Annotated in this window: 47 protein-coding genes and 1 pseudogene (2 of these 48 cut by a window edge); 24 read left to right on the top strand and 24 right to left on the bottom strand. The window is 68.7% G+C overall.

Annotation, left to right across the window (positions count from 1 at the left end):
- Positions 1–3,583 carry the 5' portion of an RHS repeat-associated core domain-containing protein gene (locus HS041_RS28220; RefSeq protein ID WP_196443869.1) on the bottom strand. The gene continues 2,564 nt to the left of window position 1, outside the view, so only the first 3,583 of its 6,147 coding nucleotides appear in the window; it begins with the start codon at positions 3,581–3,583; its stop codon lies off the left edge, out of view.
- A 402-nt stretch (positions 3,584–3,985) separates the two neighbouring features.
- Between HS041_RS28220 and HS041_RS28215 the strand changes: the two genes are divergently transcribed.
- From HS041_RS28215 to HS041_RS28205, 3 genes are all read left to right on the top strand, one after another.
- Positions 3,986–7,243: an AfsR/SARP family transcriptional regulator gene (locus HS041_RS28215; RefSeq protein WP_196443868.1), complete on the top strand. Its 3,258-nt coding sequence runs from the start codon at positions 3,986–3,988 to the stop codon at positions 7,241–7,243.
- A 420-nt stretch (positions 7,244–7,663) separates the two neighbouring features.
- Entirely contained in the window at positions 7,664–8,632 is a 969-nt protein-coding gene (locus HS041_RS28210; RefSeq protein ID WP_196443867.1) for a tyrosine-type recombinase/integrase, read from the top strand.
- A gap of 526 nt (positions 8,633–9,158) precedes the next feature.
- Complete coding sequence (locus HS041_RS28205; protein ID WP_196443866.1) at positions 9,159–10,010, top strand: hypothetical protein; 852 nt, start codon at positions 9,159–9,161, stop codon at positions 10,008–10,010.
- Positions 10,011–10,477: 467 nt separating this feature from the next.
- Here HS041_RS28205 and HS041_RS28200 read toward each other — a convergent pair whose 3' ends face one another.
- Entirely contained in the window at positions 10,478–11,002 is a 525-nt protein-coding gene (locus HS041_RS28200; RefSeq protein ID WP_230879832.1) for a P-loop nucleotide/nucleoside kinase family protein, read from the bottom strand.
- 101 nt (positions 11,003–11,103) lie between these two features.
- Positions 11,104–11,502, bottom strand: coding sequence for a hypothetical protein (locus HS041_RS28195; protein ID WP_196443865.1), 399 nt, complete (start codon positions 11,500–11,502; stop codon positions 11,104–11,106).
- Positions 11,503–11,758: 256 nt separating this feature from the next.
- On the opposite strand from HS041_RS28195, the gene HS041_RS28190 reads away from it, so the two are divergent.
- The 3 genes from HS041_RS28190 to HS041_RS28180 all read left to right on the top strand — a co-directional run bounded on the left by HS041_RS28190 (position 11,759) and on the right by HS041_RS28180 (position 15,613).
- Entirely contained in the window at positions 11,759–12,553 is a 795-nt protein-coding gene (locus HS041_RS28190) for a hypothetical protein (RefSeq protein ID WP_196443864.1), read from the top strand.
- Between the two features lie 355 nt (positions 12,554–12,908).
- Positions 12,909–13,295, top strand: a complete 387-nt coding sequence (locus HS041_RS28185; protein WP_196443863.1) for a hypothetical protein — start codon at positions 12,909–12,911, stop codon at positions 13,293–13,295.
- A complete protein-coding gene (locus HS041_RS28180; RefSeq protein ID WP_196443862.1) occupies positions 13,292–15,613 on the top strand; it encodes a relaxase/mobilization nuclease domain-containing protein in 2,322 nt (773 codons plus the stop codon). The genes HS041_RS28185 and HS041_RS28180 overlap by 4 nt, the downstream gene beginning before the upstream one ends.
- A gap of 471 nt (positions 15,614–16,084) precedes the next feature.
- Here the strand turns inward: HS041_RS28180 and HS041_RS28175 are convergent, their stop codons facing one another.
- On the bottom strand, positions 16,085–17,131 hold the full coding sequence (locus HS041_RS28175) for an AraC family transcriptional regulator (RefSeq protein WP_196443861.1): 1,047 nt from the start codon (positions 17,129–17,131) through the stop codon (positions 16,085–16,087).
- 89 nt (positions 17,132–17,220) lie between these two features.
- Between HS041_RS28175 and HS041_RS38730 the strand changes: the two genes are divergently transcribed.
- Together HS041_RS38730 and HS041_RS28165 are read left to right on the top strand one after the other, a co-directional pair.
- Positions 17,221–18,840 (top strand): alcohol dehydrogenase catalytic domain-containing protein, encoded by a 1,620-nt coding sequence (locus HS041_RS38730; protein ID WP_230879831.1) that lies wholly within the window; start codon positions 17,221–17,223, stop codon positions 18,838–18,840.
- Complete coding sequence (locus tag HS041_RS28165; RefSeq protein ID WP_196443860.1) at positions 18,837–19,394, top strand: NADPH-dependent FMN reductase; 558 nt, start codon at positions 18,837–18,839, stop codon at positions 19,392–19,394. Before HS041_RS38730 ends, HS041_RS28165 begins: the two co-directional genes overlap by 4 nt.
- Before the next feature lie 323 nt (positions 19,395–19,717).
- On the opposite strand, the gene HS041_RS28160 is transcribed toward HS041_RS28165, so the two are convergent.
- From HS041_RS28160 to HS041_RS28150, 3 genes are all read right to left on the bottom strand, one after another.
- Positions 19,718–19,933 carry a hypothetical protein gene (locus HS041_RS28160; protein WP_196443859.1) on the bottom strand — a complete coding sequence of 72 codons (216 nt, stop codon included), beginning with the start codon at positions 19,931–19,933 and terminating at the stop codon, positions 19,718–19,720.
- Positions 19,934–20,072: 139 nt separating this feature from the next.
- A complete protein-coding gene (locus HS041_RS28155; protein ID WP_196443858.1) occupies positions 20,073–20,984 on the bottom strand; it encodes a pentapeptide repeat-containing protein in 912 nt (303 codons plus the stop codon).
- 397 nt (positions 20,985–21,381) lie between these two features.
- Positions 21,382–21,987 carry a hypothetical protein gene (locus HS041_RS28150; RefSeq protein WP_196443857.1) on the bottom strand — a complete coding sequence of 202 codons (606 nt, stop codon included), beginning with the start codon at positions 21,985–21,987 and terminating at the stop codon, positions 21,382–21,384.
- Between the two features lie 208 nt (positions 21,988–22,195).
- Here HS041_RS28150 and HS041_RS28145 point away from each other — a divergent pair, with 208 nt between their 5' ends.
- The 3 genes from HS041_RS28145 to HS041_RS28135 all read left to right on the top strand — a co-directional run bounded on the left by HS041_RS28145 (position 22,196) and on the right by HS041_RS28135 (position 23,878).
- Positions 22,196–22,402, top strand: a complete 207-nt coding sequence (locus HS041_RS28145; RefSeq protein WP_196443856.1) for a hypothetical protein — start codon at positions 22,196–22,198, stop codon at positions 22,400–22,402.
- Positions 22,403–22,496: 94 nt separating this feature from the next.
- Positions 22,497–22,688, top strand: a complete 192-nt coding sequence (locus tag HS041_RS28140; protein WP_196443855.1) for a hypothetical protein — start codon at positions 22,497–22,499, stop codon at positions 22,686–22,688.
- Between the two features lie 326 nt (positions 22,689–23,014).
- Positions 23,015–23,878: a hypothetical protein gene (locus tag HS041_RS28135; RefSeq protein ID WP_196443854.1), complete on the top strand. Its 864-nt coding sequence runs from the start codon at positions 23,015–23,017 to the stop codon at positions 23,876–23,878.
- 130 nt (positions 23,879–24,008) lie between these two features.
- Here HS041_RS28135 and HS041_RS28130 read toward each other — a convergent pair whose 3' ends face one another.
- Positions 24,009–24,308: a hypothetical protein gene (locus HS041_RS28130; protein WP_196443853.1), complete on the bottom strand. Its 300-nt coding sequence runs from the start codon at positions 24,306–24,308 to the stop codon at positions 24,009–24,011.
- A 10-nt stretch (positions 24,309–24,318) separates the two neighbouring features.
- On the opposite strand from HS041_RS28130, the gene HS041_RS39510 reads away from it, so the two are divergent.
- Complete coding sequence (locus HS041_RS39510) at positions 24,319–24,450, top strand: lamin tail domain-containing protein (protein ID WP_255530090.1); 132 nt, start codon at positions 24,319–24,321, stop codon at positions 24,448–24,450.
- A 71-nt stretch (positions 24,451–24,521) separates the two neighbouring features.
- Here HS041_RS39510 and HS041_RS28125 read toward each other — a convergent pair whose 3' ends face one another.
- Entirely contained in the window at positions 24,522–25,247 is a 726-nt protein-coding gene (locus HS041_RS28125) for a TetR family transcriptional regulator C-terminal domain-containing protein (protein WP_196443852.1), read from the bottom strand.
- Between the two features lie 109 nt (positions 25,248–25,356).
- On the opposite strand from HS041_RS28125, the gene HS041_RS28120 reads away from it, so the two are divergent.
- Together HS041_RS28120 and HS041_RS40515 are read left to right on the top strand one after the other, a co-directional pair.
- Positions 25,357–25,596 (top strand): hypothetical protein, encoded by a 240-nt coding sequence (locus HS041_RS28120; RefSeq protein ID WP_196443851.1) that lies wholly within the window; start codon positions 25,357–25,359, stop codon positions 25,594–25,596.
- Positions 25,597–25,826: 230 nt separating this feature from the next.
- Positions 25,827–26,372, top strand: a complete 546-nt coding sequence (locus HS041_RS40515; RefSeq protein ID WP_196443850.1) for a transposase — start codon at positions 25,827–25,829, stop codon at positions 26,370–26,372.
- A 120-nt stretch (positions 26,373–26,492) separates the two neighbouring features.
- On the opposite strand, the gene HS041_RS28110 is transcribed toward HS041_RS40515, so the two are convergent.
- Positions 26,493–26,837, bottom strand: a complete 345-nt coding sequence (locus tag HS041_RS28110; RefSeq protein ID WP_196443849.1) for a hypothetical protein — start codon at positions 26,835–26,837, stop codon at positions 26,493–26,495.
- Between the two features lie 50 nt (positions 26,838–26,887).
- Between HS041_RS28110 and HS041_RS28105 the strand changes: the two genes are divergently transcribed.
- On the top strand, positions 26,888–28,297 hold the full coding sequence (locus tag HS041_RS28105; protein ID WP_196443848.1) for an FG-GAP and VCBS repeat-containing protein: 1,410 nt from the start codon (positions 26,888–26,890) through the stop codon (positions 28,295–28,297).
- Between the two features lie 426 nt (positions 28,298–28,723).
- Here the strand turns inward: HS041_RS28105 and HS041_RS28100 are convergent, their stop codons facing one another.
- The gene (locus HS041_RS28100; protein ID WP_196443847.1) at positions 28,724–29,101 is read right to left on the bottom strand and encodes a hypothetical protein; all 378 of its coding nucleotides are present in this window, start codon (positions 29,099–29,101) and stop codon (positions 28,724–28,726) included.
- An 82-nt stretch (positions 29,102–29,183) separates the two neighbouring features.
- The gene (locus HS041_RS28095) at positions 29,184–29,993 is read right to left on the bottom strand and encodes a hypothetical protein (protein WP_196443846.1); all 810 of its coding nucleotides are present in this window, start codon (positions 29,991–29,993) and stop codon (positions 29,184–29,186) included.
- A 247-nt stretch (positions 29,994–30,240) separates the two neighbouring features.
- Between HS041_RS28095 and HS041_RS28090 the strand changes: the two genes are divergently transcribed.
- Positions 30,241–30,435, top strand: a complete 195-nt coding sequence (locus tag HS041_RS28090) for a hypothetical protein (RefSeq protein ID WP_196443845.1) — start codon at positions 30,241–30,243, stop codon at positions 30,433–30,435.
- Positions 30,436–30,454: 19 nt separating this feature from the next.
- On the opposite strand, the pseudogene HS041_RS28085 reads toward HS041_RS28090, so the two are convergent.
- The 3 genes and pseudogenes from HS041_RS28085 to HS041_RS28075 all read right to left on the bottom strand — a co-directional run bounded on the left by HS041_RS28085 (position 30,455) and on the right by HS041_RS28075 (position 33,937).
- Positions 30,455–31,467, bottom strand: a pseudogene (locus HS041_RS28085) (IS5 family transposase).
- Between the two features lie 9 nt (positions 31,468–31,476).
- Positions 31,477–32,019 (bottom strand): hypothetical protein, encoded by a 543-nt coding sequence (locus HS041_RS28080; RefSeq protein ID WP_196443844.1) that lies wholly within the window; start codon positions 32,017–32,019, stop codon positions 31,477–31,479.
- Positions 32,020–32,722: 703 nt separating this feature from the next.
- Positions 32,723–33,937 (bottom strand): hypothetical protein, encoded by a 1,215-nt coding sequence (locus HS041_RS28075; protein ID WP_196443843.1) that lies wholly within the window; start codon positions 33,935–33,937, stop codon positions 32,723–32,725.
- Between the two features lie 119 nt (positions 33,938–34,056).
- Between HS041_RS28075 and HS041_RS28070 the strand changes: the two genes are divergently transcribed.
- Positions 34,057–35,184, top strand: a complete 1,128-nt coding sequence (locus HS041_RS28070) for a tyrosine-type recombinase/integrase (RefSeq protein WP_196443842.1) — start codon at positions 34,057–34,059, stop codon at positions 35,182–35,184.
- Between the two features lie 271 nt (positions 35,185–35,455).
- Complete coding sequence (locus tag HS041_RS28065; RefSeq protein ID WP_196443841.1) at positions 35,456–35,830, top strand: hypothetical protein; 375 nt, start codon at positions 35,456–35,458, stop codon at positions 35,828–35,830.
- 1,002 nt (positions 35,831–36,832) lie between these two features.
- Here HS041_RS28065 and HS041_RS40210 read toward each other — a convergent pair.
- Together HS041_RS40210 and HS041_RS28055 are read right to left on the bottom strand one after the other, a co-directional pair.
- Positions 36,833–43,330, bottom strand: coding sequence for an endonuclease toxin domain-containing protein (locus HS041_RS40210; protein WP_196443840.1), 6,498 nt, complete (start codon positions 43,328–43,330; stop codon positions 36,833–36,835).
- A gap of 200 nt (positions 43,331–43,530) precedes the next feature.
- Positions 43,531–47,052, bottom strand: coding sequence for a LamG-like jellyroll fold domain-containing protein (locus tag HS041_RS28055; protein WP_196443839.1), 3,522 nt, complete (start codon positions 47,050–47,052; stop codon positions 43,531–43,533).
- A 426-nt stretch (positions 47,053–47,478) separates the two neighbouring features.
- Here HS041_RS28055 and HS041_RS28050 point away from each other — a divergent pair, with 426 nt between their 5' ends.
- The 4 genes from HS041_RS28050 to HS041_RS28035 are packed head-to-tail and all read left to right on the top strand — an operon-like array spanning position 47,479 to position 50,499.
- Positions 47,479–48,126 (top strand): hypothetical protein, encoded by a 648-nt coding sequence (locus HS041_RS28050; protein WP_196443838.1) that lies wholly within the window; start codon positions 47,479–47,481, stop codon positions 48,124–48,126.
- A 37-nt stretch (positions 48,127–48,163) separates the two neighbouring features.
- Positions 48,164–48,982 carry a hypothetical protein gene (locus tag HS041_RS28045; RefSeq protein WP_196443837.1) on the top strand — a complete coding sequence of 273 codons (819 nt, stop codon included), beginning with the start codon at positions 48,164–48,166 and terminating at the stop codon, positions 48,980–48,982.
- Entirely contained in the window at positions 48,972–49,745 is a 774-nt protein-coding gene (locus tag HS041_RS28040) for a class F sortase (protein WP_230879830.1), read from the top strand. The genes HS041_RS28045 and HS041_RS28040 overlap by 11 nt, the downstream gene beginning before the upstream one ends.
- 31 nt (positions 49,746–49,776) lie before the next feature.
- Positions 49,777–50,499, top strand: coding sequence for a DUF4328 domain-containing protein (locus tag HS041_RS28035; RefSeq protein WP_196443836.1), 723 nt, complete (start codon positions 49,777–49,779; stop codon positions 50,497–50,499).
- A gap of 226 nt (positions 50,500–50,725) precedes the next feature.
- Here HS041_RS28035 and HS041_RS28030 read toward each other — a convergent pair whose 3' ends face one another.
- From HS041_RS28030 to HS041_RS28020, 3 genes are all read right to left on the bottom strand, one after another.
- The gene (locus HS041_RS28030; RefSeq protein WP_196443835.1) at positions 50,726–52,705 is read right to left on the bottom strand and encodes a Calx-beta domain-containing protein; all 1,980 of its coding nucleotides are present in this window, start codon (positions 52,703–52,705) and stop codon (positions 50,726–50,728) included.
- A gap of 243 nt (positions 52,706–52,948) precedes the next feature.
- On the bottom strand, positions 52,949–53,167 hold the full coding sequence (locus HS041_RS28025) for a hypothetical protein (RefSeq protein WP_196443834.1): 219 nt from the start codon (positions 53,165–53,167) through the stop codon (positions 52,949–52,951).
- 43 nt (positions 53,168–53,210) lie between these two features.
- Positions 53,211–53,636, bottom strand: a complete 426-nt coding sequence (locus tag HS041_RS28020) for a MazG C-terminal domain-containing protein (RefSeq protein WP_196443833.1) — start codon at positions 53,634–53,636, stop codon at positions 53,211–53,213.
- A gap of 112 nt (positions 53,637–53,748) precedes the next feature.
- Here HS041_RS28020 and HS041_RS40205 point away from each other — a divergent pair, with 112 nt between their 5' ends.
- Together HS041_RS40205 and HS041_RS28010 are read left to right on the top strand one after the other, a co-directional pair.
- Positions 53,749–54,588, top strand: a complete 840-nt coding sequence (locus HS041_RS40205) for a helix-turn-helix domain-containing protein (RefSeq protein ID WP_196443832.1) — start codon at positions 53,749–53,751, stop codon at positions 54,586–54,588.
- Between the two features lie 87 nt (positions 54,589–54,675).
- Positions 54,676–55,257: a dihydrofolate reductase family protein gene (locus HS041_RS28010; protein ID WP_196443831.1), complete on the top strand. Its 582-nt coding sequence runs from the start codon at positions 54,676–54,678 to the stop codon at positions 55,255–55,257.
- 242 nt (positions 55,258–55,499) lie between these two features.
- Here HS041_RS28010 and HS041_RS28005 read toward each other — a convergent pair whose 3' ends face one another.
- The 4 genes from HS041_RS28005 to HS041_RS27990 all read right to left on the bottom strand — a co-directional run.
- Positions 55,500–55,712 carry a hypothetical protein gene (locus HS041_RS28005; RefSeq protein ID WP_196443830.1) on the bottom strand — a complete coding sequence of 71 codons (213 nt, stop codon included), beginning with the start codon at positions 55,710–55,712 and terminating at the stop codon, positions 55,500–55,502.
- A gap of 325 nt (positions 55,713–56,037) precedes the next feature.
- Positions 56,038–56,688 (bottom strand): hypothetical protein, encoded by a 651-nt coding sequence (locus HS041_RS28000; protein ID WP_196443829.1) that lies wholly within the window; start codon positions 56,686–56,688, stop codon positions 56,038–56,040.
- Positions 56,685–57,050: a hypothetical protein gene (locus HS041_RS27995; RefSeq protein WP_196443828.1), complete on the bottom strand. Its 366-nt coding sequence runs from the start codon at positions 57,048–57,050 to the stop codon at positions 56,685–56,687. The genes HS041_RS28000 and HS041_RS27995 overlap by 4 nt, the downstream gene beginning before the upstream one ends.
- Positions 57,047–57,671, bottom strand: partial view of an SAM-dependent methyltransferase gene (locus HS041_RS27990; protein ID WP_230879829.1) — the 3' portion only. It continues 182 nt past the right edge of the window; only the last 625 of its 807 coding nucleotides appear in the window; its start codon lies off the right edge, out of view — the gene reads right to left on this strand; the stop codon is at positions 57,047–57,049. The genes HS041_RS27995 and HS041_RS27990 overlap by 4 nt, the downstream gene beginning before the upstream one ends.

Below are 57,671 nucleotides of genomic sequence, written 5' to 3'. Positions count from 1 at the left end.
GACCGTTGACGTCCATATAGGTCAGCCCGGCGTAGGTCCAGTCCTCACCCGAGGGCTGGTAGGCACCGCTCGTGTTCCGTGTGGGCACCTTGGAGGCGGGGAAGAGGGCCGCGCCCACCACCGGCAGATCGGTGGCCTGGCCCCACTTACTGGTTTGCGCCACCGTCAGATCGACCGGCGCGCCGGCCCCGCCGATCGGCACGTCGTAGGCGACTGCCTGGGTGATGTCCGTATCGCCGCCTTCGCGCTGTACGTGCGCAATGCGGCCATGGCTGTCGTACTCCATCCGCCACGGCGCCAGGCCCGGCGGGTTGATCTGCGAGATCCGCCCCTCGGCGGTGTAGTAGTAGGTGGTGGCCAGGTTGGTGCGCGGGTCGGTGAGCTGGCGCAGATGCCCGGTGGAGTCATAAGCGTAGGTGGCCAGCGCGGTGGTCTTCATCGCGTTGGATTCGGGGTCGAAGGCGGTGAAGGACACCTTCGTGGCCAGGCCGGTGTAGTCGCCCCAGCCGGAACCGACGCCGGTGGCGGTGGTGGCGGTCGCATAGGAGATCTCCAACGCGCGGCAGCCGGGTGCCATGGTGACGCAGGTGACGCCCTTGGCGACAGGAGCCAGAATGCGGGTGATGCGGCCCTGGCCGTCGCGGAAGTAGGAGATGGTGGATTCTTCGGCCGGAGTCTTTACCCGCGCGACGACCCAGCGGTTGTTCAGCCGGGTGTAGATGGTCTCAGCCCCGTCAGGGCCGGTAAAGATCATCTGTTCCTTGGCCAGGTTGATACTGATGCGTGAGCCGTCAGCGGCATCACCCACCCCGGTGAAGACTTCGCCGTCACGGACATAGGACAGTGTCGCCCCATCCGGTCCCAGCAAGGTCAGTTTGCCCGATGTTCCATCACCGATTGGCTCGAAGTCGGCGGTGGCAGATAGGGCTGCAGGGAAGCTCGCCTTCCACCGCTTGCCGAACACTTCGTTCTCGGTGACTGGCGTCTCCTCCGAGGCGAACGGATTATCGTCCTTCAAGGTGGTGTGGGTGCGGCTGACGGCGATGCCGAACAGCTCAGCGTCAGTGGCGTTGATGGCGTAGTCACCGGTCTGCAGAGCCACCGTACCCGGCCCCACATTGGCGGTGGCCTGGGAGGGGTTGAAGGCCGAGCGTTGCACCAGCACGGCGGTCGGCTTGGTGCATGCCTCGCTGCCGCCGCCGCTGAAGCAGGCGCGGATCTGCCATTCACCGTCGATAAACCGGCTGTCCTTGAGGGTCTTGAGCAGGTCCCATGACAGATCGGGGAAGTTCTTGGCGGTGTCGGTTCGGGTCTGCGGCCAGGCGGAGAGGGGTGCGGCCGAGCCGGCGGGGCGCACGTCGGCGATCGGGATCGGTGTGTATCCGCCGACCGCGTAGTACTCATAGCGCACTGCGGTCCGGTTAGCCGGAGCGATCGTGCTCAGCGTCACCAGCCGCTGGGTGGTGGTATTCGGCTTAGGGCTGGCGAAACCGCCCGGACCGACGCCGAAGCTGTAGGAGACGACGGTGGAGGTGTTGTGGGCCCGGTCGCGGCTCTTGACATACAGGGTGTGCAAGCCGTCGGACAGGTCTGAGAGCGTCAGCGTCTGGTTGTCGTTGTTCTCCGAATCCCACTTGGAGATCTCGACCAGGTTGAAGGAGGCCGGGTCGTCCAGGCCCCATAGGTAGGCGCTGGTGTTCTTCAGTCCGCTGATCTGGCACTCGGTGGAGGTCGGAGTGTGCTCGGAGCTGGGATACCAGGCGCCTTCTTGATATCCGCACTCAATGGACGGTTGTGCGGGGGCGGAGGCGTCGATCGCCAGCTTTTGCCAGGCCGACCACGCCGAGGCACTGGTGGTATCCGAGGCCCGGGCCCGCCAGCGCAGTTTCTGGCCGTCGGTGACCTTTCCGGCGGGGACGGTGATCTTCGCTTCTGTGCCCGAGGCGACGCCGTTCACGGCGCCGGACCAGATCACCCCGCTGCCCTGGCCGGAGGCTGCCGGGTCGTGCTCGACTTCGAACTCGGCCTTCAGCGATCCGCCGTCGGGGTCTTTGACGTCGGCGACCAGCATGGGGGTCAGCGTGTTGGTGTAGACGACGCCGTCATGGCCGGTGGCGATCGGCGCGGCTCGCAGTCGGTCGGTGGCTGGGGTGGAGCCGAAGGTGACCACCAGCTTCGGCGGGGTGCCACCGCTGCCGGCCGACTCCAGATCGTCGAAGGAGCGCAAGTATTGGTTGTCGTTGATGACCGGGTCTTCGGTGGCCAGCCGCAGCTGGATGCCGCGCCCGGGCGCGCCGGCCGCCCACGCCTTGGCGATGTCGGTAACCGGCCAGGTCCACACGCCGCTGGGAACCTGCTGATAACCGGTGCATTGGCCGGGTTCCCGGGCGCTCTGCTCGCCTTCGGCCGTGGCCGTGACCCCGCCCACGATGGTTGCGTGGTTCCAGCTGGAGGTGATGCGCTGCGCCTTGATTGTCTGGCCGACGACGCAGCCTCGGCCGCCGCCTTGCAGCTCCAGCCGCGCGTCGGTGACGTTCTGGCCGGTCAGGGAGCTGACGTTGAACCCGATCAGGGCACGCGCGAACTGGCGTTTGCCGTCGCTGGTGTCGGAGGTACCGACACTGAGCGATCCTTCCTGACGGCTGCTGGGGGCGATCACCGTCACGTCCCCGGTGGTGGTCAGCGTGGTGGTCGGATCCACGGTGACGGGGTAGGTGGTGTTCGGATCAGCCAGGAACGCCGGATCCGGTTTGAGTACCAGCATCTGCTGGCCGTTCTCGACGGTGACCTGGGTGTCGATCGTCGCCTGCTCTGGCCTATCCCCTGCAGGGGTCTCGCTGTTTTGCTGCTCCGGCGGGGTAGGGCTGTCGTACATGACCGGCTCCGGCGCCGAGGCGACGGTCTTGCCCTTGTCGTCGGTCAGTTTCAGGCCGCCCTGCTTAGTCTCGGCCAGGGTCAGGCCTTCGGTGGTGACAGGGAGTTTGAACTCCACCGGCCCGGCCGGGTTCTCGCGCAAGACCACATCGTGGCGAAAGCCGGCGGGCAGCGCGGTGACGACCAGGTCGGCGCCGGTCCCGGCGGCGTCGACGAAGGTGGCCTTGTTGCCTTCCAGACGGGGTTTGGGCAGCGGAGTCGGCCAGGCCAGGGCGAACGACTCGTCTTCGCCGCGGATCAGCTTGGCCAGGGGCGCCTTATCGCCGCCGGCGGAGAACTCCACCTGCGTCGCGGCCGCCTTGGGTTTGAGCACGCCGTCGGCCTCGACGAGGGTGGTGTCGATCGGCGCCCACGCCTCGCCCTGCCTGACGCGGACCGGGCCGCTGGTGGCCTCGACAGTGACGGTCCCATCGGGGTTGGCGTAGGTGAGGCTGCTCTCACTCGTCTCACCGCTAACCAGGACGCGGCTGCCCTGCAGGCGGGCCGACAGCGCAGCGGAGACCCGATCGGGCCGTTCGGTCACCGGCGCGACCGCCGGAGTCTTCGGCGCCGGGGCCGGCTGCGGGCTCAGCAGCGACGCCGACGCCTCGGCCGCCTGTGCCGATGACAGCGTCAACGCGATCGTGGCGGCTACCGCGGTGGCGCGCATCAAGAGCCCGCGCCGCCACGGTGGTGGGAAGACCCCTGCCGGCCGGGGGGCGGCCAGAGGGGAAGGGATCGTCGCCGCGGATGCGGCGCGTTTAGGCGATCCACGCCGTGGCGGCGGTGTGGGCACGTGGTGCGGTGAGAACCTCACCGATACCTCCATCTACAGGCGATAGCCAGGCCGGGCGTTGGGAGAAGGGAGTCACCCGGCCTGGGCATGGTCGCCGTAAGCATGCGACCCACTGCTGTTGATCTTGCTGGGTAGAATGTCTTGATCTTGCTGTTTAATCAGCATGGATCACCGTCGAGCTCAAGAAGCCGCACGTCGAAACGAGTGCGGCGGTAAACCTGCCCAAGATGACCACATGCGTTATCGCGAGGGGGTCACCGCGTCCAAAGGGATGGCATGCTGCGCATTCTCGGCCCCGTCGACATCCAGCGCGGTGAGCGGTCGCTCACCGTCACCGGAGTGAAACAGCGGACGCTCCTGGCCGTCTTAGCGCTGCATGCTAATCGGAGCGTCTCCCATGAGCGGCTGCTGACCGCGCTGTGGGGCAGCGCCATTCCGGACAACGCGCGGCGGCTGCTGCACAGTCACCTGTGGGGGCTGCGACGGCTGCTGTCCGATGAAGAGCCGCTGGAAAACACCCCTCAGGGCTACCTGCTGCGGCTGCGGCCGGGCATGTGCGATCTGGACCTCTTCACTACCGAAACAGCCCTGGCCCGCTCCGCGCTGGCCGCGGGCGACGCCGCCGAGGCCGCCCGCCGCTTTCGCGTGGCGCTTGCCCTGTGGCGAGGACCGGCCCTGGGCGGTACCCAGCCGGAATTTCAGGCTGCTGAAGGCCCCGGGCTGGAGGAACAGCATCGGGCTGCACTGAACGATCGCATCGAAGCCGACCTGCGGTGCGGGCAGAACACAGAGCTCATCGGTGAGCTGCGGCACCTGATCAATGATCGTCCGTTGGATGAGAGATTGCATGCTCAGTTGCTGCTGGCGCTCTACCGCGCCGGCCGGCAGGCTGAGGCGCTGGCTGTCTTCCGCGACCTGCGCCGGATGCTCAACGCTGAGCTGGGACTCGAGCCCGGCCCGGAGCTTCAACAGCTGCACCAGCGCGTCCTGGCAGCCGACCCAGAACTTCACCCGGCTGCGGCTACCGCCGCTTCGGTGCCGGTCGAAGCGCCACCACCACCACCACCCGCCACCACCACCCCCGCCGCCAGCTCGGCGGTCTCTCCCCGCGACCGGGCCCCTGGTGTCGAAACGACCTCGGTCGGCGAAACCAGCGGGCCGTGCCAGCTGCCTCGCGCCGTCGGTGACTTCACCAGCCGAGACAGCGAGGTGGCGCACCTAATGCGGGAAACGGCCGGCGACGCGGCCCCGGCGGTGGTCATCGAGTCGATCGACGGAATGGCCGGGGTGGGCAAGACCGCCCTGGCCATTCACGTGGCGCACCGGCTGGCCGCCCGATTCCCCGGCGGGCAGCTGTATGTGGACCTGCACGGCCACACCCCCGGCCGCCAGCCGGTTATGCCCGTCGAGGCCTTGCGGGTCCTGCTGCGTGCGGTGGGCACACCGTCGGAGGAGATCCCCAGTGATGTCGAGGAGGCCGCCGCCGTGTGGCGCTCGGCGGCATCCTCCCGCCGGATGCTCATCGTGCTGGACAACGCCGCCACCACCGGCCAGGTGCGCCCGCTGCTGCCGGGCCGATCGGGCAGCCATATCCTGATCACCAGCAGGCGGCGGCTGGCTGGGCTGGAGGACGCCGCGGTGCTCTCGCTGGATGTGTTGACACATGCCGACGCCGCGGCTTTGTTCACCCGGATCGTCGGCGCCGAGCGTGTCGCTGCACAACAGCAGGCCGTCGATGAGGTCGTTGACCTGTGCGGCGGCCTGCCGCTGGCTTTGCGGATCGCCGCCGCTCGCCTGGTGCATCGCCCCGCATGGACGGTGCGGGACCTGGCCACCCGGCTGGGTGATCAGCGGCGCAGGCTTCAGGAACTACGCGCCGACAACCGCGACGTCGCTACCGCCTTCGCACTCTCCTACGGGCAGCTGCCCGCCATCCAGCAGCGCCTGTTTCGGCTGCTGGGCCTGATCCCGGGCGACGACTTCGACGCTTACGCGGCCGCAGCGCTCAGCGGCCTGGCCGTCGGCGACGCCGAGCAGGGCCTGGAAGAGCTGCTGGATGCCCACCTGCTGCAGCAGCACACCGCAGGCCGCTACCGCTTCCACGACCTGCTGCGCGACTACGCCCAGCAGAGCTGCCAGAGCGCCGAACCGGACAGCGAACGCGACGCCGCCGTCGAACGCCTGCGCAGCCACTACCTGCTCACCACAATCCTCGCGACGGCAACCCTCGGCTACGGCGACCCACGAGATCAGCCGAGCCCTACATCCGCTGCTGCAGAGAAATCCCCTGCTCTTACGACCCCCGAGCACGCAACCGCCTGGCTACAGGCCGAACGCGGCAACCTCCTCGCCGCGGCTCTGACCTGCCACGACGCATGGGCCGTCGCCATCTCCACAGTCGTGTGGCGCTATCTCAACTTCAGCGCCCACCACGGCGACGCGCTGACCCTGCACAGCCATGCCGCCGACATCGCCCAGCGGCTCGATGACCAGAACGCGCACATCCAGACCCTGATCAACCTCGGCATCGCCTACTGGCGGACCGCGCAACACGAGCAGGCGCTGCACTATCAGCGGCACGCACTCGCCATCGCCCGCCGGATCGGCGATCACATAGCGCAAAGCCGCGCGTTGAACCTGCTGGGCATCGTCTACGCGGACATGGGGCGCCCCGAGCAGTCCAACGACCATTTCGAGCAAGCCCTCGCCCTGGCCCGGGAGGCGAACGACCGCCCGCAGGAAAACCGCATACTGATCAACCTTGGTATCAACCACGAGCGGCTGGGCAACTACCCGCGGGCCCTGCGCTACCAGCAGCGGGCCCTGGCCTACGCGCGGGAGCTAGGCGACGTGATCAGCGAAGGCCGCACCCTCAGCAGCCTCGGTCACATCCATCGCCGAACGGGTCGCTACGAGATCGCCGTGAATCATTTTCAGTTGGCACTCGCCATCGCCGACCAGGCCGGCGATCGCACGATGGAGGCCAACGTACTGAACCAGCTTGGTGTCGTCTACGGGCGGCTGGGGCGCCTTCAAGAAGCCCTCGACCATCAACGCCGGTCCCTCGATCTCAGTACTGACACCGCCAACCGTGTCGTTCACGCCGATGTGCTGGTGGAGATCGGTGACCTCCACCATCGGTCAGGCCGCTATCAGCACGCCCGCGACCATTACCGGCAGGCCCTGGCTGTGATCGGTGAAACCGGCGACCCCGTCATAAAGATCGCCGCGCTCAACGGTCTGGGTCAGGCCGCCTGCGCCACCGGCGACCCTGCCCAGGCCCTCGACCACCACCATCAGGCCCTGAAGCTGGCGTTGGCCATGAGCCACTCCTACGGCCAGGCCTGCGCCCACTGCGGCATCGGCGACGCCCTGCATCTGACCGACCGCAACGCCGCCACCGAGTCCTGGCGGCAGGCCTTGAACCTCTTCACCCGCCTGGGCGTTCCCGAAACCGAGGAGGTGAGAGCCAGGCTTGCTCTCACGAACGAGGCCGACACCCTTCCGAGCACCGTGCCGACCTTCGGCAGCTGACCGTGCAGGCCCGCCAGGGCATCGGTGCATCCGATCAGGACTGTTTCCTGATGTCGATCGTTTATGGGGCGGCGCTATCGGAGGTCTCCCCGGGGGCGCGGCCACCCGACCTCATGCAACCAGCTGGGCCGTCCTAACAAGCCGATCTTCATAGACGATCGGAGGCAGGTCCGATCGCCGCCGGCGGTGGTTGTACCAGGCGGTAGGGCGGAAGACCTTCGTGCGCGTCGGCGCTCACCACGTCAGCGGTGCCCGCGCGATCCGGCAGCTGCAGAGGTCGGCCAGCTGCCCAGCCCATGATACTCCCCGGATAACTCTTCTTATCCGGGGAGTTGAGGTATGATCTCCCCGGATAACGTCGGCGGGGCTCCGGAGGCAGCGCCGGGAAAACTCCCCGGATAAGAAGGACGGTGGTCGATCATGGGTGCTCGCGCGAGGAAGACCGCCGTCGGCCCGGGCGCCGCGGTGGTGCCGATCCGGCCCGCCGCCGAGCTCGCGGCCGCGACCGAGACCGTCTTCGCCGCCTTCGAGACCCACCTGTCCCGGTGCGCGCTGGCCGCCAACACCACCCGCGCCTACCGCCGCCAGGCCCACGCCTACCGCACCTGGCTCGACGACCACCGCGCCGAACACCCCGACGCCTTCACCGATGTGGTCGGCGCCGAATCCGCCGTCACCGCCTGGCGCCGCCACCTGCTCGCCGCCGGCGCCTCCCCCGCCACCGTCAACCAGGGGTTGGCCGCAGTCGAACTCCTCTACACCCAGACCGCCCGGATCCGCATCGCCGTCAAGAACGCCCGGGTGCCCCGGCCCGGCGCCCCCGAGGCGCTGACCCGCGCCGCGGAGAACGCGATCCGCCGCGCCGCCGACCGGCGCAGCCCCCGCGACGCCGCCCTCATCGCGCTCCTGCTCGGCGCCGGCGCCCGCGCCGAGGAATGCCAGCGCCTGACCGTCGCCGACGTCGCGCTCACCGCCCGCACCGGCACCGCCCGCCTGCACGGCAAAGGCGACCAGGTCCGCACCGTGCCGCTACCCGCCCCAGCCCGCGAGCGGCTGGACGCCTGGCTGACCGAGCGCACCGTCCTCCTGGCCGCCCGCCCCGCCCTGGCCGACCTCGTCGGCGACGGATTATGGGCCGGCCAGCGTGGCCGATTGAGCGTCGACGGCGTCACCGACGTGGTGCGCGCCGTCGGCAAAGACGCCGGCCTGCCGTCCTTGCGCCCGCACCGGCTGCGCCACACCTACGCCACCCGGCTACGCGAAGGCGGCGCCGATCCCGCCCAGATCCAGGCCCTGCTCGGCCACGCCTCCATCGAGACCTCCGCCCGCTACTTCCGCGCCTCGGCCGCCGAGGTCGCCGACCTGGTCGACCGGGCCCTGGACTACTGACGGTACGGCCAGAACATGTCACCAGGGGCCGCCGGTGGGCATCAGGACCACGGGGCAGAGCGCCCCCGCGAGCGAACGGCTCGCCTCTGCCGTCGACGCCGAACCGGCAGAGCCTGCCCCGGCCAAAGAGATCGACATGGCTCTGCCTGAATCCGGCCGGGGGCCGCTTACGTGGACGTAGCGGCCCCCGCATCCCCCAGAACCCACGACAGCCGAAGGGACACCCCCATCATGGCGAAGTCCTGCACGATCGCGGAGATCCGCGAGATGGTGACCCACATCGAAGCCTGCGAGGAATGCTGCGGAGGCGACTGCGACATCCTCGCGGCCGGTCGGGGTGGTCGCTCGGCTCGGCGGCCTTCTCGATCTCCCGCGCCAGCGCGGCGTCGTAGGCGTAGCGGTCCTCACTGGTGCGGGTGGTGCGCAGGTAGCTCACCGTAGGTTCTTCCCGTAGTATCCGCCGGGCTTTACTTCAGCCCGGCAGACCGTTGCCTGTCACGTACTTAACGTCACTTACCGTTCCCTCATGACGGCCGATGACGAGAGCGCAGCCGACCAGGTCGATCCCGACGATAAGGACCGGCGCAGGCTGCTCAAGTTGCTGAAGGAGGTCCCGCACTGGGAGGAGCTGGTCGATGCCACCCCTCACCTCTGGCATGTTCAGCCGGGCAGCGATCTGGCCGGTGATGACGCCAAAACGGCCCCTTATCAAAGCTCGTCCCTGGCCCGGCACGCCTTGGCTGTGGCCGTTGATCACCTGGGATGCCTCAGAGCCTCCCTCCTGCGTGAGGCCAACCCCTCCGAGGCCGTGGTCTACCTTCATCTATTCGCCCAGTTCACCCTGGTGCGCGCAGTGATCGAGAACGCCGCCTGCGCGGTGTGGCTGCTGGGACCAGATGACCCGCTGACCCGCATTAGTCGACGGCTGGCCCTGCAGGTCAAACAGGTCAAGAACACCGACAATCTCTACACCGTACTGGGACACCAGCACGACAAGACGCTCCATGAGCGGGAGGAGGAGGTGAGAGACGCGGGTGTCCGCGCGGGAGTGCCAAAGGAGCAGGTTAAGAAGACCTTGAAGGCTCCCGACTACAGCGTCATCGTGCAGGAGGCCGCCGCCTTCACCAGCTTGCCCCCCGACACGGCCGAGCTGGCCTGGAGGGGCTGCAGCGGGTTGGCCCACGGCGACATGGACGCCACGTTGTTCTTCACCGATCAGCAGGCAGAGATCACCCTGCCCGATCCTGACATGACCATGATTCGGTTCACCGGTTCGCTGGGGTTACTGTCCATGTTCACCCATATCGCCATGATCATGGCGAATCGCGGTCTGGAGCTCTACAACGAACGCCGCATCTACTATGTGGCCCGAGTCTGACTGCCTGTGGCGTTCTGGGATCCCTTGAGGGGGGCGGAAAATTCCCCGCGCATTCAGCGTGACCAGCTCCTGGTCGTCGACGTCACCCACCTGACTCCACAACTTCGTGATGGACTGGGGGCATTGCGCGCAGCGATCCAAGCTGTGAATAAGTCGGACTGCCTGCCGGAAACCGCGCAGCTCCAGGATCTCTTCCATCTCCCGCGAGTGCACCTGGTAGCTCACCGGTGCGCGCGTCGCTGTCGCCTGGTCGCGGCTCTTGTGATCGCTTGGCCAGCCGGTACCTCCCCGATGGCCGGGGGCGACACGATATCGGGTCGCCCAGAGGGGGCGAGTGAGATGACCAAGCGCGGCACCAAGGCCAATGCGGATCGCCGTTGACCGGTCGGCGTCGCGGGATTCACCGACCGGTCGGTGCCGAGCGCTGGTGGCCCCCACCGCCGAGACCTACGGACGGATGCAGCTGCTCACCATCCCGATAAGGGCTCGGCACCCTCGTCTTCCCCGGGCGGCTCGAAGCGGGCACAGAAGTCCTCCAGCGCCTGCGGCGAGACGGCCAAGGCGTTGGCGTCCTGGCGCCGGTTGCGCTCGGCCAGCCGCCGCAGCAGCTCGCGCCGGGGGATATCGAAATACAGCAGCCGCCACCGGCCCCCGGCCTGCTCGACGAGACGCTTCCACTCCTCGCGCTCGCTCCGCCGCCACAACCCGTGGTCCACCACGACATCCCGCCCGGCCCTCACCAGAGCGGCCAGGCGCTCGCGGACCTCGGCGAGCACCGGCGCCTGCCGGGCGAAATACTCGTATGCGGGATAGTCCACCCCATAGCGACCGTGCCGCTGGTGGACGAGCTCGTCCACCGACAACCGCACCACCCCGGCCGGCTCCAGGTGCTGCCGGGCGTAGGTGGTTTTGCCCGAACCGGTCAGCCCGACCAGCAAGTACACCACCGGCCGGGCCTCACCCCCGCCGACCTCCGGCCCGTGTATCCCCATCCCCACCCCGTTGCCCCGCCTGCTACGACACCGGTTCCTCGCAGGCCACCCACCGCATCTGCGACGGCACGGACCGAGTGCGTAGTCAGGGGATAGGCGTCCTAACCCCAGTCGGTCCTCGCCCGCTCCAGCACCTCCTCCAACGCGTCGGTCTCGGCGAGGACGTCGATGGCGGTCTCGCGAGCGCGAGCGGCCCACGCGGCGCCGACACCGGTCCCGCTGTGGGCGCGGGAGTTCGGCGGGACGACTGCTTGCGACAGCAGACGCAGGGTGGTCTCGCTCGGGTTGCCGAACGCGATCAGGACCATCTCAGCCAGGGTACGGGGAGCGCCGTCGGGCCACATCTTGACGGTGTCGCGGACCCAGCCACCGATCGACATGACGGTGGGCAGGTCCCCGCAGTCATCGGCCACGCTTCTCCACAGCGGCTCGCGCGGATCGGACGGGAGCAGCAGCATGAGCCGGACAAGCCGTTCCGCGGCGGGAGGCATCTTCTGCATGCGCGTTCCTCCAGACAGATGAGGGGCGTAGGCCTCTAGGCGAACACGAGATCGGCGTCTGATCCAGCCTCCGGCTGTTGCGCGTGGAATTGTTGGTCTGGCCCACTTTCGATGACGGGGTGGCCGTGAGTGAGCCAACCGGCCTGTGCAGCCCCACCAAGATGCGTGTACCGCAAGTGCCCTATCAACGTCACCGGAAGATCCTCCAGCGCAGCCCGGCCACGCCGGCGCAGCCGCCGCCTGCCATGCTGGCGCCATGCGGCACAAACAGATCCTGGACGAACTCGCTGTCCCCACGCTGGTCCAGGCGATGGATGAGGATCTGGCCGGCTGGGTGGGGCGGCGGCTGCGGGAGATAGGCGGAACACCGGCCGAGCTCCGGCGGCTGGTGATCGAGCCGATCCTGCGGCGCTGGCGGTGCCTGCTCCAAGCCCCCGACACCGACACCACGACACGCGACATCGCCTGGGTGGCCCTGGCCACGCTGTTGCACAAGTACGGCATGCGCGCCGACGACGTCACCGCCGCCGCCCTGAGGGCCCTCGATGGCCTCGATGACGCCGCCGTGCTGTCGAAGGCGTTCCCGCGGCGCTCTCCGGTGATCAGGGCCCTGCTGCAGTCGCCGCCGGTGCCGCCGGCGCGCCGGCCGCCACGGCGCCGGGCGGTGACCTTTCTGCGGCCCGCCGATGTCGTCTCCATCGAACTCGACGCAGGCTTCCACGCGGCCTTCGTCCTGCAGCTGCACGACGACAAGGGCGGCCAGTGCCCCGTCATCGAGTTCTACGCCGGTCGCTTCTCCGTCCCGCCGACGGTGCGGCAGCTGGCCGGCCGTCCCGCTGCCGGCGGCGTGCGGTTTCGCCACGCCCGCTTCAGCGTGTGGGGCCTGACCCACCTGCCGGATCCGGCCCGCCAGGTGAGGCTCGTGGCCCGCGGGCATCCCGACAAGCCGCTGAGTGCTCCGTCTCGGCCGGGTGAGGGGCGATACACGGTGACCGACCTCATCTCCTTGCAGCAGAGCATGATGACGCTGTTCGCCGATACCGGCGAATGAGCCTCACCACCCATGGCTGTACCGATGACAACTGGGCGCACAACACGGACCGTCTTCCATGGTCCGTCATCCGTCATCGAAAGTGGGCCAGAGCCCATCAAGCCCGCGCGCAACACGGACACAGGCTGTCAGGGCGGGTTTCACCGTGAGGCGCCCCTTTTGAGTCAGCCAGATGTGCTTAAGGCGCCTTAACTGACTTTGGGGCTTTCGCCTGGTCGGATCATCTGTCTACTCTCGTCACGTGATCTTTTCCCGCCCAGGGAGAGGAGTCACTTCGCCGGGCAAGGACGAGGAGGGGCCGGTGCCGGAGGCCGCAACGCCGCCTGAGAGAAGGCGCTCGGGGCAGGGGCGGCCGATGCAGCGACGCGGCCGCATCGCCGGCGGACGCCCGAACCGCTACAACGTCCGGCTCACCGACGCCGAGGACGAGGAGTTCACCGCGGCCGCCGAGCAGTCCGGGGTGACCGTGCCGTACCTGATGGTCGAATCCACCCGCGCGGCCTTGCGAGGCGGCGGCCGGATGTCGGCCGTCGAGGCCCGCGAGGCGGTCCGGGAGACGCACGGGATCTGGCGGCAGATGCGCGTCGTCGGCGTCGACCTTGAGCACCTGATGGCCGCGACCGCCTCCGGCAGCCCGGGCGAGGCCGCGCTGCAGGCGGCGATGGATCAGCTGACGCGCACCCTGCAGCGGGCCGATCGGCTGATGGACATGATGAACCCGGACCGCCGGACCGCATCGTGATCAACAAGATCGGGCCGCGCGGCCGCGACATCGTCGGCCTGGTGCGCTACCTGTTCGGCCCCGGCCATTCGGACGAACACCGCGACCAGCGCCTGATCGCCGCCGACGCCCGGCTGGACCTCGCCGACGGCACCCGCCTGGACCCGGACTCGCCGGCGGACTGGGAGCGCGTGCTGGAGCTGGGGCACCTGATGGACAGCCACCGGCGCTTGATGCGCATCGAGCCGGTCGGCGGCTGGGTGTGGCACTGCCCGATCTCCCTGCCAGAGGGCGAGACGCTGACCGACGCCCAATGGGCGCACGTGGCGCGCACCGCGATCGAGCGGCTCGGCTTCGGCGAAGACGACCAAGGCATGGCGTGCCGGTGGGTCGCGGTGCATCACGGCCCGTCCTCGGGCGGCAAGGACCACATCCACCTGGCGGTCAACCTGGTGCGTGCCGACGGCAGCGTGGCCGCCCCCGGCTTCGACCGACACACCATGTCGGCGGTATGCGCCGAGGCGGAGCGCGAGTTCGGCCTGTTCGTCGTCGAGGGCCGCGTCGGGCACGGCCTGCCCGGTCTGAGCCGTGCCGAGTCCGAGCGCGCCGCCCGAGCCCGGGGCGCCGGGACCGGCCCGTCGACGCCGAGTTCGGGGACCGGGCCCGGCCGTACGGCGGTGCTGGAGCGGATGGTCCTGGCCCGCCGCGTGCGGGCCGCCTCGATGGCCGCCGAGACCGAGGCGGAGTTCGTGCGCCGGCTGAAGGCCTCCGGGGTGCTGGTGCATGCCCGCTACGCCCCCGGCAGTACGCGCGAGGTGACCGGCTACGCCGTCGCCCTGCCGTCACAGGGGAGCCGGAAGCCGATCTGGTTCGGCGGCGGGAAACTCGCCGCCGACCTCACCCTGCCCACGCTGCGCACGGCCTGGACGTCGCGGAACGCGGGCGAGGCCCTAGCCGAATGGAGCAACCGATCTGAGCCGGTGACCGCGCCCGGCCGGGGCGAGCTCCCGGTCGACGACGCGCACGCCTGGAGGCATGCCGCGCAGCTGCTGGACGGCATCCGCCAGCAGATGAGCGGCCTGGAGGCTGACGACCCCCGCTGGACGATCGCCTGCCGGGGCGCCGCCGCGGTGACCGCCGCCCTGGCCGATCGCCTGGAGAAGGAGCCCGGCGCGCTGGCCGCCCTGGCCGACACCCTGGCCTGGTCCGCCCAAGACCCGCGCCGGATCGGCCCTGCGGACCTGCCGATGCGGCAGCTGCGCGGCGACATCACCGCGGCGGTGCGCCTCATCAGCCAGGCCGCCCGCTCCCCGGACCTGGAGACTGCCGCGATGGTGGCCGTCGTCGGCGCCGTGCTGCTGTCCAAGGCCATCGGCAAGCTGCACACCGAGTGTGCGCAGCCGCACCAGGCGCGCGTCCTGACCCAGCGCACCACGGTGCTGGCCGGGCAGGTGGCCGGGCTGGCCCCATGGGACAAGCGCCCGCACGGCCAAGTGCCGACCTCGCGCCTGCGTGATCTGGCCACGCGCATCGAGGCCGACGTCGACCGGCTGGTCCGCACCGAACTCCGCACTGAGGAACTGACCGAGGCCGCCCGCAATGGACGCGGTCCGGACGCCGCCGTCCTGCAGGCCCGCCTGCAGGAGCTGAAGAAGGCCGCGGCTGCCGAACAGGCCCTGCCCGCCGCCCGGCGAGCCGCCAAGCTGGCCGACCTGCGCGTCGCCGACCTGGACGCCGAGGTCCGCCGCCTGAAGGCCCTGTCGGAGAAGAGGGGGGCCGGACTGTGGTTGAAGGGCATCTCCAAGAACGAGGTCCTCGAGGACTTGGCCCTCGCCCGCCAGCAACGCCGCCAGGCCCGCACCGTGCGGGATCACACGCACGCTGACGTCGACACCCTCATGGCCACCGCGCGCGAGCTGTACGGCGCGGCACCGACACCGACACCCTGGAGAGAAGGCGCAGCCACCGACGCCCTGCGCCGGCTGGCCACCGACTGGACGGCCAGCCTGGCGAAGACGGTGGCCGACGACGTCGCCACCGCCGCCCACCGCGCCCGCCTCCAGAACCCGCGCACCCACACCGAGATCGCCGCCCTGAGCTTCGCTCGCCCGCAAGAGCCCCGGCCGGCGGCCACCCTGGCCGAGGCCCGCCGCCAGCTGCAGGCGGTGCGCGCCGAACTCGCCCTGCGCCAGGTGCTGCCCGGTGACGTCGCCCGCGTGGAGAAGAGCCAGCGCGCCGCCGCCCAGCCGCCCGCCGCGGTCAGCTCCCCCGCACCCGCCCGCGGCCCGCGCCGGACCCCGCCCAAGCCGGACCGGGGCCGGGGCGGCCGCGGCCGGTAACCAGCCGGTACTCGTTGGCGACTGGCTGAGATAGAGGTGCCCTCATCCCGTTCCCATCGACCAAGGAGAGCACGGGTACCTTCCCTGCGTGGAAGCGACCTACAAACTGGCCCGGTACGTCGGCGGATTGGGGGCAGTCCAAGTAAGCGTCACAGATGCAATCCGCAGGTCAGAGGGTCTGCTGGTGTCTGAAGCGTGACTGTCTGAGTTGGCTTGGTCGCGCCTCGATGGACTGACGGGTGTGCCCTGATCATCTACGGCTACGGTAGGGGCGTCCTGCATGCGTTCAGCGGGAAAGGGCTCGGGTGACGTCGATCGAGCGGATCTCGTACCCGCAGGCGGTGGGTCCGGCGTGGATCTACTGCTGCAGGTCTTGATAGGTCGCTGTACGTTCGAAGGCCAGCCCGGACCTCCCGCGACGCGCTGAAAGCAGCCACAGACCGTGGCCGTACAGTGCCAGCATGAGACCGCCTACAGCGATCTGCCCTGCCTTGACGATCTGGAGCGCGCCCGCCGGATCTGCGAAGTGGGCAGTAGCTCGGGGTTTTGAGGATCGAGGGCTGGAGCGGTGCCTGCCGCCGTTCGAGCTGAAGGCGGACAGCCCAGGCGGCGGTATTTGCCGGGGGCCATGCCGTACTCGCGTTTGAAGGCATTGGCGAAGGCGAACTCCGAGCCGTAGCCGACGGCTCCGGCGATTTCGCTCAACGCGGCGTCGGAGTCGCGCAGCATGCGCGCGGCCGTGCCCAGCCGCCACCAGGTCAGATAGGTCATCGGCGGCTGCCCGACGAACTGGGTGAACCGGCGGGAGAACGCCGCGCGGGACAGTCCTGCGCGGCGGCCGAGCGACTCGACCGTCCACGGGTGGGAAGGGTCGCGGTGGATGCCGTCGAGCGCGGCGCTGATGGCCGGGTCGGCCAGCGCGGCGGCCCAGCTGTCAACCTTGCAGTGATCCATCGAGACGTCGAACCAGGCACGCAGGATGTACAGCAGCAGCATGTCCAGTAGCGCCGACACCACCATGTCCGCGCCCGGCCGCGGGTCCTCGATCTCCTTGCCGAGCAGCTCGACGGCGGCGCGCAGCTCGGTGCTGTGCCCCAGCCTGGCGGGCAGATGGATCATCTCGGGCAGCCCGTTGAGGAGCGGATGCGCCCGGCCGGAGTCGAGTCGGTAGCCGCCGCAGAGCGTCACGGTGACGGGCCCGGTGCCCTCCATGGAGGCTGAGGCGAACAGCTCGGCGTGGGCATAGGGGTCACAGTCGGGCTCCGCGATGGGCCTGGTGGGCGAGTCGGCCAGCGCGTAGCCGTGTCCGTGGGGGAAGAACAGCACGTCGCCCGTCCCGACCGGGATCGGCTCACCTTCCGGCGGGATCGCCCAACACGAGCCCTGCAACACCACCTGGAAGCCCGCCGAGCCAGGCGCTGACGGAAACCGCTGCCCCCAGGGTGCCGGCCACTCGACACGCGCCGACCGCGGCGTGCCCGTGCGCATGGTGGCGACCACATCGCTCAGCACATCCATAGCGTTAGTCTAAACCAGAAGACGATTACGTATAAATCGCAGACAGAAACGCATTGGACGCCTCACTCCAGGCTCATACGGTTGACGGTATGAGAAGAGTCCTGATCAGCGGAGCGACCGGCACGATCGGCCGTCCACTGGTGAACCAACTTCAAGACGCGGGCGCCGACGTTCGCACGGTGACGAGGGAGCTGACCGACCCGGTCGCGCTGAAGGCGGCTCTCGACGGTGTCGACACGGTGTTCCTGCTGTGGCCGTTCGCCTCGGCCGAGGGCGCCCGCAAGGTGCTGGAACTGATCGGGGCACGGCGGGTGGTCTACCTGTCCTCGGCCGCCGCCCGCCCGCACGAGGTCGAGATCGAACGCCTGATCACCGAGACCGCCCGGGAGTGGACGGTGCTGCGCCCGCACGCGTTCGCGGCCAACACCCTGCGGTGGGCCGAGCAGGTCCGCGCAGGCGTCGTGCGGCAGCCGTACGGCGACGCGGTCTCCTCCCCCGTCCACGAGCGGGACATCGCAGCCGTCGCGGTGCGCGCGCTGCTGGACGAAGGGCACCACGGCGCGGTCTACACGCTGACCGGACCCCGGCCGCTGACCCAGCGGGAGCAGGCGCGGGCGATCGGCGCCGCGATCGGCCGGCCGGTGCGCTGGGAGGAGGAGCCTCCAAAGGAGGCCAGGCTACGGCTGCTCGGGCTGGGATGGCCCGCGCCGGCTGTGGACGAGATGCTGCGCGGTCTCGCCGAGCCGGGCCCGGCCACCGGGACCGTGGAGGAGATCACCGGAGCGCCCGCGAGCACGTTCGAGACGTGGGCGAGCGAGCACGCCACGGATTTTCTCGGCACCATGCGGGCCGCCCGCATCCACGAGTACGGCGACGCGTCGGTGATCTCGCTGGACGAGGTGCCGGTGCCGAAGCCGGGGCCGGACGAGGTGCTCATCAAAGTGGCCGCCACATCGTTCAACCCGTCGGAGGCCGGCCTACGGATGGGCCTGCTGCAGGACGTGCTCGGCGTCACGCTGCCGCACACGCTCGGCTGGGACGTCGCGGGCACCGTGGTCACCGGGGCAGGTGACCTTGCCCCCGGCGATCGAGTGATCGGGCTCATCGACGGGGCGGCGGCCGAGTACGCGGTCGCGAAGGCGAGCATGCTGGCCAGGGCACCGCAGCGGATCCCGCTGACGGACGCGGCCGCCGTGCCGGTGGCCGGGCTCACCGCGTGGCAGGCGGTCTTCGACCATGCCCGCATCGGCCGTGGCAGCCGGGTGCTGGTCAACGGCGCCGGTGGCGGTGTCGGGCTGTTCGCCGTGCAGTTGGCCAAGCATGCGGGCGCGTACGTGGTGGCGACCGCGAGCCCACGCAGCGCCGCTGCTGTACGGGCACTGGGCGCCGACGAGATCGTCGACTACACCATCGCTCCCCTGCCGGGCGGCAACGACGTACTGATCAACCTGGTGGCCGACGTGCCTGCCTCAGTGACGGAACTGGCCGAGGAGGTCGTCTCGATCACCCAGCCGATCGAGCACCCGCGCGCCGTCCAGTTCGTGGCCCGCAACGACCCGGGCCAGCTGGGCGAGCTCGTGGCGCTGATCGACAAGGGCGTGGTGGACGTCAAGGTGGACACTCGCCCGCTGGAGTCCCTGACAGACCTGCACCGCGCCGCCGAGCGCGGCCTTACCCGCGGAAAAGTCACGCTGAAGGTGGAGAAATGATCAAGATTGGCATCATTGTCGGCAGCACGCGGCCGGGACGCAACGGCGAGGCCGTCGCCCGCTGGGTCCACGACCACGCGGTCAGGCGCGGCGACGCGCACTATGAGCTGGTCGACCTGAAGGACTACGACCTGCCCCACCTCGACGAACCGCTCGCCGCGGCCACCGGGGTCTACGAGCACCCGCACACCAAGAGGTGGTCCGACACCATCGCCGGCCTCGACGGTTTCATCTTCGTGACGCCGGAGTACAACTACTCGACCACCGGCGTGCTCAAAACCGCCATCGACTTCCTGTTCACCGAGTGGCACGACAAGGCCGCGGGTGTGGTTGGCTACGGCGTCAGCGGCGGGGTGCGGGCAGCCGAGCACCTGCGGCAGGTGCTCGGCCAGGTCAAGGTAGCCGACGTCCAGGCGGCCGTGGAGCTGCTGATGCACACCGACTTCGAGGACTTCACCACCTTCAAGCCCGTCGCACACCAGGAGAACATACTGAGCAACCTGCTCGACCAGGTCGTCTCCTGGAGCAAGGCGCTGCGACCGCTGAGAATGTGAGGTGCCGCAGTACCTCGGGGGCAGCCATGGTGTCCGGGGCGACGGCCCGCGAGGCGTGCACCCGTCACGACGCCCGTACCGGACGGCCTTCGCTGGGCCGCAGATGATTGGGATGGCCTTGAGCGGGCGGGCAGGCCGGCACGCCCGCCTGACTTGCCGGATCGCCAGCGCGCCGAGTCGGGGGACGACTGGGGCGTTTGCTTATCGGCTGCGCCAAGCAGGAATTCCTGCGCTCCACGGTCGCACTGCGGCCATTCGCCAGCTCGCCCTTCAGGCTCCGCCCGCGGTCGTCGCCCGAATGCTCGGCTACCATCACGTCCACATCACCGCGCTGGCCACAGAAGCCGGAAGCCCGTGGTCCCGTGGGCTGCCTTCGCCGATCTGCTCACGGGCAGGACCATGATGGAGTGGCCGCCGTCCAGGGTGTAGCCGTACCAGCGTTCCAGCTCGTCGGGCAGCTTCCCCGGGTACGTACGGCCTTGCGCCTGCATATGGCCGAGGCCGCGGAGGATCGCTTCAGCGGGGTCGACGGCAGACATCGGGACCAGCTCTCGTCGGGAGGCTGTAGTAGTCGCCAGGGTAGACAAGACGTACGGCCAGCGGGCCCGGTTCGGTGTCGGTTGCCTACGCGGGTTCGCTCAGTCGTTCGACCGGCCCAGCCAGCGGGTTGATTACCGCTTAGAACTTGGTGGTGGCGTCAGTGATCGCGACCTTTCTGATCTGCTCTGGAGTCATGCTTTCTATGTTGCGAAGGTCTGCACCCTCTAGATGAGCACCACGCAGACGGGCGCCATCCAAGTTGTCCTTGGTCAAATCAGCGCCCCGAAGGTTTGCACCCTCAAGAATTGCGTTTTTTAAATCTACATCAACCATGTGTGCGCCCATTAGTTTTGACCCAGCCAAGTTCGCCTCCTCCAATATAGTTTCACTGAAATCCGGCTCTTCCAAGTTCGCCCCTCTTAGATCCGCCCTATATAGGGCGGCGCCAATCAGGATAATACCTGTCGAGCGGATCCCTTTTAGATTCGCATGGGACAGGAAGGCCTGATGAAAGTTTGTTCTGTCTAGGGTTGCATAAGAGAGATCCGCCCCAGAGAGATCCGCCCAAGCGAAGTTGCCACGGTCCAACGCGGATCTTGCTAGAGCTATCTGCGGCATGTGCGCATGGGGGAAGGTGACTTCCGAGAAGTCCGCTCTGATCCCAGTGATGTTGCTGAGGGTTGTTGTACGGTCAACCGCGGCTCGTACGTCGATCGGGATCTTCTCGTTAACAGCTTTCCCTTCGGCTCGGCTATGACATAGCCTATTTTTCCTTGAGCAGAAGTCGCCGTTACGAACAAAAGCCGCCAACACATCTTGGATGGTTTTTCTGTCGCGGGGCGAGTCGACGGAAATGCGCTCCAGGGCGTACACTCCCCCGAGTCGGACTTCATCGGATTTCGAGCCAAGCTGTTCAACCGCCTTGGTGTATCGATCAGTAATCTGAGTCTGGCGAGTGGCCTCCAGTGTGCCCGCCGTATAGACCAAACCGTAAGCGGTAAAAACAACGCTCAGGAGGATGCCAATCGTAGTTATTATCTGAAGTGGCATATGCCAATGTGCTTGGTGTATTTCTTGGCGTTCTTGTGGGCCCAGCTTGTCGAGTTCGTCTCGGGATGGCGGTGTGACTGGCCGCAGCCATCGCGGGGCTCTCCAACGACGTCGAGGAGATACAGCCCGAGGGGGATCTGAGAGACTCTCTGCCGGGACGACGAAGAGGACCTCTTGGGTCCCTTCCGGGGGAGTATCCATATCCGGACAGTACGCATCCCGTGGCGGTATGTCAGGAGAGTGCTCCGCGGAAGCAGGATCGCGCCATCCCGGTGATGGCAACGCCCAACCGCTCAACGGTACAACTCTGGAGTTATTTCTCGCTTGGACAAGGCTGGTGCCACGACCGCTAGAAAGGGGGCCTCGCCGCGCGGGGTGTTTCCCGCCGCTTGCGGGCTCACCGCAGAGGCCGGGCCTGGCGCAGCTGATGCGCCAGCTCGGTGAGGTCGGCGTCGGTGACGGCGAACCCACCCGCCCGGGCGGTGAACAGCACCTGGCGCAGCCGCTCCACCGCGGGCGGGGCCTGCGGCAGGCCGATCTCCCACTCCCCCGTCTCATCGTGCTGCAGGGTGTAGCTGCCGCGCTGGCAACTGACCGTCCATGGGGTGATGCTGAACAGCTCGAAGGGGACCGTGCTGATCGACTGGCCGGCCTCCAGGTCGGCGTCGGCCTCGGCCAGCGCGGCGGCCGGGATGCGGGAGATGACGGTCGAGCGCCTGGACTGCGTGACCGTCCACAGCAGCATCCGCGCGGGCCCGTCGGTGCGGGCGGATGCGGGCAGCGCCCGCGCCAGCGCGATCAGCTCCCGCAGCCGCAGCGGGGCGGCGAAGGTGTGCGTTCGGGTGATCACCCAAAACCAGAACAGCAGCATGATGACCGCTGAGATGGCGGTGGGCGGCAGCCGGGGTTTGTTCCAGGCGATGGCGCCCGCGATCGAGGCCGAGGTCACCAGGACGGCCACGGCGATGATGGCGGCCAGCGCCCGCCCGCGATAGGGATGCACTGATTGTGACCTTTCGCTCGCAGAGAGGCAGAGCGTAGCCGAGTCGTTCCCGCAGGGAAAACGAACCAGCGATCTCCGTCCGCAGGACAGGAGCTACCGGCCGCTCTGGCAACAGGACACGCGCCGTCCATGCCGGGCCGCGCCCCGATGCCGCCGGCCGTGATGGGAGGCTGAACCCCATCCAGCCGACCACCAGGGGGAATCCAGCATGCGCGTAACGCGGTTCGAGCCGTACCTCATCGAGCTGATCCGCTCCGATGGCGCCGCCATCGTCAAGAGCGCGGAATCGTTCGCGGCCGCCGCCCTGAGCGAGAAACCCCACGGCGTGCGGCTGGAACTGGCCACCGGCGCCCAGGTGGGTGCTGCAGCTGGTGGGCACCGCTCCGGCCGGAGGTCACGCCAGCGGCGCAGATGAGCGCATCATCGACGGTGCGGTCCTGGAGCCGGTTCCCGCGGCCCCGCTGCCCGAGGCTCCGCAGGTCCGCATCTAGGACGTCGAGAACTGGCTGGTGGCCCTGCTCATCAACGCGGCCAGCCCACAGATCGCCGGCGTCGGCCCGTTCACCGGCCAGGCCCACCGCTACGGCGTCCACGTGCGCTGCCACAGCGGCGCCGGCTGCATCATCTACTTCCTGTATGGCCTGCGCGCCGGGCAGCGCCCCGGAGCGCACCCCGACTACCAGGTGCCCGAGATCATCTGACGGCGACGAACTGTGACCACCAGCGATAGTTGTCACTGACGGGCGGGCTGAGCTGGTGCCCAACGACCGGTTCCCAGCGCTAGTTGTCACCCCCTCCCAGCGGTACCTGTCACCTACCGCGGCTTGCCAGCGTTGTTGTCACCACCGAGTAGCAGGCTGACCAGGTGATTCGCGCCAGAGGCGCTCGGAGGTGTGGACCGTGGTGACAACTATCTCTGGCAAGTGACAACTATCGCTGGGAGTCACACGAACGCGGCACCGGCCGCAGCGCCGACACACCCACCCCGGCATAGAACACGTGATCGATAAAACGGTAGAGTCGGCGCATGCCCGCCTCCACGCTGCTGCCGGTGCCGCCGCTGGTGCTGTACGGCAGGCGGCCGGTGTTCCTGCGCGGCCGCGAACCCCTCGAGGGTCAGCTGTGGGCGCACCTGTGCTGGATCATCCCCGCCGACCCGGTGACGGACGCACCATCCATCATCGAGCAGCGCCTGCCGTATGCGGATGTGGCCGAACTCGACGGCCAGCCCTACGACCAGCTTCCCCACCGTCCGGGAGCGCTGCTGACGCTGCCACCACTGGTCGCCTACGGCGGACAGATAGTCCTGCTGCGCGGCTGGCGGCGCGCCAGTGGTTCGTGGTGGGCGCATCTGGCCCGGCTGACCGTTAGCCAAAGCGCCGGAGCGCGCCGCGCGACCTTGGACGATCTACATGTCGCCGCCGCCGAGGTCATCCCGTTGCCGGGCCAGGACTACCGGCGGGTGCCGCGCGAGTACCACGCCCACCCGTGGCCGGCGCTGCTCTCCTTTGTTTCCTGGGTTGCCGGGTTCGGTCGCTACGGTCGCTGCCCGGCGGCGGCTGCCGTCAGCTCCGCCAGGACCACGCCGACCCGGGCCGCGGCCTCCCGGACCTGTGCGGCGCCTGCGGGATCCGGTGGCAGCTCCCGCAGTTGCCCGGCCAGCAGGCCCAGATGCGTCAGAAACCGCTCGCAGGCGTCGACGGCAGCACTCACCGCGGCGGGAGCGGCATCAGGCAGACCGGGGAAGGGATCATGGGGGGTCACGGTGAGCTACGCTACGCCGGCCAGCGCAACCAGGTCGGCAGGTCGAGCCGATTCGCGTCCGATCCTTCGCGGCTTCGAGATCATGCCAGACGGCAGCCAGGGTGCGCTTTGTGGCCGCGGCGCATGAGCGGTCTTCGCCCATTAGTCACCGTCGGCCCGCTACCGTCGCCTGCTCCTCACTCTCCTGTCGTGGACGGGGAGCAGGCGGCCCCTGCCGCAGCCGCCTTCCGGGCCGACGCGGCAACCTCTGCCTGCGATCAGCTCTCCCCCAGCGGCTGCAGCCAGCGGGCCGGGACCCGGATCGCCACCGCCACCGGCATCTCCGCCGCCCGGCCGTCGGCGCCGTACCACTCGCCCCGCACCCGGTAGGCGACGCCGCTCTGCAACCCGAAGGCGTCGACCTGCTCGGGCGTGAGCTCGACCTCGATCCGGCCGGAGTCGACCACGCGCAGACCCTCCACCATCGGGATTCCTGCGAGAACCACCGCCGTGGCGGTGACGGTCAGCTCGAAGGCCGCGCCGCGCAGCCGGCTGCGCACCGGCCAGGGAACCGACACTGCCACCACCGTGTATCGGGGCCGGCGGCAGTACGTGTGGAACAACGACCGCGACAGCGCCTACCTGCTGCGGCCCAGCGGACAGGTGATCGACTCCTGCTCCTACAACTCCACCCGCGTTGATGCCATCTCCTGCCTATAAGCGGCGCACCGGAGACGTTGGCATAAAACGCTGACCCGGCCGGCGCACTATCGGCGCGGCCGATGGCCCGGTCATGGCTGCTCCGCCAGGATGCGGTTCAGGTGGTAGTCCAGGGTGCGCCGCACGTCCGCCCAGGTGCGGCGCCGGTTCAGCAGATCGATTCCGAGCCCGGTCACACCGCCGACGAGCAGGACCGCCTCCCGGGTCGCGTCGATCGAGGGCCGGACTCCGGCCGCCGTGATCAGAGCGGCGACCAGGTCCTCCAGCGGGCTTCCCTCGTGCAGGAAGACCGCCGCCAGCACGGGGTCGGTGAGGCTCCGCGCGTAGTAGGCGGTCATCACCCGCAGGCTCGCGCGGCGCTGCTCGTCGAGCGGGAGCAGCTCCTCCAGGGTGGCGCGCAGCAGCACCCGCGGGTCGGACGCATCGGGCAGCGCCGAGATCCGCTCCCGGGCCCGGCGCTCGTTTTCCCGGTGCAGCATCTGCAGGGCGGTGACCAGCAGGTGGTGCTTGTCGGTGAAGTGGTACTGCACCACCCGCGGGGACACGCCCGCCTCGGCGGCGATCTCCCGGACGGTGGCCATCTGCAGGCCGCGCTCGGCGGCGATCCGCCAGACCGCCTCGGCGATCTGCCGCTGGCGGCCGGCTGGCTCCGGGGCGGTGGGGGCCGGGACCGGCGGGTTCTTGCGGGACCGGTACGCGCGGGCCTGACAGGCGCGGGAGCAGTAGACCGGGCGGCGGCCTCGCGTGGACGGCCGCACCGGGCCGCGGCAGACCGGACACCTCGTTTCATCACGCATATTCCAAGCCTATCCACATCATTATCGTGACGAATTACATCTTATACCCTTGATGCCAGGAGATTTATGATGATGTTATTGATACGTTCGTATCTCGATGGGAGTGATTGTGGACGAAGGCTGGTATCGGCTGGCAATGCTTGTCACGCTCATCGCGGGGGTCTGGGAGGGGCCGATGGCGATCATCTTCCGCGTGTTCACCGATAAGGGCCCGAACCCACTGGTGGCGGCTAACTACCTGCCCGCCCCGTGGTGCTACGTCGTCGCCGTCGCGGCGGCAGCCATCGCGCTCGCGGTGATCGCGGTCCTGGACACCCGACACAAGAAGGCGATGTCCGCCGCCGAATGATCCCGCGACAATTCCGCGCCCGGGGTACCCACCAGGCGCCGAGCAGCGTGGCGGTGGGTGCCCGGACAACACAGATCCACCACGATCACGCGAGGCGTCGGCCGACCGTAGGACGCGCATCGAAGTCGGCGGCGACGGACTGAGGAGATCGCGGCAGGTCGTTGATCGATAACGGCGAGGTCTCTGGTGGATGATTTCCGACCAAGAAGAACCTGAATACCGGAGACCTCGTGGCCACCTTAGCGGTGACGAGGCGGTTCGACCTGACCGATGCACAGCGGGCGGTACTGGAACCGCTGCTGCCTGCGCCGAAGCGCTCAGGGCGACCGTCGCTGTTCAGCAAGCGGCAGTTGATCGACGGGATCCGCTGGCGAGTCCGGGTCGGCGCCCCCTGGCGCGACGTGCCCGACTGCTACGGGTCCTGGCCGGCGACAACGGCGAAGGACAGCTTCAGCAGATCGAACAGCCGGGCCAGGGAGATGCCCTTCGGGCCGACTGGAGTCAGGACCGGGAAGCCGAGTAGCCACAGCGCGCCGATGAACAGGCCGGTGCTGAGCAGGACCGTCCCAGCCAGGGCGAGGGCGAGTACGGGCCCGATGCGGGCCAGGCGCAGCCCTTCACGGGAGGGGGCGTGGTGGGGATCTTTTCGGGTGGGGCGGGGACCGCTTCGTCTGGCTTCGCCACGGAATCCACGATGGAGGAACGACTGGCGGCGTACCAGCGGTTCCGGAGCGGTAGCTCCACGGCTACCGCACCCCGGCGGAGGTCTACGCTGAGATCTTGAACAGCGGTGATGCGTTGATCCTTTGAGACCGCCGTCGTTTGTCGACGCTCCAAACGACAGCGTGCTCAGCTGAGGTTGAAGGCGACCAGCAGGTACTCCGCGGCTGAGCCGCTCAGCCGGTATCCGGGGTGCGGTCGGCGGTGATGCGCCACCGCGGCGGAGCGACTGCGGCGAGCTCGGCCATGAAGGCAAGCCGCGTCCGCTCCGCATCGACGCCGGAAAACAACACGGTGGTGTAGTCACCAGCGTGCTGGATCGCGTGCACGGCGCCGCACCGCGCCGCCAGGCCGGGCAGCTCGGTGTAGACCAGGTCCAGCTCGGTGAGGTCCTCGCCGTGGACGATGGTCACCGGAACGAGTCCGGAGGCAGCCAGCTCAGCCTCGGCCACCGCCGCGTGCGCGTACATGCCGAGTCGACCGAGCAGGCCGACGAAGTCGGCAAAGCCGCTGATCAGCATCTGCGGTCAGCCGCAAGTCGATCACAAGAGACCGCCGCGATCATGCGGCCATGCACATGACAGCCACCCGGGCGGCGCTGCTGCTCGCCCTGAGCGCGGCCCTGACCCTCCCGGCCACCGCCCCGGCCAGCGCCCAGGCCGCCGCCCCGGTCAAGAACACCGACTTCAACGGCGACGGCTACAACGACCTGGCCGTGGGCAGCCCGTTCTATCCCGGACCCGCAGGCAGCGCCCACTCCGGCCTGGTCACGGTGCTCTACGGCGGCCCGAACGGACTCGCCGGCCATGAGAACTTCCGGCCCACGCCGCAGTGCTTCAGCGGCGTCGGCCCGCGGGGGGCGCTGCCCTGCACCGACTGGGGCAGCGACTTCAGCGCGGCCGACCTCGACGGCGACGGCCGCACCGAGCTGATCTCCGCCGGCGGTCGCGGCATGCGAGTTCACGCCTGGAAGCCGGAAGGCGTTTCGACCCGGCATCTCACCGATCTCGCGACCGGAACCTACCTGGGCGGGCTGAAGGCCGGCCGGGCCGACAGCGACCCGAAAATCGACATCGTGGCCGCCTGGAAGAGCGGCTACACCTCTCACCTGGGTGGTTGGTACAACGGCGGGCCCTACGAGCAGGCCCCTCTCCTGCCCGGCCGGCAGCCTCTCCCCCTTTCGACGGCCACCGGCCTGCTCAACGGTGATGACCTGCTGGAGATGGTGACCGTCACCACTTTCGGTGACCGCGACTACTTCCTGTGGTACATCGGCGACATCCGCAATCCCTCGGCCACACCGTACGTGATGGGCTCACCGGCCGGCTGCGGCTCGAGCGCCCCCACCGCCCAGGCCTGCCCCCAACGCGACTCCAAACTGGCCATCGGCAACGTCAACGGCGACACCTACGACGACGTGGTCATGGTCACCCCCAGCACCGGCACCATCAACGTCTTCTACGGCTCCAAGTACGGCGCCGGCATGGCCGCCCCCGGCTACACCGCCCGGAACCTGTCGTGGCTGTCCGACCTGCCTGAAGATTGGATGACCGTGACCGTGGGCGATGTCACCGGCGATGGCGCCGCCGAGATCGCCATCGGTGCTCCGGCGGCCATCGTCTCCGGCCACCACGATGCGGGCCTGGTCGCCCTGGTGCCCGGCTCGAAATCGGGGCCGCAGCCCGCCGGCGTGCGCATCATCAGCCAAGACGGTGACAGTGCCGATCCGGTCGCCGACCCGGTGCCCGAGCAGTCCGCAGCCGACGACGGCTTCGGCGGGGCCGTGGCGATCCTGGACGTCACCGGCGACGGCAAGGGCGAGCTGCTGGTCGGCGCACCGGGCAAGAACACCAGGCGCGGCATGCTGACAGTGCTGCCCGGCACGGCCACCGGCGCCTTCCCCGCCGCCCAGATCATCCACCCTCACACCGTCGGAGCCGTCGAACCCGAAGCCCGCTTCGCCTCGGCCCTGCCCCGATGACACCACCCCGATGACGCCACCCCGATGACGCCACCGCGGTGAGGCACCCTCGGTGATGTGGCCGAGGTGAGGTCGCTACAGCCAAGGCGGCAAGAAAGAATCGGGGGCGCCGGCTGCGGCGGACGGGGGCAACTGCCCCGTCACGCTCGGATGGAGCGCCGCACGCCGCGCCGGTGCGCCAGCTGCGGAAGGCCTCTCTCGGAGGGGTCCAGGTCCTCCTGGCGGTACTGCTCGTCGGCCTGCCGCGCCGGACAGTGGCGTAAGGTCAAGCGCGGCCGCGAGGCCTACGCCGCGGCGATGGCCGAAGTAACCGCCTTGGGCAGCTCTGCTGCGGATCGACCGGCCGGGAGCTGCGCGCTCAGCGGCCCGGTGCTCGGTGTGGGAGACCGCCTGGTATGTGAGCCTGCACAAGCGCAGCGATGCGCTTTATTTTTCAACCAATCTGCAGTGCTCTTCAAGCTCCAAAGGATTGCGCGTATCGACTTCTCTGTCGCATTCGATTGTCTGCGCCGGCTTAAGTGTAAGTATTACCCCTTGCCCGAAAGGGATTATCAAGGCGAGCAGAAGCCAGAAGGACGCTATGCGCCATCCGAGGATGCCACGGTAGGCGCAGACCGCCGCCAAACCTAGAATCGCAGACAGGAAAAGCATCCAGACTGCCGCCATTGTAAGCCGAGGGGATCCGTCGGGAATATACCATCCGGTAAGACCTGCGACAAAAAGCGAACAGGAGAAGAGGAACCCGGCCACCAGGATGGCAACCAAAAGACGGATTCCAAATTTCCCCTTGAGTGAATTTTTCAACCTATCTCTCCTTTATGTCCCTGTGACCAGGGGCCCCTCTCTCGAGGAGCCCCCTGGCTTAACCCGCCGCTCGGCGAGATCGCTACTTAACGTACTGGTAATTCTTCTTTCCGCAGGGGGTTACCCCGAATGTCGCCAGACAGAAAGGCGAGACGGCTGCATGAGTGAAGACCTTCTTGTGGTGCTTGGTCTCCGATTGTCCGTCGGTCCAGACGTCTTGGATGTAGAACTCGTGATGCGGCATCTTCGTGTGCTCCCCGTAAACCCATCGGTTTCCGGTCTTATAGAACTTCTGCCAGTTCACGTAGAAGATGTAAGTGTTTGAGCAGAAAGGGTTCCCTACTTTGTGGTCTATCTTAACGTGGCTGAATGTTTTAGAATTCGCCAGCGAGTATACCTTGAAATTTGCCGAGCTTTCCTTCTTGCTGGAGTCGTAAACGTATCTGCCGCCGATGTACCTGTATCGCTTGGTGGAGCTTACGTCCTTGTATCCATAGGTGTTACCGTCATCCCAGTTGAACTTTACTGCGGCACGGGTGCGATATTTCCCGGTGTTGAACCCCGACCCCCGGCCGTCGCCGGAATACCACCAGTCGGCTCCGTCTTCACAGATAAGTCCGTACCCTTCAGGGGCGTCAACGAACTTATCTTTGATGTAGGTCTCGTACGTGGTCCAGGTAGCTGACAGGCGCATAGCGGATTGTGCGCTTGTCGTGGTTGCCCCCAAGGAAGATACGCTGCTGCTCGATGTCTGGACTGTCGGCAGACCCGCCAGGTCAGCGATCTGAGAATCCCCGATAACCGGCGGGGCGATGTCGACCTCGTACAGCAGATCTTCCGACTCCTCTTCAGGAGTGCCGACCTCCTCGGGAGCCGACTCCGTTTCAGTCATCGAGCTGGCAGCAGGGGCCATCATCGGCGAGCACGGCGGTGTCGTCGTCGAGCACGACCCCCGGCGTGCCGCCGACGTCGACCAGGGGCGGCAGGGCCAGGCCTGCCAGCCGGGCCTCCGCCTCGGCCAGCCGACTCCGTAGCTCGGTGATGCGCTCCTGGGCGGCGGCGCGTTCGGTGGCCAGCTCGGCTTCGAATGCGGCGGCCCGGGTGCGGGCGGTCTCGGTCTGTAGCCGCTCGGTCTCGGCGTGGACGGTCGTCAGCTCGGTGCGGACCGTTTTCAGTTCCTCGCGGGTCTCGGCTGCCTCGGTGCGGGTGCGCTCGGTGTCGGTCTCGGCGCGGTCGGCGCGATCGGTGGCCGCCGCCAGCTGCTCGTTCAGCCGGGTGGCGGTGGTGATCTGCTCGGCCAGTGCGGCCTTGGTCGCGGCGAGCTGCTCGGCTAGGAGCTGTTCGAGGTTCGGATCATGTGGTTGAGGTGAGGAACTTCAGCCACATGATCGAACCTCGAAGGTAGAGTCCAGCCTCGTAGCTCTCCGGGGCCTTGTCATAGCGGGTCGCCAGAGCGCGCCAGGTCTTGATCTTCTGGAAGCAGCGTTCAACGGTGTTGCGCTCCTTGTAGAGATCGGTGTCGTGACTGACGGGCCGACCGCCCCGGCTGCCCTTCCTCCTGCGATTGGCGGCCTGGTCCTTCTTCTCCGGGATGACCGCCTTGATGTGGCGTTTCCTCAGGTAAGCACGGTTGGAACGGGAGGAGTAGGCCTTGTCCGCGGCGAGGGCGCCCGGCCGGGTGCGGGGCCGACCGACCGGACCGGGAACGCGGATCTTGTCCATGACGGTGATGAACTGCGGGCAGTCGGCGGCCTGGCCGGGCGTGAGCACGAAGGCCAGCGGCAACCCTCGGGTGTCGACCGCGGCATGGACCTTGCTGCTCAGCCCGCCGCGGGACCGGCCGAGCCCGGCGGCCTTGGTCCGGGCCCTGCGGCGTCGCCGCGCAGCGGCGCGATCCTGCTCCGACGAGGTGTCCGCGCCGGGTGTCACCGGAGGCGCATCACCCGCAGCACCGGCGGCTGCTCCGATAGCGGAGCCCCCTTTTCCTCGGTCAGGGCCTGCTCCAGCGCATCCAGGGTCTCCCCGGCCACGGCCAGACCGGCCGATTCTTGATGCGCCCGCACGATCGTGGAGTCCACGCTGACCAGTTCCAGCCCGACCTGCCCGCGCGATGCCGCCTCAGCGATCAACGCGTCCATCAGCCCTTGGAACACCCCGGCCTTGACCCAGCCGTTGAACCGGGAGTAGAGCGTGGACCAGGGCCCGTAGCGTTCGGGGACGTCACGCCAGCCGGACCCGGTGCGAAAACGCCACAGGATCCCGTTGAACTGATCACGCACCCGCCGCGGCAGCGGCCCGGTGGCCGCCACCGGCAGATACGGCTCGATCAACGCCCACTCGGCGTCCGTCACATCAAAACGCGCCACGTCCGAGTTCTACCAGCCGCCGGCCCGCCACCGGGCCCTACCTAGATCCGAACCCCAAACAGCTCCTAGTGCGTCGCGCGCGGCCAGGGCCGCGTCCCGGGCGGTCTCGGCGCCGGTTCGCGCGGCCTGCTCGGCGCCCAGATCCCGTAGGGCCTTGAGTTCGGAGGCGACCGCGGTCTCGGCGCGCGCGTGCGCGGCGTCGGCGTCGCGGTCGGCCAGCGCGTCGGCGGCGCGGCGTTCGGCCGTGGTGGCGCGCTCCTCGGTGGCTGCGGCCGCGGCGCGGGCCTCTTCGGCGGCGGCCAGCTGGCCGGCGGCGCCGTCGGTGAGCTCGCGCAACTGCGTGGTGAGCGTCTCCAGTGCGGCCTGCCAGGGCCGACCGGTCTGCAGCAGCGCGTCGGCCAGGGCCTGGGCGCGAGTCACCGCCTCGCCCAGGGCGGGGGTGGCGCGGGCGGTGCGCAGGCGGTGGGCGGCACTGCGGCAGGCGGAGCTGCAGTAGAGGGCGGGGCGGCCGCCCTTGGGCCGGCCGCCGGCGTCCAGGACGGGCGGCGGCACCCGGGTGGCGCATCCGGGTCCGGCGTACCGGCGCGGCTCGGCTGCAAGGTTGCACTGAGATGACAGCAAAAAGCTGCACGAGGTGTCAGTGACCAGGTCAGAGCGGGTTTCCTAGCCGCCTACGGATTACCGCCAAGTCGTCCTGGATGTGCCGTGAGATGTCGGCGAGATCGGTTAGCGAAAGCCGCGACGGGCATCCCCCCTCGGCCGACTGAAGGCTGTTCACGCAAGTCATAGCTCCACCGCGAACTGAAGTCGGGGTACGCGTTCGGCCCATCGGCGTCCCCTTGCACCGGAGCGTGCGGAGCCTTGCTGCTCTTTGGGCTTCGACCGTGAACCCGCACGCGGGCCGGTCCGTATCCCCTGGCGGGCCTGGCGATGCGTCGTTTGCTGACAGTCAGTACGGCAGACGCGCTGCTGTGTGCCGTCATCTGTCAGCACGAGGTGCCATGGGGTGTCGCTGCTCCGCGTCGGGCTGGGATCTGGCTTGCTACCGTGGAGGGCATAAGCCCCGGGAGCGCCTCTGCGTGCACGCGTCCCGGGGCACCGCTGTGTTGCCGCTGCGAATAGGCAACCGGCGCTGAGTTCGTGAGTTCCCTGTGGTGGGTCGACCGAGTGAAACCGCGGACTGGGCCGGGATTGAAGGCCGCGGGCTCCTGCGCGCCGGGCCGGGCCGTGGGGGCACGTGCCGGCCCCGGGCCGGCTACTCCTCCCCGGCCGGCCCCGGGCCGGGGCGCGACCGCTCACGCTGGTCCGGCGGTGCGGCCAGGGCGCTGAGTAGCTCCTGCAGGCGGGTGTTGCGCGTCTCGGCCGCCTCCAGGGCGGCCCGTAGCTCCTCGGCCCGGGCCGCCTGCGCCTGGTGGGCGGTCTCGGCCTCGGCGGCGCGCAGCTGCGCGCGGGTGGTCTCCTCGCGGGCCTGGGTGAGCTGGCGGCCGTCGTGCTCCCGGGCGGCCTGGGCGGCTGCGCGCGCCTGCTTCAGCTCCTCGGTGGTGGCCTGCAGCCGTTCCCGCAGCGCCTGCAGCTGCTCGGTGCGCGCGGCGGCCTCGGTGCGCGCCTGCCCGAGCGCGCTCTCGCTGGCCTGCAGCTGCTCGGCCTGGAGCTGGGAGGCGACACGCAGCGCCTGCACCTCCTCTTCCAGGGTCGTCAGCTGCGCGGTGAGCGCCTGCTGCGCGGCCTGGGCGGCATCGCGGGTGGCCTCGGCCTGGCCGCGGGCCCGCTCGTGGCGGGCGGTCTCGCTCCAGGCGCGCTGCTGGGCGGCCTCGGCCTCGGCCTGGATGCGTGCGGCCGCCCGCTCGGCCTTGGCGCGGGCTTCGCTGGCCTGGCGGGCCGCGGCAAGGGCCTCGCGGCGGCGCGTCTCGGCGGTCTCGGCGCGGGCCTCGGCCGCGGCCGCGGTGTCCCGGGCGGTTTCGGCTTCGCTCTCGGCGGTGGCGATGCGGGCCAGCGCGCCGGTCTCGGCGCGGCGCAGCTGTGCGCTCAGCTCGGCCAGCACGGCCGAGAGCCGGTCGGCGGCCGGGCCCACGCTCTCGGCGAGCGCGCGGGCGGCGGTCAGCGGCTCGGCCACGGCCGAAGCCTGCTGCTCGCGGCGGGCCCGGGCGGCGGCGTCCTTGTGCGCGGGGCTGCAGTACTTGGCCGGGCGGCCGCTGACGCGCCGGCCGTGCTCGTCACGCCGCGGCGGCAGCGGCGCCGTACAGCTCTCCAGTCGGCACACCCCGGCGGCCTCGGCCTCGGCCTCGGTCTCGGCGAGCGGGTCCGGCTCGCCCGCAGCGCCGCCGTCGGGGCCGCCGCCGTCGGGGCCGCTGTCGTCGGGGCCGCTGTCGTCGGGAGCGTCGCCGTCGGCGGTCTGCAGCTGGCGGGCGGCCTCGGGGCGCGGGCCCGGTTCGCTCGCGTCAGCGAGATCAGGCGTGGGGTCCTCCATCATGACGGCACCCTACCAAGTATCGCGTGCTCTACTTCGAAACGTTTAAGCGATTCGCGGAACGCTAAATATCGTCCGTGATTTCGTACCCCATAATTCCGCTTATGGTGTACGGTCGCGGAGTGGACGATCACGCTGCCCTCACCGGCCCCGATGCCGCCGCGGTCATCGACGGGAGAGAGGCTCCACCGGCGGAAGGCGCACCCGCCGCATCCCTGCCCGCACCGGTCACTCAGCGGCGCCTGATGCTCAGCGAGACCGTGGCCGCGCTGCCCGCCCTGGGCCCGGTCGACGTGACCGACGCCTACGGCGTGCACCGGCTGACCGCGATCTGGCTGGAGACCCGCGCCTCACCCGCCACCCGCGCCGCCTACCGCACCGACCTGCACGCCTGGCTGACCTGGTGCGCCGAGCGCCGCCTGAACCCGCTGGCCGCGCGGCGCGCCGACGCCGACCTGTACGCCGCCGACCTGGCCGCACGCTTCGCCGCCGCCACCGTGGCGCGCAAGCTGTCAGCCGTGTCCGCCTGGTACGCCTACCTGATCAGCAACGACGCCTGCGAACGCAACCCCGCGGCCGCTGCCGACCGGCCCCGCCGCGAGCGGGATGTCTCCTCGACCATCGGCCTGTCTCGCGATGAGGCCGCCCGGTTCCTGGCCGCGGCCGCCGCCGACGATCGCCCCGTACGGCTGCGCACCGCCGCCCTGCTCGGCGTCATGCTCACTGAAGGGGTGCGAGTGGCCGAGATCTGCGGCTCCGACATCGCCGATCTCGGCTATAACCGCGGCTGGCGCACCCTGACCGTCACCCGCAAAGGCGGCAAACGTCAGATGCTTCCCCTGGCCCCACCCATCGCCCACGCCGTCGAGGTGTATCTGGCCGACCGCGCCGCCCGCGCCGGTGTGCGGCCCGAGGACCTGGCCGGGCCGCTGTTCGTCACCGAACCCTCCGGCCCGCACCCAGGTGGTGGGCGCCTGGACCGGTGGGCCGTCACCAAGCTGATCCGCCGCATCGCCCGCACCGCGGCCATCCCCTCGGCTACCAAACTGTCGGCACACAGCCTGCGCCACACCTTCGCCACCCTCGCCCTGGACGCCGGCGCCGCTCTGCGCGACGTCCAGGACGCCATGGGCCACGCCGACCCGCGCACCACCCGCGCCTACGACCGCGCCCGCTACGCCCTGGACCGGCACCCCGCCACCCGCTTGATGGCCTTCATGAACGCCGCCTCCACCGAGGCGCCCTACTGACACCTGATGACGAAAATTCGCTGACACCCGGCGATAAAACCACTGACATCCGATGACGAATCTCCAGGTCAATGGTCTGCTGCTGTGGGCAGGAGCGACACCATCGGCCATGAGGTGTCAGTAACGTGATCCGCCCTGCGAAGCGCATATCGGGAAAGGCAGGTCTGTCGACGCCCTGGATGATCGCCACCAGCCGCGCGTTACCCGAGCCCTTTACTGAGAAGGCTGCATGGCTGGTCTCTCCACGGTGCCGGTTCCCTACGCTGGAGAGATGAGCTCACCCACACCCGAGGAAGATCTCCCGGTCCTGCTGCCGGAGGTCGAGCAGCAAGCGCTCCTCACCTACGTCACCAACCTGCTGAGCAGAATGCCGTTGGAACAGGTCCACCAGGCCATCGACAGCTTTACCGAGCCCGGCCGCGCCGCCGCCGTCGTTCTGCAGCGTCGCCGCCAGGCCGCCGCGGCGCGCCAGCACATCGCCGAGTTGATGGAAGACAGCCGCCGGCGCGACCCCGAAGGGGTGGCCCGGGCCGAGGAGCAGGTCCGTCGGTCGCTGGAAACGATCGACGCCAAGAGAGCCACAGACGCCGACCGCGACCGGTTGTTCCCGTGCACCGGCATCCTGCCTGACTCACTACAGCCGTAAGTCTCTTTCACAACCCATCTGGCCTGCCCAAACACGCTCACACGATTGTGGGGCCAGCTGGCGGAAAGCCAGCAGCGACCCCGGAACACGAGGCCTACGGCAGCAGACCATCCCGAGCTTCAGTCGTTTGAGTCACTCGGCGTTGTACCTGAGCGGACCCGATCGCCGCCTCAACGTTCACCATCATGAGATGATAAATCTCAGCAGACCGACTGATGGAGCTGGCACCAGGCCGAGATACCGAGGCTGCGACAGCCAACCACGAACTTCAGTCGCTTGAGTCGCTGTTGCAGTTCAGGTCAACCCCGCTCGACCTCGAAAAACCGCCTGTGACCTGTCCACTACACCTCGCACAAATTCCCACCAACATCCCAGCGAAGATTCGCAGCTGTTCTCCTCCACCGAGATTCTCAATGAGATGGGGCTGGAGCGGATGCTGGGCAAGCTGTCGATGCTCCGCTCGTTCTCCTCTAACGCAAGCAGGACCAAATAAACAGTCACGCAGCGTTAAAGTCGGCTGCAGGCAAGGACTCGCTACTCACGCGCTGCGGTTCGCCAAGCACTAGACAGATGCGGCGAAAGCAGCCATCAAGGCGTCCCTAACCTCGATGGGCGAGCTATTTTTCGGTAGACATATGGCCTTTTCAGGTAAATGATCAAATCCCCCACCTTTTGCTTTGGTGCTAATGGTAGGGGTGAGAAATACCTCTTCTCCCTCCCGTCGTATAACTACAGCTTTCGCGCCTCGATTGAATACACTCCAGCTCTTCACTCCAGCGGCCTGCAAGATCGGCCACTCTTGTGACCGATCAAACCGAGGGGTCGGGACACCCTGGATGCTGCCAGCTAGGGCCTCAGTGATTGCCTGATACGCTTTTTCCGGAGGAAAGGGATCTTCTAGCACGAATATCGGATGTGCCGATATGCCCATTCCGTCCACGGTGACATGTACGGACTCTACTAAAATGATGCCTTTTCGGAGATAGGCATTGGCGTATCGGTTCATCCCATACCTCTAAATCGGACAGTAACGTTGACGGAATTGCCGTAGGAGATGCTCCTTTTGAAGACCTCCCGTTGCGCTGAACTCACCTTCCCCTTGGGGAATACTACATCGAGCGCCCTGCTGCTGATCATCGACTTGTCGATCGTAACGCCACCACGGCTGTGCCCGTTAAATTTCGACACCTTGTCGATATAGCCCTTTAGTCTACTTTCAAGCCTTCTTGGATTCTGATAAGACTTGGTGCGAGTGTCAATACTCTTAATACTAGAAACTTCACCATTACTGAAGCGATCGATTGTTTTGAATCCGTTTGGGAGGTTTCCACCAAGTCTTCCCTCGATGACATATCCTCGGCGAGTTGCAGGAAGTTTCCATACCGATTCTTGCCGCTTAAAGATCGAGAGAATTCCGGAAAAGCTGAAACGCCCACCTCGCCACCCGAACCCGGCGAGGGATCCGTTTGCCAGGTCGTCGATCATTTGCCCGACAGCTCTGGGGAGGGTGATTTCCCGGCCACCTCCGGGATGCTCCCGCAAGGCGAACGATGGAATGAGTCCCTCGTTCGTCTGGATGTATTCGTCGCGTACGGTTCGCCCCGTCGGTGAAGTGGTCCTGGCGTACGTGCTGGCGGTGCTGCTGGCGGCGCTGCTTCCCGAGCTCTTCGCAGTCCCGGAGTTGATCCTCGTGTAGCGTGCCGCTTCGTCCTGTTCCGATTTTTGAGCAGCTTCGGTGTACTTCTTCTTGGTCGCGCTGTCGGTCGTCTTGGACGCGAGCCGGTATAGGCCATTGGTGCGCTGCGGGCAGTCGCCGGGAACGCATTCGCCGGTGGGGTCGGCGTTGTTGACGGGATTGTTGATGCCGTAGGTGTAGGCGTTGAGGCTTTGCGGTCCCTCGAGAGTTCCGTGCAGGGGGTCGACGCTGATGAAGCGGCCGATGGCCGGGTCGTATTCGCGGGCGCCCAGGTGGGTGAGGCCGGTGCTGGCGTCCTGGGTGCCGCCGATGAAGCCGCGTTCACCCATCCAGTTGGTCGGCACGGTGCCGCGGGAGGCGCCGAAGGTCGTGAAACGCCGGGTGGTGGTGGTCAGCGTGCCGCCGTGGACGGAGATCTGGGCGGTTCCGTGGTGGTCGGCCATCAGGAATTGCACGGTGCCGACCTGGCGCACCGCGATGGTGTCGCCGTTGTGGCTGTAGTAGCGAGTGCCCTTGATGGTGCCAGCGGCATCGAGCTTGAGTTCGGAGCCGTCCGGCAGATACAGGGTGGTGCCGCTTGCCTCGCGGCGGATCAGCCGGTTGCCGTCGGCGTCATACAGGAACCCGGTGACCGCGCTGCCTTCGGTGACGCTGGCCAGGTGGCCTTCGGCGTCCCAGTCCAGTGTCTGCTGGCGGCCGCCGACGGTGCGGCCGGTGGTGTTGCCGGAGGCGTCGTAGGCATAGGTGTCGCTGGAGGCGCCGTTCGGGCCCGCGGTGGTGACCTGGCGCAGGGCGTGCGGCTGCGCCGAGCCGGCGGCCGGGTAGCTGTAGGTGCGCGTCACGTCGCCGGCGCTGGTGTGCTGGACCTCGGTGGTGCGGTTGCCGGTGAGGTCGTAGCTGTAGGTGTTCCAGTATGGGGCCGCCCCGCCGATGAGGGCCTGGCTGGGGGTGGCGGCGCAGGTGTTGTCGGCGGTGCTGGCCGGGGTCCATTCCTCACTGATGCGGTTGAGGTAGTCGTAGCGGAAGCACTGGATGTCGGCGGCCGCTCCGGCGATCGTCGGCACGTCGGCGATCTTGGTGATGTTGCCGGCCGGGTCGTAGCCGTAGACGATGTCGGCGTCGCGGCCGGTGAAGGTCTCCCGGGTCAGGTAGGCGCGCTGCAGACGGTTGGTGCCTTCTTCGTAGGTGAAGGTCTGCCAGATCTTGCGGTTTTGCTCCGACAGGGCCAGCGTGTACTGCTGCGTCTCACCGGTGGGGGTATACCGGGAGGCCAGCACATACGGGCGCAGCCCGGTCAATGTGGTGGCGAAGCCCAGTGCGTCGTGGCCGTACTTGAGGGTCTCGGCCGGCATGTTGCCCTTGGCCGGCAGTGTCTGGGTGGCCAGGCTGCCGTCGACCTTGTAGGTGGAGCCGAAGGTGTAGGTGCCGGCCAGGGCTTTTTCGCTGGCCGGGATGGTCAAGGTGGTGGCGGTGGGCCGGTAGGCGTCGTCGTAGCCGGTCACCGCGCTGGTGTAGGCCTGACCGCCGGCGTAGCGCACGCTCGAGGTGGGCAGTCCCTTGGCCAGGGTGTCGTAGGTCCACTCGGCCAGCTTGGGGCCTTCAGTGGAGCCGTCGTAGCGGGCGGTGTTGCGGCCCAGCACGTCGTAGGTGGTGACGATGGTCTTGCCGCGGGCGTTGGTGGAGGAGGTCAGCCGGTCCAGGGCGTCGTAGGTGAAGGTCTCGGTCCCGGCGTCGGGGTCTTCCTCCTTGATCAGGCGGCCGCGCAGGTCGTGGTGGTAGCGCCAGGTGTTGCCGGCCGCATCGCGGGTGGCGGTGTGCTGGCCGGCGACGTCGTAGGTGTAGGTGGTGGCGTCGTAGGCGCCGGTGGGCTCATCACCCTTGTACTGGCGCACCTCGGTGGTGCGGCCAGCGATGTCGCTGATGGTGGTGGTCGGGGTGGCGCCGGTGGGCGGGTCGACGTGCACGCGGTCACCGCCGTAGCTGGTGGTGGTGCGCCACTTCTCCTGCGCATACACCTGCAGCACCTCGGCGATCGGCCGCTCGGCGCCGTCGTAGGTGTAGACGCTCTGCGCCGGGACCAGGTGCTCGGGCACCGACAGCAGGCTGGTCGAGGGTCCCGAATCGTTGTTGTAGTACGGCGAGGTCTGCCGGGAGACCAGGCCGCGGTGGTCGTAGCGGGTGTCGGTGATGATGCGGCCGCCGCCGGGCGCCGGCGCCTGGCTCTGGCGGGGGCGCAGCAGCGAATCCAGCAACTGAACGCTGGTGACATAGCCGCCGTCGGGGCCGAGCGTCTTGGTGGTCACCGCGGTGGGCGCGTCCGCGCGGATCAGGTATTCGTATTCGGTGTTCGGGCTCTGGGTGGCCTTGTCGCGGCCGGGCAGCCACACCTTGATCAATCGGCCCAGCGGGTCGTAGGCGGCCTCAGTGCGCTTGCCGTTGGCGTCGACCTCAGAAAGCGCGGCTCCGGTGGCCGCATCCAGGGTGGTGGTGGAGGTGTGGCCGAGCGCGTTGGTCTCGCTGATCGCGGTGAGCGGGCCGCCGGTGGCGGGGGTATAGGCCACCGTGCTCTTGGCGTCGGCCGCATCCAGCGTCTCGATCACTCGGCCGTGGGCGTCGTAGCTGGCCCGGGTCTGGGCGATGTAGGTGGGGGCGCCGTCGGCCCAGCCCGACAGGCTCTCGCTGCGGGTGACGTTGCCGACGGTGGGGGCGGCGCCGAAGGCGCCGCCGTCGTAGAAGGTGCGCTCATCGGAGATCAGCCCGGCGGGCCGGTTCGGGGTGGTGGTGCACGCGCCGGCGGTGACTTCTTTCCGGCTCGGGTAGCCGATCATCCAGGCGGCGGTGTTGCGGGCGTAGCTGTAGCGGGTGCAGACATCGTCGCCCGGCGTGGCCAGGTCGCCCAGGTCGGAGCTTTCCTTGAGCGTGCCGTACTCGTCGTAGGTGTAGGTGCTCTCGCTGCGGCGCGGCGCGCGGAGGCCGTCCATCGCGGCGCGGGCGCGGGTGGAGGCGACCTGCAGGTAGTGGGCGGTACGACCAGAGGCGTCGGTGGCGGTGGCCGCGCTCACCTGCGGGGTGGTGATGGTGGCGCCGGTCTCGCTGGCGCCGTCGAAGGCGATCTCCTCACGCAGCACGCCGTTGAAGCGCTCGTGGTCGTCGAGGGCGGTGCCTTCGGAGTCGACGACCTTGACGGTGCGGGTGGAGCCGTCGGCGCGCTTGTCGCCGTGCATGCCGCGGAAATAGGTGTACTCGCTGATGGTCTGGGTCTGGCTGGAGGCGCCGGCGCTGACGCGGACCTTGCCGTAGCCGCGCCATTGGGACCAGGTGCGCTGCGTATCAGCGGTCAGGGCGTTGTCGTCGTAGTGCCAGGCCGCATCGCCGAGGTAGGTGTAGCGGGTGGTCTGCTGCACGCCGCCGGCGATGCGGTCGTCGGCGACGACCGAGTCGACCACGTGCTTGTGGAACCAGTCCTTGACCAGGGTGCCGTTGCCGTCGGCGTCCCAGTGCACCGGGAAACAGCGCAGCGTGTTGGCGTCGTCGGCCGGGCGGGCCTGGCCGGGCTCGCAGTTGGGGTTGGCGTAGTTGACCGACAGCAGGCCGCCGGTCTCGGAGGTGACCAGGTCCAGGCGCCACTTGACCATGGCGGGGCGGCCGTCGCCGACGTCGACCCGGTTGGCGCGCGGGTGGCCGTCCAGGGTCACCTTCGGCAGGGCCATGCTGCCGCCGGCCTTGCCAGTGTGCTGGATGGAGGCCAGCCACAGGCTCGCGCTGGTGCCGTCGCTGGGGACGGGGAAGCTGTGGGTGAGGGTCCAGGCGTCGATGTCGCTGTAGCCGTCGCCGGTGCGGCCCTGGGTGGTGACCTGGGCCAGGCGCTTGGTGGTGAAGAACGTCGGGCTGGTGGTCGCACACGCGGTGGTGCTGGTGCAGATCTGGTCGAACGGCACGTCCGGCCAGTGGCCGGCGTTGGCCGCGGTCAGCTGCGCCGGGTCGCAGGTGATGGTGCCGTTGGGGATGCAACGCTCGGCGACCTCGAACAGCACGCGCGCCGGGGCCGGGCTGGTGTGCTCGCTGCCCTTGCGGGTGCCGTACTCGATGCGGGCCAGGGTGCCGTGGCGCACGTAGCTGGCGACCTTGGCGCCGTTGTTCTGGCCGTAGCGGTTGTGCTCAGGGGCATAGAAGTAGGTCATCGTGTTGCCGGCCGGGTCCACGACGTAGTCCAGGTTCCACCGCCAGGCCTGGGTGCAGGCCGAGCCGACGAAATCGCTGCCACGGCAGGGCTCACCGGCGTGGTTGCCGAACACCGGGACGGTGAAGGCCGAGGCGGTCTGCGCGGTGTCGGCCGCGAAGCGCTTGTTGAGGCCGAAGTAGTACTGGGTGCCGTCGGTGGTGGTCAGGCGCCAGTATTCGCCGTCGTTGTCGCCGTTGACCGCGCCGGTCAGGTGCTCGATGCGCGAGCCGTCGTCGTTGCGCAGCCGCCAGATGCCGGTGGTCTTGTCCTTGATCAGCTCGCCGCCGCCGCTGAAGGTGGCGTTGTCGCTCTTCCAGCACAGGTCACCGCTGGGCTGACCGGCGTTGTTGGCGTTCGTCTGGTCTTCGGCACACGGGATGTAGGAGCGCTCGATATAGCCCGCCCCCAGGTCAAAGCCCTCACCGATCCAGGAGGGCTGGTTGTTGGTGGAGGCGGTGCGGCCGTCGACGCCGCCGGAGGAGTAGGACAGGCCCAGGTCGGGGGCCGGGCCGCCCAGCGACGGCGGGGTGTTCATGTCATAGGACCAGGTGAAGTCGCCGCTTTGGGTGCCGGCGTTCCAGGAGTCGGCCGGTGACAGCGAGGTCGCGCTCCAGTCGCCGGTGCTGCCCGACGGCGCCGCGGTCACCGCCACCAGCGTGCCGCTGGTGGTCGCGGTGCTCTGCGGGGTGGACGTCGTGGTCAGGGACGCGCCGACGATCGTCGGGGTGGCCTTGCCGGTGAAAGAGCTCGGCGCGGCCGGCGCCTGCTCCCCGTCAGCCGGGACTGAGGCATCCGGGGCCGGAGCGTCCGGACCGGGGGCCGCCGGGGCCTGCAGGACCGCACTCACCGTGGAGGCGGCGGCGTCGTTGTGTGTCACCAGCGGGGTCGCTGCCGCGCACCGGCTGGTGGCGGCGCTCTCCAGCACGCACTCGGGCAGCTGGACCAGGCGCAGCCGCTGGGCCCAGTCGCCGCCGAAGGCGCCGGCGAAGTCCTTGTAGTTGACCTGCAGGTCGATCGCCCCGGCCTCGGCCTGGCCGTCGGTGCGCGCCACCCGCATCAACAAGCCGTCCACGCCGGCCTTGGCCGCCAGTTCGCGATCCAGCACCTCAATGCGGACCCGTGCGGGTGTCTCCTGCTGCGTGGCCTCGGGTTGCGCTGCGCGGGCGTTCTTGCCTTTGCCCTTGCTCTTGTCCTTCGGTGCGGCGCCCACCCACACGGGCAACTGGCCGGCACGCACGCGCGGGTTGTCGGCCTGCGCGCCCGGCGCCTGCTTGGCGGCTTCCGGCTGGCCCGACAGGTCCACCTCAACCGCACCCGGCTGGGGCCAGCTGACCGGTGGCGCCTGCTTCAGGGAGGCCTTGCCTGCGGCGTTGGCCGGCCGCTTCTTGGAGGCGCGCACCTCGCCTTCCACCGACGGCGTCTTTTGCACCTCGGGACGGGTGTTGCCCGCGGCGGCGGCCGCTTGCGGCACGTCGACGAACGATGACGCCGTCAGCGCCGCCACCACACCCGCGACTACCGCCGCCGTCCAGCCCCGGCGCATCCGCTGATGCGCCGCCTTACGGCCGCCCCTACCACTCACAGCACGCCTCCGCGCAGATCACAAACAGTAGGCGGGACTGTAGTGACGCAAGTGACTTATGTCCAATTTATACCCAAGATCGAATAAAATGATCTTTAGTAATCTAAACGATCTATATGTGCTAGTGTCCAAATTGGTATGGCCGCCGACACCAAGGTGTCGGCGGCCATGCGAGAGTGCAGCAGCGCCTCCCGGTTGCTCTAGCCAGCCGAGGCGACGAGCTCGGCGATCTCGACTTCACTTAGCGCCCGCTGGTACACAATGACCTCGTCGAGGTCGCCGGGCCAGAAGCCGGCCGGTGCGCCGCCCAGCTTGGCGCGGCCGATCGTCATCGGCCCGCCCGCCTGCCAGACGGAGCTGATCGGCGCGCTGCCTTCCAGCTGGCCGTTGACATACAGCCGGATCTGCCCCGCCGCGGCGTCGTACACCCCGGCCAGATGTACCCACTCATTCAGCGCCGGAGCCGCGGCCGAGGTCGCCTGGACGCTGAGGGCGGCGTCGCTGTCGCTGGTCGGCAGCGACAGCGCCCAACGGTCCACAGCCTGCGAATAGCCCAGCATCAGGGCGCTGGCATGCGTGCCGTCCTGGCCCACGGCGGTGGCCGAGGCGCCGGTGGCGTTCAGCCGGACCCAGGCGTTGACGGTGAAGCTGGCATCGGTGCGGATCACCGGGCCTGCGGTGTAGGCATGGCCGCCGATGCCATCCAGGGCCAGGCCGAAGCGACCGGTCACGTCGTCGTAACTCGCGCTGGCGCCCTCAGTGAGGGTGGCATCGTGGCCGTTGCCGGAGTAGTCAGGGGTGACGCCGTCGCCTTCATCCAGCGGCAGGTGCGCCACCGGTAGCGTACTGACGCGCCCAGCTTGGAAGCGGTAGGCCGCCCGCGGGGAGAGCCGACCGGCCGCATCCACCGCGTGCACATACAGAATGTGCTCACTGTCGTCGGTCGGGGTGTAGGAGATGCCGGCCGTACCGCCCGCAGCCTCGGCCTCCACCCGCTGGGTCGGGCTCTGGTTGTCGACATCCCACAGGTAGGCCACCACGGTGGCCTGCCCGTTGGCGCTGAAGGTGAAGGCGCCGGATGTGCCCACCGGCTGGCCTACCTGGTTTTCCGGGAAGTCGCTGGAGGCGACCACCGCCGACTTGGCCGGCGGTTCGACCGCGAGCAGGAAGGTGTGCCAGGCGCTCCACGGGCCGGTCGTGCCGGCGGCGTTGAAGGCCCGCACCCGCCACGACACCCGGGTGCCGTCGGCGAAAGCACCCGCGGGGATCTGAGCCGTGTGCGTGCCGTGCGGAGCCAGCGCGGTCTCCTCCGAGCCCACCAGGTCACCGCCGGCGACCCACCACTCGAACCGCGCGGCCAGCCATTGGGGATCGCTGTCGCTGATCTGCGCCTTCAGCGTGGGAGTCAGGGTGCTCATCAATCCGCCGTCGGCGACCGGCGGATCGGTCGACATCCCACTCGACGCGTCCGGGATGGTGACCCTCACCTGCTGCCAGGCCGACCACGCTGAGGAGGAGGTGGCGGAGATTGCGCGTACCCGCCAGCGCACCAGCCAGCCGTCGGCCAGCTTGCCGTCGGGGACGGCGGCCTCGACTGTGCTGCCGGAGGCCACATTGCTCATGCTGTGCGACCAGATTGATCCGCTGCCCTGGGCTGGCACGGAGGGGTCGTGCTCGACTTCGAAGGCGCCGGTCAGCGTGCCGCTAGCGCTGTCGGTGAGCGTTGTGCGCAGCGTCGGCGTCACCGTACTGGTGGTGATCACTCCGCTCACCGAGGCCGACGGGGTCACGGTCATCGCACCGGCCGAGGGCGCCGACACCACCTTTATCATCCACTTTTGGTTGTCGGTGGTCAGGGCAGTCCGCTGCTGGATGAGTGCGTTATCGGCGGTCGAGGCTCCGGCCACCTCGATCACCTTGCTGCTGTGCTTGGCCCACAGCCGAATCAGGCCGCCGCCGGTGTTCTCGACGTACCAGGTCGCGCAGGCGCAGGTGGTGTTGTCGGACTGCTGGATGAGCGCGCCGTCGGCGGTGCTGGCGCCGTTGACGGCCAGCAGCTTCCCGCTGTGCCGGTTGACGATCTTGTAGCTGCCGTCGCTTTGCGCATCGAAGCGCCACACCTGCCACGGCCAGCCCTCGTACGGCCCCTGGCTGACCGCCGTTCCGCTGGCCAGTACGCCGTTGTCGACCTGCAGAACCTGGCCGCTGTGCGCGGCGATCAGCTTGTGCCAGTTGCCCGAAACGATGGTCTTGAGCGGCACGTGGTAAGTGACCGACAGGGTCGGCGGCCGCTTGACCGTGTGCTCGGTGGCGGCAAAAGCCCGCCAGTTGGTGGTCTCGGCCTCGTTGGTGCCGCGCAGCTGAAAGCCGTAGTTGGCTACGCCATCGGCCCAGGACTGAGCGATGGCGGTGACCGGCCAGCTCAGATAGCCAGCGGCGGTGGAGCAGGCCGCGCTCCAGGTACGGCCCCGGCCCTGACGGTTGACCGCTTGGCCGCTGGTCCCCGCGGTGGGCCTGTTGCTCCAGGTCAGCGTCGTTTGATCCCAGGCCTTGCTGACGCGCTGGACGAGGATGCCGGAGCCGACCGCGCTGCCGCAGGCGTGGGTCTCCAGGTTCCACAGCGACAAGGTGGCCGCGGTGACCCGCATGCCGTTCAGCGCGCTGGTGTTGAACTTGACGTAGGAGCGCATGATGTCGGTGCCGCTGCCGCTTTGCTTCGGCATCGTGCCCGCGATGATCATCTGATCGCCCGGGTGCGAAGCCCACGAGGTGGCGACATCGGTGTCGGCCTGGATCGGCAGCGTGGTGGTCGGGTCGATGGTCACCGGGTAGGTGGTTGCCGGATCGGCCAGGAAGTCGGAGTCGGGCTTGAGTACCAGGGTGGTCGCCTCACCGGTTGACTCCACCTGGGTGTCGATCGGCACGCTTTGGCGGTGCAGCTTGCTGCGGCCCTCGGCGTCCCACATCAGCGGCTGCGGCGCGGAGGCGACCACCTCGTTGCTGTCTGCGCCGCCGCTGTCGGTCAGCACCAGCCGCCCGCTCTTGGTCTCCGACAGCTCCACGCCCTCGGTGCGCACCGGGATGCGCAGCTCCAGCGGTTCGGTGGGCCGCTTGCGCAACAGCACGTCATGCTGGAAGCCGGTGGGCAGCACGGTCACCACCAGGTCCGCCGACGGGCCCGCCGCATCGACGAAGGTGGCGACGTTGCCGGTGATGACGGGCTTGGGCAGGGCGGTCGGCCACTGCAGTGCGAACACGCGCCCCTCTTCGTCGGTCAGCTTGGCCATCGGCCCGCTGCCGCCGTTAGAGACCTCCACCTCGGCCTTACCGGCGCGCGGCTTGAGCACCTCGCCGTCGGCGACCAGCGCCGTGTCGATGGGAGCCCACCCCGAGTCCTGCTTCAGCTGGGACGGACCCGAGGTGATGTTCGTGGTGTAGCTGCCGTCGGGGTTGGCGATCGTGGTGCTGACCTCGTCGGTCAGCTGCGGCACCGGCACCGGCTCGCCCGCGGCGCGCGCCAGCGCCGTCGCCTTCGCCCGGGCGGCGTCGGCCTCATCGGCCGCGTCGCCGTCCTGCGCCTCAGCCGTGTTCTCGATCCCGGGATCAGGCTCCAGGACCGCCCCCGCCGAGGAGAGAGCCTGCACCGGTCCGGCCGCCAAAGCGGGGCCTGCACCAGTAAGAACAGCCAACGCAGCCACCAGGATCGCCGCTGTCAGCGCCATCCCGAACTGGGCTTCTACGCGCGGCAACGCGCTCCGCCGGACCGCGGCGGCCCTCCGGATCCATACCACAGGAACCCCAATGAGCATAAAAGGTACGTAAACAGACAGCAAGGTATCAGTAGATCAAAAAGGAACATATGAGGATCAACTCGGCTTGCGCGAGGTCGCGAGCTGCAGGCGAGGGAAGGGGCGGGCCACTGCCTGGCCGACCAGACTTTTGTGATCTTGTGTGGCGATCTGTCCATGCGGGCGGCGGTCGCGAATGCCGTCGGCCATGAAGGCGTCGAGCAGGCGCCAGGCTCGGCCGTCTACCTTCTTAACCTTTATGTCCCATCTGCGAGCAATCTTCCTATATAAACATCAATAGGGCATTATGTTCGTTCTTGCTGCGGGCGGTGAAGCGTCGGGTCGATCACAAGGGAAGCGATGAAGCGGGTGATGGTGGCGGGGGTGGTGCTGGCCGCCTCGTTCAGCGCGGCCTATGCGGCCACTTCCGCAGCATGGGCATCACCTGTTCACGCGCCCACACCTGATGTGATCGAGCCGGACCCGGGCCCCGAGGACGGGAACAACGCCTCCCCCTCACCGCAGCCGCCACTCCCGCAGCCCACCGTCACCGTGACGGTGACCGATCAGCCGTCCGCCACCCCGGCGCCCGTCACCTCCTCACCGGCCCCCTCCTCCTCGGCGCCTGCGCCTCCAGCGCCCGCGAGCCTGCCGCCCCTGGAGCCCGTTGCGCCGGTGCCCACCGGCACGGACGCCACCGACGATGCGCCCGCCTTCCCCGAGGCGACGCCCTCACTGGTGCCAGCGCCGCCGATGGCACCGACCGGCCCCGCCCCAGCACCTACGCCATTTGCCTCCGTGGCTCCGATCACCTCGGTCTCCTCGGTAGGTGACTCCTCACCCGATGCCGGCGTCGAGCTGCAGCTGGCCGTGCCCGCCCTCATGCTGATCCTCGCGGTGATCGCCGGGTTGATCGCCGTTGACCGCCGCACTCCGCGGCGCCGGCCCGCCAGCATCTCTGCCACCGGCCCGCGCGAGCGCCATATCGGCCAGCACCGCGCCCCCTGACCACCCGGCTCTCGATCCCCGTTGCGAAGGAATGTCTGTGAATACGCCCGCCCGCCTGCTCGCGTTCGCTCTCCTCGGCACGTTGTGCTCCCTGACGGGGATCGCCCCGGCAGCCGCTGAACCGTCTCCTGTCACGGTGCAGGCCACCGTCAGCTACACCTGCCAGGCGCCGCTGGGCACCGGAGCCGCCGCCGCGATGCAGGCCACGGCCAACATTCCGACCACGGCGATGGCGGGCAAGCCGGTGGCGATCGAGTGGAACCTCACCACCGGCCTGCTGGCCGTAGACGACCGGCCCGCCGGATCGATCGCCCAGCGTGCCGTCCTCACCGTCTCCGGATCCCAGAGCGGCACCATCACCACCAGCTCCGCCGCCACCACCTCAGCGCTGACCGCCGGCCAGGCCCTGCAGCTGCCGCCGATGAAGGGAACCGTGACCCCCGACCGGACCGGCAGCCTCACCCTGACCCCCGGGAACCTGACAGTGACCATCACCCACAACGGCACCCAGCAGCAGACCCTGTGCACGGTCGACGCCGCGGCTCCGGCGCTGGCCACCATCACCGTCACCACCGCTGGCAGCACCCCGACCGCCACCCCCAGCGCAAGTCCCACCCCGCCCCCCACCCCGACTCCGAAGCCCACACCGACCGTGACGGTCACGGCCACGCCGACGCGCAGCACCACCAGTGAGTCGCTGGTACAGACCGAGGTGACACCCAAGGGCGGCGCCTCCACCGGCGGCGGCGGCCTGTCCGAGGCCAACATCTGGCCGTATGCCGCCGCCGGAGCCGGCCTGCTGCTGGTCATCGGGCTCGGCCTGGAGATCCGCCGCAAGCGCATCCATGGCTACTGAGCAGGGGCCGTATTACGCCTGGTTCGACCGCCAGGGCATCTTGTGGGTCCAGTCGGCGCCCCCACCGGCCCCGGTGCCCCCACCTCGCCCTGCGCCGCGCCCCTGGAGCGCGTTCACCTGGGTCCTGGTCATCACCGGTGTGCTGGCCGCGATCGCCACCCCGCTGGCGATGACCAGCAGAATCCTGGACGCCTCTGACCGCGGCACTGCCGCCGCACCGCAGAGCGGCGCCGCGCGTCCCCTGATGCTGCAGCCGGTTCCCGACCCTGCCACAGCGCTCGAGACGGATCCGGTTTCCCCCGCCGCCGCGCTGCCGCGCTCGACGCCGGTCCGTATCCGCATCCCCGCGATCGGCGTGTCGGCTCCGATCGGCACGGTCGGCCTGGAAGACGACGGGACCGTGGGCACCCCGCCCATCGATCACCCGAATACGACCGGCTGGTACAAGCACGGCCCCACCCCGGGCGAGGCCGGCCCCGCAGTGATCCTCGGCCACGTCGACACCACCACCGGGCCCGCAGTCTTCGCCCGGCTGCGCCAGCTCCTGCCCGGCGATGCCATCGAGATCACCCGCCGCGACGGCAGCACCGTCACCTTCATCGTGGAGGGCATCGAAAAAGCACCCAAGCGCAACTTCCCCACCGGCCGCGTCTACGGCGCCCTCGACCACGCCGGCCTGCGGCTGATCACCTGCGGCGGGGACTTCGACACCCGCGCCCGCAGCTACACCGACAACGTGATCGTCTACGCCGCCGCCCGCTGACCCGCACCCTCCGCACCACCTGAAGGACATCATGCATCCCTCCCACCTCGCCGCCCCGCCCGCTCCCACCCTGCTCACGCCGGTCCGGCCGATCCGTGGCCTGGCCATCACAGTCGTGGTCCTGCTGGGCGTCACCACGCTGGTCGATCTGGCCGCGCTCGTCATCACCGTCGACCGCGTCTTCTTGCTCTCCGCTCTCATCGAGGCCCCAGACACAGTCGACATGGTCGCGGTTGACTGCAACGACTTTCTCTACCTGGCTTCCGCCATCCCGATGACCGCAACCTTCTTCACGACCGCTGTCGTGTTCATGATCTGGCTGTTTCGGGCCCGCGCCAACGCCCAGGCCCTGATGGTGCTCCCACATCGCAGGCACGCCGCCTGGATCGTCTTCGGCTGGGGCTTTCCGATCGTGCACCTGTGGTACCCCCGGCAGATCGTCGACGACATCTGGATCACCTCCAAGCTGGGCTCAGCGGGCTTCACCACGCTCGGCCATCTGACCTTGGACACCGTCCGTCGTTCGCCGCTGGTGCTGGCATGGTGGCTGTCATGGCTGGTCAGCATGGTCGCGTCCGCCTTCGCCTACAGTCTGGCTGACGGTGAGGATCTGCCGTCCTATCTCCTGACCGCCAAGATCGAGGTTTTCTTCGCCGCGCCGAGCGCGATCTGCGCCGCCCTGGCTGCCACGGTGGTCTGGAAGATCACCGCGTTCCAAGAGCGCTCTGTCTTTGCTTCCCCACCGGCGGGCTAGGAGCTGATCGGTAGATCGGACGGTTGCCGGGCGGCAGCAACCCTCGGCCGCCCGGCGGCAGCGTCCGACCGGACGCACCCTGTCTGCCGGGCCGACAGGCGAACGGGCGCATTCTCAATGTCTAGCGCGCAGGGGGGGCGCGGTAAGCCTTCACCACGGCGTAAGTGGCTGGCTGTCGCGGTGATCACCGCGACAGCCAGCCACTTGCTCTACCCCACCTTCGGGCTCAGCGGGTGACTGTGACCGCTGCCTTGACCAGGTCGACGCGGCTGCCGTCGCCGACCCAGGTGCCCGAGACAGCGGCGGAGCGGGTCCCGGCCCTGACGCCAGGAGCGACGTGGAGCTGGATGCGGATCAACCGGTAGGAGCGGGGCGCCACGCTGACGCGCCAGCCCGATGCCGACTGCAGCGCGGCGGTGACGTTGGTGCTGCCAGCGTAGTAGCCGATCGCAGATCCGCTCGAGGCGCGGCTGCCCTTGAGGGCGATGACGGCAGGGGCGTTGCCGTCGTTGTAGATGCGCACGGAGAAGCTGCGGGTGGCACCCTTCCAGCTCCAGCGCACCGCGGTCGTCTTGCTCTGCGCCGCCGCAGTGGTGTTGTAGATGTTGTTGCCCACGTAGCCGCCACCGCTGCTGATCAGGGCGTCGGGCTGCTGGTCGCTGGCGGTGATGGTCACCGTCATCGACGCCGCCGATCCCAGATCAGATCCTGAACTGGGCGATGACAGCGTGATGCGGATCGTCTCGGCGGCTTCGGGGGTGGCATCGTTGCGGATGGCCAGCGCGATGGTCTTGGTGCTCTCACCGGGCGCGAACCTCAGCGTACCGGGGGTGAAGGTGAAGTCGGATCCGGCGACGGCGCTGCCGCCGGTGACGGCGTAGTCCACGGTGGTCGCCGCCGCAGCACCGGTGCGGATCACCGGCAGACGGAGGGTGCTGGCGTTCTCCGCGACGGTCAAGGTCGTGCGAGCGAATCCGACGGGGTGGTCGCTGGCGGTGATGGTCACCGTCATCGACGCCGCCGATCCCAGATCAGATCCTGAACTGGGCGATGACAGCGTGATGCGGATCGTCTCGGCGGCTTCGGGGGTGGCATCGTTGCGGATGGCCAGCGCGATGGTCTTGGTGCTCTCACCGGGCGCGAACCTCAGCGTACCGGGGGTGAAGGTGAAGTCGGATCCGGCGACGGCGCTGCCGCCGGTGACGGCGTAGTCCACGGTGGTCGCCGCCGCAGTACCGGTGCGGGTGACCGGTAGCTGGATCGTTGCAGTCTCTTCGGCGACCGTCATGGCTGGGTGCTGGAACTCGACCTCTGAACGGCAGCTCAACGCCACGCTGTGGGTGGACTGACTGTCAATCTGGATTACGCCGGTGAGGCCGCTGGGTACCGCCGTCTGGCCATAGGAGTGGTGTCCCCAGGCGACGACGGTGCCGTCGGACTTGAGTGCCAGACTGTGCAGGGTCCCGGCGGCGACCTGCACCACATCGGTCAGACCGCTGGGCACATCGATCGAATCATTGGGGTATCCCCAGGCCACCACGGTGCCGTCGGACGTGACCGCCAGACTGTGATTGCTGCCACCGGCGACCTGCACGACATCGGTCAAGCCGCTGGGCACCGCCGTCTGATCCTGTGCGTTGGATCCCCAGGCCACCACGGTGCCATCGGACTTGAGCGCCAGGCTGTGGGCGTGCCCGGCAGCGACCTGCACCACATCGGTCAAGCCGCTGGGTACCGTCGCCTGACCGGAGGCGTTGAATCCCCAGGCCACCACGGTGCCATCGGACTTGAGCGCCAGACTGTGATAACTGCCAGCGGCCACCCGCACGACATCGGTCAGATCGCTGGGCACCGCCGTCTGATCCTGTGCGTTGGATCCCCAGGCCACCACGGTGCCGTCGGACTTGAGTGCCAGACCGTGTCCGACTCCGGCGGCCACCTGCACGACATCGGTCAGCCCGGACGGCAGCGCAGGTACGTCGTCAGTGTCTCCCCAGGCCACGACGGTGCCGTCGGACTTGAGTGCCAGACCGTGTCCGACTCCGGCGGCCACCTGCACGACATCGGTCAGCCTGGACGGCACCATAGCTGAGGCGCCCGATTGTGTGCCCCACGCGGTGACGGTACAGCCCGTCGTGGCGTGCGCCGGAGGCGCATGAACGGTCACCAGGGCCGTGAACGTCACGGTGAGGGCGCTGAGCAGCACCAGCAGCCGTGTCCCCTTTCGCGAAGGGCTCACGAGTGCAGAGGTTTCACCAGTCGCAGGGTGAGGGCCGGCGGCCGGCCCGGCCACATTGCTGCGGCCCCTCATCGTCGGTGCAGATACCGCGCGTAGAACAGCCGGAGCGCGCTGCGGTTCTGGCGTGGGTGAAGAGGTGGTCATGAGAAGGGTCCTCACTCGGCGAACAGAGCAAAGCAACCCTATGCACCCTTTGTGTGCCCTTTTATCCTATTTGTTGTTTTTTGCCGATCCTTGTACTTCCTTGGAAGAAAACAGATGAACTCCCATACCTTCTCGCCGCAAGATGTAGATGCGCCAGCACCTCGGAAAGATCAACATCGCGTACCAGTCCAGGGCGATTGGGGCAGTGCAGATGCACGTGGTCGGCTCGGCGATCCCCATCATTGCCAATTCCAGCAGGACCTCGAGGACTTCCAGCCCGGCCACCCGTCCGGCCTGGCGTCCAGTACCCGGCGCGGTATCGGACGCGTTACTCGATGGTCAGCATCTGTTGGTCCAGGTCGATGTGGAGGGTGCCTCCGCTGTTCGCGCGAAGCTGTCGCCAGGCGACGTATCCCGTCATGATCGCCTGCTCCCAGTCAGTGGCCCGCAGGACGCTTACCTCCAGGTGGGAGGCCATGGCGGCGATGGTCTTGAGGAGCTCGTGGTCGATGTGGCGCACGTTGGCGAAGTAGCCGTGGCGGGCGGCGTAGGAGAACACAAGCGCGGAGATGCCTTCTTCGATCGCGATCGCGCGGCCGCCGTCCTCGGCCTCGTCGGTCTTGGGGTCGCTTTTGCGCTTGCAGCCCAGTACGAAACGGGTGACGGGGGACAGCCCAGGACGGCGGCGTGGGCCAGGTGGAAGACGTCGTAGAAGCGGTAGCGTCGATGTGCGACACGCGTATCTCCCGCGCAAATGTCCGCGGCCGAGCGCTGGTCCGGGATCGGCGCCGGCTCGATGCTGGCGGCAGCGCGGCTGGACGGATCCCGGCGCGCGATGCCGGCGGGGCGTCGGCGATACTGCGGGCGTGGAGTACGTGTCCAGAGTGCCGCGACCGCCGCTGGACGGGCTGATCGACGACCTTTACTACCTGGAGGGTGCACCGCCGTACGACCGGCTGACGCTGCCGCCGATGCCGGCGGCGTTGCTCATCGTCAACCTCGGGGCGCCGTTCCGCATCCGCGCCGGCACCGACATCGAGACGGCCGGGTACGCCGACGGCTGCGTGGTCACCATGCCCACCCGCGCCTTCGAGTTCGGCTATCCGCCGGGGACCCGGTCCGTCGGCGTGCACTTCAAGCCGTGGGGGCTGGCGCCGTTCCTGCCGATGCCCGCGGCCGAGCTGTGTGACCGGCCGGTGACGGTGGAGCAGGTTTGGGGCCGGCCCGCCATTGCCGAGCTGCGAGACCGGCTGGCCACGGCGGACGGACCGCACGAGATGCTGACGCTGCTCGAGCAGGAGCTGATGCGGCGGCTGTGCGAGACCGCCGGCCTGGGGCTGGTCCGCCATACGAGCAGCGTCATCGCGGCGACCAGGGGGGCGGTGGCGATCGGCGACCTGAGCGTGGCAGCCGGTGTCAGCAGCACTCATCTGGCACAGCGGTTCAAGGAGCTCATCGGCGTCACGCCGAAGCGGCTGGCCCGCACCTACCGCTTCGCCGCCACCGTGTTCGCGATCAACCCCGCCGGACCGATCGACTGGGGCGACCTCGCCGGTGGCGCAGGCTACTTCGACCAGGCCCACTTCGGCCACGAGTTCCGGGCGTTCACCGGGCTCACGCCGACCCGGTACGTCGAAGTCCGGCGGCGGTTCCTGCGCGAACATCCCGGCCACGCGCTGGACGGCTGGCCGCTGCCGGCCGATTGATTTCTTACAAGAGAGACAGCTCACGACACGCTAATTTGAGGGCGCCCCAAAGCGAATTGGGGGCACCCCGAAGCAGAGGAGAGCCCCGTGGGCAAGGTGGTCATGTACAGCTCGGTGTCGGTGGACGGCTTCGTCGCGGACGACAATGACCAGCCCGGACCGCTGTTCGACTGGTTGTCCAGCGGTGAGGTCCCGTTGGACGGGAGTGGCGAGCTGAAGGTGTCGCAGGCGTCCTACGACTACACCCGGCCGTACTGGGACCAGATCGGAGTCACGATCGTCGGCCGCCACGTCTTCGACCTGACGGACGGCTGGGGCGGGAAGCCGCCGGGCGGCATCGACCACGTGGTCGTCGTGTCGCACCGGCCGATGCCCGAGGGCTGGGACCCCGAGGCGCCGTTTCACTTCGTCGACGGCGTCGAGGCAGCCGTGGCCAAGGCGCAGGAGCTTGCGGGTGACCGCTTGGTCGAGGTCGCCGCCGGCGACGTCGGTGGCCAGGTGCTTGCCGCGGGTCTGGTCGACGAGGTGCGCATGGACGTCGTACCCGTGGTCTTCGGGTCCGGCAAGCGCTACTTCGGGTCCGTCAACGCGCAGCACCTGTTGGAGGATCCTGACGTGGTGATTCAGGGCAACCGGGTGCTTCACCTGCGCTATCGGGTGCGCCGTTGACCGATCTGAGCGGGTAGGCGAAGAAGACCACTGCGAACGGTGACACATGATCGGGCCTCCGGCTGCGTTGGCGCATCGTTGTCCCTGGTCGGGCAGCCGACGCCGATCCGCCCCAGCACCTCACCTGCGGAGCACACTCATCGTCCCACCGCAAGACCAAGAGCGCTGCTGCTTCTCATCGGCATCGCTTTCCGCTGAAAACGATCGCTGTCACAACTCACACCGACGTAATCAGGCCGACTTCACCAGCGGCCTGAGATCCGGGCCGAGGGGGTGTCGTGCTCGGCCTTGCGGGCTTTGGCGGCGCGGGCGCTCTCGACGACTTCGTACAGTCCGCAGGGGCAGCGCAGCCACCAGGAGTGGCGGTGGCGCACGCGCAGGTGCGCGCCGTTGGACCTGTGGTGGTTCCAATGGATTGCATTGCGCTCCTTCGGTTCCTGGTGCTGGTGTGTCACGTGCTGGAGGGGCGGCGTTCTCCTTTCTGCTGGGAGGGGCGGCGGTGGGAGGGATCACTTAGCGGTGACAATCCGCCTGTCAGGGGGGATGGTCAACGGCTCCCGGTTCAAGGGGCGGTGCACCCGCCGCGGGGCGAATTCGAGGGGGCACTGCGAGCGACCGGAGTTCCACGGCACCCTGCCCAGGGGCCGTGTGGTCGCCGTCGTGTCCCTCGCGGGCAGCGTGTCAGGCGGATCCGCGGCGCTGTCCGCGAGGGGGGGTGGAACGGCGCGACGACACGGGAGCCACACGGGTAGGGCTGCTCTTCGCGCTGCCGCGCCGGGCTCATGAAGGGACGAGCGCGGGGCAGACGTCCGCGCCGTGCTCGACCAACACCATGTCGTGCAAGCGGACGACCATCTGCGTGGCCAGCGCGAACGGCAGGACGCTGAACTCCTCCCATCCGACGAAGGCGTTGTGCTCGCCGGTGAACACCGGTACGCCGCCCGGCCCGGGCCGGTAGATGTCGGCGAGCACGCCGGCGGACTCGGCGGCGGCGACGGTGTAGACCGCGGCGGACTTCTGTAGTTGGGGGCACCATTGCAGGGAGGTGGGGATGCAGGGGCGGCAGGTCGGGGGCGCGTTGGTCAGGCCGCCGGAGTCGCTGCTCGCGCGGAACCCTGTCTCGGTGATCACCCACCACAGGCGCCCGGTGCGCGAATCAGCGGCCGGGCCCTTGCACACCTGGCACAGGTCCTTGGTCATGCATTCCCACTGCCGGCGCCGGTTGAGGTGCCGCCACATGATCTGGCCGCGCCGGTTGGTGCGCACCCGGGCGAGCAGGACCCCGCGGTGCCAGTCCGAGCGCGGCCGCGGGTCCTGGTGCGACAGCCGCAGCTCGCCGCAGGACGGATCGGGGGCGAATGTCAGCCGCTGGCGGACGGCCTCACCGGAGTAGGCCAGCACGTACGGGACGGGGATGTGGGAGCTGGTCACGACGCCTGCCGACCGGACGCTGCCTGTTCGGCGGTGGCCAGCTGCTCGCACAGCTCGCCGGCGGTGCGGGCGTGCAGGGTCTGGGTGCACCCGCACCCGGGGCAGGGCCCGGTCGCATACCAGACGCCATGGGCTCGCCAGATCCTCCAGGACGAATAAGAGCGGCCGATGCAGGCGGCGAGCCCGTCAGCCTGCTCCTCCGACAGCACCAGGCCCGGCGGACCGTCTCCGGTCGGGGTAGGTGCGGGCCGGCCCGGAATGCCACCCCTGATGGCCGGCCCGCCCCCTGCCGCGGGCTCCTGGTCACCGCCGGGGGCCCGCGAGTACGTCGGCGCGACCGACACCGGGTCGCGCCCGCTCATGACTGCCCTCCCGGGCAGATCCCGGCACCGCCCACGGCCTGGGCGGTGCCGTGATGAGCGCCGCCGTCGCCGGGCCGCCACTGCGACACCTCGACCACGCCCGGGTCGACGACGCCCAGGCCGTCGAACAGAGCCAAGATCTCACTGAAGGGGCGAGGAGTAATCGGCGTACCGGTCTCGGCGTAAACCGTCTTGACGACGTCCAGAGCGGCCGGGGAGACGGCGTCCCGGCAGGCGTGGGAGATGACGATCCAACTGCCCGGCGCGAGCCGCTCCCGGACCGCGGTGACGACCCCGGCTGGATCGTCGACGTGGTGCAGGACGGCGGCCAGGAGCACGACGACCGGCCGAGACACATCCAGCCAGTCGAGCAGCACCGGGTCTTTGAAGAGGGCGTCGGGGGTACGGATGTCGCCGGGCACGGCCGCGGCGGTGCCATCGGCGGCCAAGATCGCGCGGGCATGCATGAGGACGGCGGGGTCGTTGTCGACGTAGACGGTCCGAGCATCCGGGATCGTCATGGCGGCGATCTCATGGACGTTGCGCCGCCGGGGCATGCCGCAGCCGAGGTCCAGGAACTGGGTGATGCCCGCCACGGCGGCATGCCGTACGGCACGCTGG

This window comes from Planomonospora sp. ID67723 (assembly GCF_015711605.1).
In the GTDB taxonomy this organism is placed as follows: domain Bacteria; phylum Actinomycetota; class Actinomycetes; order Streptosporangiales; family Streptosporangiaceae; genus Planomonospora_A.
The sequence above is the reverse complement of the archived record's forward strand: the minus strand, read 5'-3'. Positions and strand labels throughout refer to the sequence as shown.

What these genes read in the sequence shown, in the direction of transcription:
- HS041_RS28215 (WP_196443868.1), top strand. Translation starts at nt 3,986, where the DNA reads ATGCTGCGCATTCTCGGCCCCGTCGACATCCAGCGCGGTGAGCGGTCG.
- HS041_RS28210 (WP_196443867.1), top strand. Translation starts at nt 7,664, where the DNA reads ATGGGTGCTCGCGCGAGGAAGACCGCCGTCGGCCCGGGCGCCGCGGTG.
- HS041_RS28205 (WP_196443866.1), top strand. Translation starts at nt 9,159, where the DNA reads ATGACGGCCGATGACGAGAGCGCAGCCGACCAGGTCGATCCCGACGAT.
- HS041_RS28200 (WP_230879832.1), bottom strand. Translation starts at nt 11,002, where the DNA reads ATGGGGATACACGGGCCGGAGGTCGGCGGGGGTGAGGCCCGGCCGGTG.
- HS041_RS28195 (WP_196443865.1), bottom strand. Translation starts at nt 11,502, where the DNA reads ATGCAGAAGATGCCTCCCGCCGCGGAACGGCTTGTCCGGCTCATGCTG.
- HS041_RS28190 (WP_196443864.1), top strand. Translation starts at nt 11,759, where the DNA reads ATGCGGCACAAACAGATCCTGGACGAACTCGCTGTCCCCACGCTGGTC.
- HS041_RS28185 (WP_196443863.1), top strand. Translation starts at nt 12,909, where the DNA reads ATGCAGCGACGCGGCCGCATCGCCGGCGGACGCCCGAACCGCTACAAC.
- HS041_RS28175 (WP_196443861.1), bottom strand. Translation starts at nt 17,131, where the DNA reads ATGGATGTGCTGAGCGATGTGGTCGCCACCATGCGCACGGGCACGCCG.
- HS041_RS38730 (WP_230879831.1), top strand. Translation starts at nt 17,221, where the DNA reads ATGAGAAGAGTCCTGATCAGCGGAGCGACCGGCACGATCGGCCGTCCA.
- HS041_RS28165 (WP_196443860.1), top strand. Translation starts at nt 18,837, where the DNA reads ATGATCAAGATTGGCATCATTGTCGGCAGCACGCGGCCGGGACGCAAC.
- HS041_RS28160 (WP_196443859.1), bottom strand. Translation starts at nt 19,933, where the DNA reads ATGTCTGCCGTCGACCCCGCTGAAGCGATCCTCCGCGGCCTCGGCCAT.
- HS041_RS28155 (WP_196443858.1), bottom strand. Translation starts at nt 20,984, where the DNA reads ATGCCACTTCAGATAATAACTACGATTGGCATCCTCCTGAGCGTTGTT.
- HS041_RS28145 (WP_196443856.1), top strand. Translation starts at nt 22,196, where the DNA reads ATGCGCGTAACGCGGTTCGAGCCGTACCTCATCGAGCTGATCCGCTCC.
- HS041_RS28135 (WP_196443854.1), top strand. Translation starts at nt 23,015, where the DNA reads ATGCCCGCCTCCACGCTGCTGCCGGTGCCGCCGCTGGTGCTGTACGGC.
- HS041_RS28125 (WP_196443852.1), bottom strand. Translation starts at nt 25,247, where the DNA reads ATGCGTGATGAAACGAGGTGTCCGGTCTGCCGCGGCCCGGTGCGGCCG.
- HS041_RS28110 (WP_196443849.1), bottom strand. Translation starts at nt 26,837, where the DNA reads ATGCTGATCAGCGGCTTTGCCGACTTCGTCGGCCTGCTCGGTCGACTC.
- HS041_RS28105 (WP_196443848.1), top strand. Translation starts at nt 26,888, where the DNA reads ATGCACATGACAGCCACCCGGGCGGCGCTGCTGCTCGCCCTGAGCGCG.
- HS041_RS28095 (WP_196443846.1), bottom strand. Translation starts at nt 29,993, where the DNA reads ATGACTGAAACGGAGTCGGCTCCCGAGGAGGTCGGCACTCCTGAAGAG.
- HS041_RS28075 (WP_196443843.1), bottom strand. Translation starts at nt 33,937, where the DNA reads ATGATGGAGGACCCCACGCCTGATCTCGCTGACGCGAGCGAACCGGGC.
- HS041_RS28065 (WP_196443841.1), top strand. Translation starts at nt 35,456, where the DNA reads ATGAGCTCACCCACACCCGAGGAAGATCTCCCGGTCCTGCTGCCGGAG.
- HS041_RS28055 (WP_196443839.1), bottom strand. Translation starts at nt 47,052, where the DNA reads ATGGCGCTGACAGCGGCGATCCTGGTGGCTGCGTTGGCTGTTCTTACT.
- HS041_RS28050 (WP_196443838.1), top strand. Translation starts at nt 47,479, where the DNA reads ATGAAGCGGGTGATGGTGGCGGGGGTGGTGCTGGCCGCCTCGTTCAGC.
- HS041_RS28040 (WP_230879830.1), top strand. Translation starts at nt 48,972, where the DNA reads ATGGCTACTGAGCAGGGGCCGTATTACGCCTGGTTCGACCGCCAGGGC.
- HS041_RS28035 (WP_196443836.1), top strand. Translation starts at nt 49,777, where the DNA reads ATGCATCCCTCCCACCTCGCCGCCCCGCCCGCTCCCACCCTGCTCACG.
- HS041_RS27995 (WP_196443828.1), bottom strand. Translation starts at nt 57,050, where the DNA reads ATGAGCGGGCGCGACCCGGTGTCGGTCGCGCCGACGTACTCGCGGGCC.